The 55,182-nt window shown below is 66.9% G+C and carries 47 protein-coding genes and 1 pseudogene; 20 read left to right on the plus strand and 28 right to left on the minus strand.

Features of this window, described 5'->3' with window-relative positions; translation table 11 throughout:
• Both AB0J52_RS00005 and AB0J52_RS00010 read right to left on the minus strand, forming a co-directional pair.
• The coding region (locus tag AB0J52_RS00005; RefSeq protein ID WP_500179303.1) for a hypothetical protein at nucleotides 1–184 on the minus strand (184 nt) is incomplete at its 3' end.
• Between the two features lie 112 nt (nucleotides 185–296).
• Complete coding sequence (locus AB0J52_RS00010; protein ID WP_500179304.1) at nucleotides 297–443, minus strand: hypothetical protein; 147 nt, start codon at nucleotides 441–443, stop codon at nucleotides 297–299.
• Between the two features lie 139 nt (nucleotides 444–582).
• Between AB0J52_RS00010 and AB0J52_RS00015 the strand changes: the two genes are divergently transcribed.
• The 5 genes from AB0J52_RS00015 (at nucleotide 583) to AB0J52_RS00035 (ending at nucleotide 4,906) form a co-directional block, all read left to right on the plus strand.
• Nucleotides 583–1,446, plus strand: coding sequence for a winged helix-turn-helix domain-containing protein (locus AB0J52_RS00015; RefSeq protein WP_500179305.1), 864 nt, complete (start codon nucleotides 583–585; stop codon nucleotides 1,444–1,446).
• Nucleotides 1,443–2,138: an HAD family hydrolase gene (locus tag AB0J52_RS00020; RefSeq protein ID WP_500179306.1), complete on the plus strand. Its 696-nt coding sequence runs from the start codon at nucleotides 1,443–1,445 to the stop codon at nucleotides 2,136–2,138. The genes AB0J52_RS00015 and AB0J52_RS00020 overlap by 4 nt, the downstream gene beginning before the upstream one ends.
• Nucleotides 2,135–2,953, plus strand: coding sequence for a phosphotransferase (locus tag AB0J52_RS00025; protein ID WP_500179307.1), 819 nt, complete (start codon nucleotides 2,135–2,137; stop codon nucleotides 2,951–2,953). Before AB0J52_RS00020 ends, AB0J52_RS00025 begins: the two co-directional genes overlap by 4 nt.
• 259 nt (nucleotides 2,954–3,212) lie before the next feature.
• Nucleotides 3,213–4,154: a tyrosine-type recombinase/integrase gene (locus AB0J52_RS00030; protein WP_500179308.1), complete on the plus strand. Its 942-nt coding sequence runs from the start codon at nucleotides 3,213–3,215 to the stop codon at nucleotides 4,152–4,154.
• A gap of 110 nt (nucleotides 4,155–4,264) precedes the next feature.
• Entirely contained in the window at nucleotides 4,265–4,906 is a 642-nt protein-coding gene (locus AB0J52_RS00035; RefSeq protein WP_500179309.1) for an SMI1/KNR4 family protein, read from the plus strand.
• 41 nt (nucleotides 4,907–4,947) lie between these two features.
• Here AB0J52_RS00035 and AB0J52_RS00040 read toward each other — a convergent pair whose 3' ends face one another.
• The 6 genes from AB0J52_RS00040 to AB0J52_RS00065 all read right to left on the minus strand — a co-directional run bounded on the left by AB0J52_RS00040 (nucleotide 4,948) and on the right by AB0J52_RS00065 (nucleotide 7,881).
• The gene (locus tag AB0J52_RS00040; protein WP_500179310.1) at nucleotides 4,948–5,178 is read right to left on the minus strand and encodes a hypothetical protein; all 231 of its coding nucleotides are present in this window, start codon (nucleotides 5,176–5,178) and stop codon (nucleotides 4,948–4,950) included.
• A 79-nt stretch (nucleotides 5,179–5,257) separates the two neighbouring features.
• Nucleotides 5,258–5,551: a helix-turn-helix domain-containing protein gene (locus AB0J52_RS00045; RefSeq protein WP_500179311.1), complete on the minus strand. Its 294-nt coding sequence runs from the start codon at nucleotides 5,549–5,551 to the stop codon at nucleotides 5,258–5,260.
• A 185-nt stretch (nucleotides 5,552–5,736) separates the two neighbouring features.
• Nucleotides 5,737–5,943 (minus strand): DUF397 domain-containing protein, encoded by a 207-nt coding sequence (locus tag AB0J52_RS00050; RefSeq protein ID WP_500179312.1) that lies wholly within the window; start codon nucleotides 5,941–5,943, stop codon nucleotides 5,737–5,739.
• 91 nt (nucleotides 5,944–6,034) lie between these two features.
• Nucleotides 6,035–6,235, minus strand: a complete 201-nt coding sequence (locus tag AB0J52_RS00055) for a DUF397 domain-containing protein (RefSeq protein WP_500179313.1) — start codon at nucleotides 6,233–6,235, stop codon at nucleotides 6,035–6,037.
• Nucleotides 6,236–6,251: 16 nt separating this feature from the next.
• Nucleotides 6,252–7,121, minus strand: coding sequence for a helix-turn-helix domain-containing protein (locus tag AB0J52_RS00060; protein ID WP_500179314.1), 870 nt, complete (start codon nucleotides 7,119–7,121; stop codon nucleotides 6,252–6,254).
• 619 nt (nucleotides 7,122–7,740) lie between these two features.
• Nucleotides 7,741–7,881 carry a hypothetical protein gene (locus tag AB0J52_RS00065; RefSeq protein WP_500179315.1) on the minus strand — a complete coding sequence of 47 codons (141 nt, stop codon included), beginning with the start codon at nucleotides 7,879–7,881 and terminating at the stop codon, nucleotides 7,741–7,743.
• Between the two features lie 99 nt (nucleotides 7,882–7,980).
• Between AB0J52_RS00065 and AB0J52_RS00070 the strand changes: the two genes are divergently transcribed.
• Complete coding sequence (locus AB0J52_RS00070; protein ID WP_500179316.1) at nucleotides 7,981–8,691, plus strand: ATP-binding protein; 711 nt, start codon at nucleotides 7,981–7,983, stop codon at nucleotides 8,689–8,691.
• 54 nt (nucleotides 8,692–8,745) lie between these two features.
• Here the strand turns inward: AB0J52_RS00070 and AB0J52_RS00075 are convergent, their stop codons facing one another.
• From AB0J52_RS00075 to AB0J52_RS00090, 4 genes are all read right to left on the minus strand, one after another.
• Entirely contained in the window at nucleotides 8,746–10,554 is a 1,809-nt protein-coding gene (locus AB0J52_RS00075; RefSeq protein WP_500179317.1) for a relaxase/mobilization nuclease domain-containing protein, read from the minus strand.
• 7 nt (nucleotides 10,555–10,561) lie between these two features.
• Nucleotides 10,562–10,990, minus strand: a complete 429-nt coding sequence (locus AB0J52_RS00080) for a plasmid mobilization protein (protein ID WP_500179345.1) — start codon at nucleotides 10,988–10,990, stop codon at nucleotides 10,562–10,564.
• A 164-nt stretch (nucleotides 10,991–11,154) separates the two neighbouring features.
• On the minus strand, nucleotides 11,155–11,526 hold the full coding sequence (locus AB0J52_RS00085; protein ID WP_500179318.1) for a DUF6193 family natural product biosynthesis protein: 372 nt from the start codon (nucleotides 11,524–11,526) through the stop codon (nucleotides 11,155–11,157).
• A gap of 316 nt (nucleotides 11,527–11,842) precedes the next feature.
• A complete protein-coding gene (locus AB0J52_RS00090) occupies nucleotides 11,843–12,856 on the minus strand; it encodes a HEAT repeat domain-containing protein (protein WP_500179319.1) in 1,014 nt (337 codons plus the stop codon).
• 419 nt (nucleotides 12,857–13,275) lie between these two features.
• Here AB0J52_RS00090 and AB0J52_RS00095 point away from each other — a divergent pair, with 419 nt between their 5' ends.
• Nucleotides 13,276–14,031: a DUF5131 family protein gene (locus tag AB0J52_RS00095; protein WP_500179320.1), complete on the plus strand. Its 756-nt coding sequence runs from the start codon at nucleotides 13,276–13,278 to the stop codon at nucleotides 14,029–14,031.
• On the opposite strand, the gene AB0J52_RS00100 is transcribed toward AB0J52_RS00095, so the two are convergent.
• From AB0J52_RS00100 to AB0J52_RS00120, 5 genes are all read right to left on the minus strand, one after another.
• Nucleotides 14,009–15,136, minus strand: coding sequence for a three-Cys-motif partner protein TcmP (locus AB0J52_RS00100; protein WP_500179321.1), 1,128 nt, complete (start codon nucleotides 15,134–15,136; stop codon nucleotides 14,009–14,011). The two genes, AB0J52_RS00095 and AB0J52_RS00100, sit on opposite strands and share 23 nt — an antisense overlap.
• A gap of 2,162 nt (nucleotides 15,137–17,298) precedes the next feature.
• Nucleotides 17,299–17,427: a hypothetical protein gene (locus AB0J52_RS00105; RefSeq protein ID WP_500179322.1), complete on the minus strand. Its 129-nt coding sequence runs from the start codon at nucleotides 17,425–17,427 to the stop codon at nucleotides 17,299–17,301.
• A 275-nt stretch (nucleotides 17,428–17,702) separates the two neighbouring features.
• Nucleotides 17,703–18,056, minus strand: a complete 354-nt coding sequence (locus tag AB0J52_RS00110; RefSeq protein WP_500179323.1) for a hypothetical protein — start codon at nucleotides 18,054–18,056, stop codon at nucleotides 17,703–17,705.
• A gap of 725 nt (nucleotides 18,057–18,781) precedes the next feature.
• Nucleotides 18,782–20,044, minus strand: coding sequence for a DEAD/DEAH box helicase (locus tag AB0J52_RS00115; protein ID WP_500179324.1), 1,263 nt, complete (start codon nucleotides 20,042–20,044; stop codon nucleotides 18,782–18,784).
• 490 nt (nucleotides 20,045–20,534) lie between these two features.
• Nucleotides 20,535–20,738, minus strand: a complete 204-nt coding sequence (locus tag AB0J52_RS00120) for a cold-shock protein (protein ID WP_378263553.1) — start codon at nucleotides 20,736–20,738, stop codon at nucleotides 20,535–20,537.
• Nucleotides 20,739–21,107: 369 nt separating this feature from the next.
• On the opposite strand from AB0J52_RS00120, the gene AB0J52_RS00125 reads away from it, so the two are divergent.
• Nucleotides 21,108–21,440 carry a helix-turn-helix domain-containing protein gene (locus tag AB0J52_RS00125; RefSeq protein ID WP_500179346.1) on the plus strand — a complete coding sequence of 111 codons (333 nt, stop codon included), beginning with the start codon at nucleotides 21,108–21,110 and terminating at the stop codon, nucleotides 21,438–21,440.
• A gap of 368 nt (nucleotides 21,441–21,808) precedes the next feature.
• On the opposite strand, the gene drmC is transcribed toward AB0J52_RS00125, so the two are convergent.
• The 3 genes from drmC to drmA are packed head-to-tail and all read right to left on the minus strand — an operon-like array spanning nucleotide 21,809 to nucleotide 27,929.
• Nucleotides 21,809–22,603 carry a DISARM system phospholipase D-like protein DrmC gene (drmC, locus tag AB0J52_RS00130; protein ID WP_500179325.1) on the minus strand — a complete coding sequence of 265 codons (795 nt, stop codon included), beginning with the start codon at nucleotides 22,601–22,603 and terminating at the stop codon, nucleotides 21,809–21,811.
• Nucleotides 22,600–24,426: a DrmB family protein gene (drmB, locus tag AB0J52_RS00135; RefSeq protein WP_500179347.1), complete on the minus strand. Its 1,827-nt coding sequence runs from the start codon at nucleotides 24,424–24,426 to the stop codon at nucleotides 22,600–22,602. The genes drmC and drmB overlap by 4 nt, the downstream gene beginning before the upstream one ends.
• Before the next feature lie 2 nt (nucleotides 24,427–24,428).
• Complete coding sequence (gene drmA / locus AB0J52_RS00140) at nucleotides 24,429–27,929, minus strand: DISARM system helicase DrmA (protein ID WP_500179326.1); 3,501 nt, start codon at nucleotides 27,927–27,929, stop codon at nucleotides 24,429–24,431.
• Nucleotides 27,930–28,011: 82 nt separating this feature from the next.
• Here drmA and AB0J52_RS00145 point away from each other — a divergent pair, with 82 nt between their 5' ends.
• The 4 genes from AB0J52_RS00145 (at nucleotide 28,012) to AB0J52_RS00160 (ending at nucleotide 33,383) form a co-directional block, all read left to right on the plus strand.
• Nucleotides 28,012–29,274, plus strand: coding sequence for a DUF3696 domain-containing protein (locus AB0J52_RS00145; protein WP_500179327.1), 1,263 nt, complete (start codon nucleotides 28,012–28,014; stop codon nucleotides 29,272–29,274).
• Nucleotides 29,264–30,211, plus strand: coding sequence for a hypothetical protein (locus AB0J52_RS00150; RefSeq protein ID WP_500179328.1), 948 nt, complete (start codon nucleotides 29,264–29,266; stop codon nucleotides 30,209–30,211). Before AB0J52_RS00145 ends, AB0J52_RS00150 begins: the two co-directional genes overlap by 11 nt.
• Nucleotides 30,212–30,221: 10 nt before the next feature.
• Nucleotides 30,222–31,886 (plus strand): GmrSD restriction endonuclease domain-containing protein, encoded by a 1,665-nt coding sequence (locus AB0J52_RS00155; protein ID WP_500179329.1) that lies wholly within the window; start codon nucleotides 30,222–30,224, stop codon nucleotides 31,884–31,886.
• Nucleotides 31,887–31,952: 66 nt separating this feature from the next.
• Nucleotides 31,953–33,383 (plus strand): pentapeptide repeat-containing protein, encoded by a 1,431-nt coding sequence (locus AB0J52_RS00160; RefSeq protein ID WP_500179330.1) that lies wholly within the window; start codon nucleotides 31,953–31,955, stop codon nucleotides 33,381–33,383.
• Between the two features lie 183 nt (nucleotides 33,384–33,566).
• On the opposite strand, the gene AB0J52_RS00165 is transcribed toward AB0J52_RS00160, so the two are convergent.
• The 4 genes and pseudogenes from AB0J52_RS00165 to AB0J52_RS00180 all read right to left on the minus strand — a co-directional run bounded on the left by AB0J52_RS00165 (nucleotide 33,567) and on the right by AB0J52_RS00180 (nucleotide 37,214).
• Nucleotides 33,567–33,956, minus strand: a complete 390-nt coding sequence (locus AB0J52_RS00165; protein ID WP_500179331.1) for a DUF4357 domain-containing protein — start codon at nucleotides 33,954–33,956, stop codon at nucleotides 33,567–33,569.
• A 70-nt stretch (nucleotides 33,957–34,026) separates the two neighbouring features.
• Complete coding sequence (locus AB0J52_RS00170) at nucleotides 34,027–34,506, minus strand: SUKH-4 family immunity protein (RefSeq protein ID WP_500179348.1); 480 nt, start codon at nucleotides 34,504–34,506, stop codon at nucleotides 34,027–34,029.
• A 246-nt stretch (nucleotides 34,507–34,752) separates the two neighbouring features.
• A pseudogene (locus tag AB0J52_RS00175) lies at nucleotides 34,753–35,052 on the minus strand (ATP-binding protein); the annotation flags it as partial.
• 182 nt (nucleotides 35,053–35,234) lie between these two features.
• Nucleotides 35,235–37,214: a hypothetical protein gene (locus AB0J52_RS00180; RefSeq protein WP_500179332.1), complete on the minus strand. Its 1,980-nt coding sequence runs from the start codon at nucleotides 37,212–37,214 to the stop codon at nucleotides 35,235–35,237.
• A gap of 538 nt (nucleotides 37,215–37,752) precedes the next feature.
• Between AB0J52_RS00180 and AB0J52_RS00185 the strand changes: the two genes are divergently transcribed.
• Entirely contained in the window at nucleotides 37,753–38,634 is an 882-nt protein-coding gene (locus tag AB0J52_RS00185) for a helix-turn-helix domain-containing protein (protein ID WP_500179333.1), read from the plus strand.
• Nucleotides 38,631–38,819 (plus strand): DUF397 domain-containing protein, encoded by a 189-nt coding sequence (locus AB0J52_RS00190; protein WP_500179334.1) that lies wholly within the window; start codon nucleotides 38,631–38,633, stop codon nucleotides 38,817–38,819. The genes AB0J52_RS00185 and AB0J52_RS00190 overlap by 4 nt, the downstream gene beginning before the upstream one ends.
• Nucleotides 38,820–38,884: 65 nt before the next feature.
• Here the strand turns inward: AB0J52_RS00190 and AB0J52_RS00195 are convergent, their stop codons facing one another.
• Both AB0J52_RS00195 and drmD read right to left on the minus strand, forming a co-directional pair.
• Nucleotides 38,885–43,030, minus strand: coding sequence for an Eco57I restriction-modification methylase domain-containing protein (locus AB0J52_RS00195; RefSeq protein WP_500179335.1), 4,146 nt, complete (start codon nucleotides 43,028–43,030; stop codon nucleotides 38,885–38,887).
• Complete coding sequence (gene drmD, locus AB0J52_RS00200) at nucleotides 43,030–46,194, minus strand: DISARM system SNF2-like helicase DrmD (protein ID WP_500179336.1); 3,165 nt, start codon at nucleotides 46,192–46,194, stop codon at nucleotides 43,030–43,032. Before drmD ends, AB0J52_RS00195 begins: the two co-directional genes overlap by 1 nt.
• Nucleotides 46,195–47,615: 1,421 nt before the next feature.
• Here drmD and AB0J52_RS00205 point away from each other — a divergent pair.
• The 6 genes from AB0J52_RS00205 (at nucleotide 47,616) to AB0J52_RS00230 (ending at nucleotide 51,937) form a co-directional block, all read left to right on the plus strand.
• Nucleotides 47,616–48,182: an EF-hand domain-containing protein gene (locus AB0J52_RS00205; protein ID WP_500179337.1), complete on the plus strand. Its 567-nt coding sequence runs from the start codon at nucleotides 47,616–47,618 to the stop codon at nucleotides 48,180–48,182.
• Between the two features lie 304 nt (nucleotides 48,183–48,486).
• Nucleotides 48,487–49,083 carry a TetR/AcrR family transcriptional regulator gene (locus AB0J52_RS00210; protein ID WP_500179338.1) on the plus strand — a complete coding sequence of 199 codons (597 nt, stop codon included), beginning with the start codon at nucleotides 48,487–48,489 and terminating at the stop codon, nucleotides 49,081–49,083.
• A gap of 57 nt (nucleotides 49,084–49,140) precedes the next feature.
• Complete coding sequence (locus AB0J52_RS00215) at nucleotides 49,141–49,689, plus strand: RNA polymerase sigma factor (RefSeq protein ID WP_500179339.1); 549 nt, start codon at nucleotides 49,141–49,143, stop codon at nucleotides 49,687–49,689.
• Between the two features lie 11 nt (nucleotides 49,690–49,700).
• Nucleotides 49,701–50,168: a peroxiredoxin family protein gene (locus AB0J52_RS00220; RefSeq protein ID WP_500179340.1), complete on the plus strand. Its 468-nt coding sequence runs from the start codon at nucleotides 49,701–49,703 to the stop codon at nucleotides 50,166–50,168.
• A gap of 82 nt (nucleotides 50,169–50,250) precedes the next feature.
• Nucleotides 50,251–50,667: a hypothetical protein gene (locus AB0J52_RS00225; protein ID WP_500179341.1), complete on the plus strand. Its 417-nt coding sequence runs from the start codon at nucleotides 50,251–50,253 to the stop codon at nucleotides 50,665–50,667.
• A 580-nt stretch (nucleotides 50,668–51,247) separates the two neighbouring features.
• Nucleotides 51,248–51,937, plus strand: a complete 690-nt coding sequence (locus AB0J52_RS00230) for a response regulator (RefSeq protein WP_500179342.1) — start codon at nucleotides 51,248–51,250, stop codon at nucleotides 51,935–51,937.
• Between the two features lie 115 nt (nucleotides 51,938–52,052).
• Here the strand turns inward: AB0J52_RS00230 and AB0J52_RS00235 are convergent, their stop codons facing one another.
• Together AB0J52_RS00235 and AB0J52_RS00240 are read right to left on the minus strand one after the other, a co-directional pair.
• Nucleotides 52,053–54,062 carry a prolyl oligopeptidase family serine peptidase gene (locus AB0J52_RS00235; protein WP_500179343.1) on the minus strand — a complete coding sequence of 670 codons (2,010 nt, stop codon included), beginning with the start codon at nucleotides 54,060–54,062 and terminating at the stop codon, nucleotides 52,053–52,055.
• A 40-nt stretch (nucleotides 54,063–54,102) separates the two neighbouring features.
• The coding region (locus AB0J52_RS00240) for an ATP-binding cassette domain-containing protein (RefSeq protein ID WP_500179344.1) at nucleotides 54,103–55,182 on the minus strand (1,080 nt) is incomplete at its 5' end.

Consider the following 55,182-nt stretch of genomic DNA (forward strand, 5'->3'; position numbering starts at 1 on the left):
CCTCCCGCAGCGGGCAGGTGCCGCACACCTCGGCGGCCACCAGCAGCCGCGCCGCGCGCTCGTTCGGCGACTCGTCCGGGTCACCGATGTGCAGCTCGGGGTCGAACCGGCACTGCGCGCCTCTGAGGGGCCTTCCTCGCAGATCCAGCACCGGGAACGGCAGGGGCAGGGGCGAAGCGGACACGGGCGTCTCCTCGGGAGCCGTGATCGGGTGGGACGGACGCAGCCCAGTGGCGTGCTTGGTGGCCTGTGCACTAGGCCGCGTCCGCGTCGTGGGGATGGTCATGGCGGCGAGGTCAGCTCAGTCCGCCGGCGAACTTCATCAGCGCGCTCATGCCGTGCTTGACCAGCGCGGCGGCGCCCTCGGGGTTGTTCCACACGTAGAGCAGCGCGGCCAAACCGGCGAGCGCCTGCGGCCACTTCTTCGGCTGGGACGGAATCACGATCGCCTCCACGCGAGAGCTTGGCCAACCTGACTAGCCAGGTTGCGATGACCAACAGCATGGCCAGCTTGGCTAGTCAGGTCAACCCCATCGGCGGAGATTTTTACTGGCCTGGCTAGCCAAGGCATACGCTTGGCACATGAGCGTGGACATGGACGCCCTCGGCGAGCTGGACCCGGACGACCCGCGTACGCCGTCGCAGCAGATTGCCCACAAGCTGCGGGCTGCGATCCTCACGGGCAAGCTCCAGCCAGGTGACCGGCTTCCGTCGCAACCCGATCTGGCAACCCGATACGGCGTGGCACGAGAGACCGTTAAGGCGGCTCTGCGAGTACTCCAAGGCGACCGGCTCATCATCAGTCGGCAGGGGAGCGGTTCCTACGTACGGGCCCAGACGGAACGGCCAGTGGGGTTGCGGCCACACGTAGAAGCTGCATTCGAAAGTCCGCACGTCTCTATCGACTTCGCCGGCTTCTCCGGTGAGACGCTGCATAACACCCTTATCGAGGTACTCGATAAGGTCCGTGCCGGACGCCTCACGCCCGAGTCGCTCAAGATCCGCATCATGATGTGCGACACGTCCGCACCGATGGCCCTACCCCGCCGAGTCGGCACTGATACGGCAGAGGTAGCGATTAGGGAGCGCGCCGACCGAATCACGCGCCGGGCGGTAGAAGGGATTATCGACGCCGTACACGAGATCGCGGATCTTGGGCTCATTAAGTCAGCCAGCGCCGAGGTACGCGTGCATGAAATCACGCCAGCGTTCAAACTCTACATCCTCAACTCAGAAGAAGTCTTCTACGGCCTTTATCCGGTAATGAAGCACACCATCAGGCTGAACGGAGACTCAGCCGAGATCTACGATCTCATGGGCAAAGACACCACCCTATTCCACTTCTCTAGCAACGACGAGACCTCAAACGGACCGCAGTTCGTGAAGGAAGCGAGAGGTTGGTACGACGCCCTATGGAGCACGCTCGCCCGCAGATACCAGGCATGACTCTGCCAAGCCAGATCGTCCGGTCAAGTGCTGTTCTCCTGCTCGACTTCGACGGGCCGGTCTGTAGGCTCTTCTCCGGCTACCCAGCGTCAGAAATCGCGGAGGAAATACGATCCTTCTTGCTTGATCAGGGCACCGATCTACCAAAGGCTTTGCACACCGAACGCGACCCGCTTGCACTCCTCAAGTGGACTAACGATAGTGCACCTTCTCTACTGCAGCAGGTCGAAGGGATCCAGGAGCGTGGGGAAGTAAGGGCCGCAGAGTCAGCGGCCCCTACTGCCCATTCCAGCGATGCTATTGAGTCGGCAACGCGAAGTGGACGTCCCGTGCTGATTGTCAGCAATAATTCGGCGCGCGCCATTTCCCACTACCTCAAGTTGCATCAGCTCACGTCGAGCATTGCCAGCATAGTTGGCCGCGTACCCGGTTGCCCCGGCAAGATGAAGCCGGATCCTTATAGCGTCCTAAAAGCCTTCGAGCTAGCGGGCAGCCCTCCATCACGTGGCGTCCTAGTCGGCGACTCCATAACGGACATCGAAGCGGCACATAAGGCCAGTACACAAAGTATCGGCTACGCGAAGACCGAGACTCGCGCTACACAACTCGCTAACGCTGGCGCTGACGCGGTTGTCGACAACATGGCGGTTATAGCGGAGGCATTCGCCAAGTCTTCACCGGAAGCCACATGACAGGACACGAAGTCCGCGTCCCCGCGGACGTTGCGAAATCAGTCGCAACTCGGTGGCCCGACCTCTACACCGAGTGGCATAAATGCGTCATTAATGAATTGGCTGAACTCTGCGCACGTTATGAAGCCGTACCGGTAGCAACGTTCGCTGCACGCTACGGCCTAGTCGTTGAGGTGGCCGCCAAGGCTGGTCGTCTGGTAATGCGCTCCAGTCCCGATCCTCATGGGGCAGAGCAGGCACGGGTTTCTGTGGCCATGTCCAAACTAGGAAAAGCCCCAAAAGTCCGCGAATGCTTTACGTCCCACACCGGCACGTGGGTAGTCATGGACCGCATCGTTCCTGGGACCACTCTCGATAAGCGTCCAATTCCCCTAAGCTCCTTGGCTTCTCTCCTGCAACCGATGCTCAACCACCCCTCCCCCGACAACGACATGCCGTCCCTCGTTGATTGGTTGCGCCGGCGTCTTCTAGATGACGAACTAAGCGACCTCGCACCAGGTCGCCAGCCAGCGCCTCGGGAGCAGCGCCAAAGCGCCATGAGCGACCTCGCCTGGCTAGCCACCCGCCCTATGGACGGGCTATGCCACGGCGACGCATCGCCAAGAAACATCTTGGAAGGCCAACGATCCGCGCTGTTCCTCATTGACCCAAGGGGCGTACGCGGGGAAGTCGCCTACGACGTTGCCATAGCCGCGTGGAAGACAGCGGGCGATGGGCGGGCAGAGTCGCGCGCGATGCAGCTAGCGCAGCTCGTGGGCGTCGCCCCTGATCGTGTGTCCGCGTGGTTGAGCGTCGCGGACGCTGCCAGAGTCTGAAGGGCACCGGCGAGCGGACCGGTCCCCGTGAGGCCATGTGCCGAATACGTGCCGAAGTCCACGGGGTCAGCACGCCTCTTCCTCTCATATCCCCAGGTGAGGCGGCGGATTGCTCAGAGAAGAGTCCTCCCCTGAAAAGCGGAAGGTCGGCGGTTCGACCCCGCCCCTGCCCACATCTTGCCTCTGACCAGCGAGAACATCGGTAACGGGTTGATCACCCCAGGTGTATACCGCTGGAACAGAGGAAAACTTTCCCACGATGGGTACGCATCGCAGGCGGCCCAAGAACCTCCACGCAGGTTCCTACCAGGCCGCGATCAACTCCTTCGCCCTCCACCTCAACGCTGAGGGCAAATCCCCTAAGACGGTACGAACCTACGTCGAAGCGACGCAATGGTTCGCTGCCGCACATCTCCGCGACAAGACCACCCACACCGACTGGGACGACGTCATCCCTGACGACGTCCGAGCCTGGATGGTCTGGCTGCTCGATACCTACTCCGACAGCTACGCGAACAACCAGTACCGAGCCCTCCAGCAGTTCTTCCGCTGGTGGTCCGAGGACGAGGAACTCCCGAACCCGATGGCCAAGCTCCGGCCGCCGGCCGTGGGCGAGAAGGTCGTCCCCGTCTTCACCGAGGAAGAGCTCAACAAGCTCCTGCGCAGCTGCGAGGGCCGGACGTTCGTCCAGCGCCGCGACTTCGCCATCCTGACGCTCTTCCGCTCGACCGGCCTCCGCCTGTCGGAACTCGCCGGCATCAAATACGACCCCGACGACCAGGACCGCAGCGACCTCGACCTGATGCGCCGCGAACTCCTGGTCACCGGCAAGGGCAACAAGCAGCGCATCGTCCGCTTCGGCCACGGAGCGGCCCGCGCGGCCGACCGCTACATCCGCGTCCGCAACAAGCACACCTACGCGTCCAACCGTGCTCTCTGGTTGGGCACCAACAACCGCCCGCCCATGACGGCGAACGGCATCTACCAGATGGTCGCCCGACGCGGTGAGGAGTGCGGCGTCGCCGTCAACCCGCACAAGTTCCGCCACCACTTCTCGCACACCTGGCTCGACCGGGGCGGCGCCGAAGGCGACCTGATGGAACTCAACGGCTGGACGTCCCCACAGATGCTCCGCCGCTACGGCAAGAGCGCCGCAAGCAAACGCGCCCGCCGCACCTACGACCGCATCATGGAGGACTGACCACGAACGCCGGAGGCCCCGGGCGATCCGCCCGGGGCCTTCGTGTCTATGCGGTGGACCGAGCCGAATAATTGCTCGGACGGCGCCTTGAGAACGGTCATGATCTACACATGCTTCGCAAGCTCCTCGGGCGGCGGCAGAAGACCAGCTCCGTCCCTACCCCGCAATCCCCCGGCCCTCTGACGGAGGCCGAGGTCGCCGAGGCCGAACGTGATCTCGGTATCGGATTTCCGGCGGAGTATCGCGACTACCTGCTGAACGTCAGCGCTGGCGGTGTAGTGGAACGTCTGCACCGCACCGCAGACGGTTGGGGCTGGCAGCACCAGGACGTGTGGGGAGAACAACTCCAAACGCCGTTCCCGCATCCGGACTCCTGGTCCGAGTATGCGGACGACCTGGGTGTTCGGTATCCGGAGCGAGCGGACTTCGCCGACGAGGAGGCTTTCGCGACCGCCGTGGAACCGTGGGCCCGGGAGTTCCGGGATCTCGAATGGCGGCAGGTCGCGGGTACGTTCATCGCGCGCAGCCACGGCTGCACTTTCAACACCCGCATGGTCGTCTCCGGGCCGCTGGCCGGCACCATGTGGTGGGAGGACCTGGGCTGCTGCGGCGTGATCGTCCCCCTCTCCTTGGATCACACCGTCGCCGCGCCACAGCCCATGACCTTCAACGAATGGCTCCGCCACGGTGCGGACTCGTACGCACTGAAGCCCCCCTTCGAGCCCACCCCCACACCGTCGCCAAAGCGATAGGACCGTGAGGGCTCGGGCGTGGAACACCCGAGCCCTCACGCTCACCCTCGCCGTCTCGCTTGTGCGCTGCGTTTCGCCAGCCGGAGCATGTAGGCGCGCTTCGCGTGCTCGGCTCGCTGTCGGCGCTCGTCGGGGTCGAGTTGCCCGTCCGGATCAACTTCGCGCTCGAAGCGAGCGAGGAAGGCGTCACGGGCGGGCTGGGTCCGTTTCTTGCGGTCGTGCGTTCTGCTCCAGGAGGTCAGGGCGGCGATGCGCTTGTCGATACTGCTCACAATCACCTGCTTCACGAGTCGTCGCGCCGCTCACGAACGACCCCCCGCCGTCGTAAGCGCACGCGGGTGGACAGCCGGTTCAGTTCTCGCTGGCAGTGGACGCAGCGCCAGACCGAGCCCGGCGCTGCGCACGGTATCCCGCACCCTTCTTCGGCTCGGGTTCTTTGGGGACGGACAGCCCCGGCTCACGATGCGGTTGCCGAAGGACCTCGCGAACAGCTTCCCAGGAGTACCGGAAGTCCTTGCCGGTCTTGAGCGCGGGGATCTGCCCGGCGTTGGCCATCCGCCGGACGGTCTGCGCCGACAACCCCAACTTCGCCGCCAGCTCCGCGGTGGTCAGCACATCGGGATCACGGCCTGCCTGCTCGGACATCAGCGCACTCCAGGTCAGCGAACGAGGCACTCAGCAGCACACTCTTCGACTACTTAACAAAGCTTGAAGCTGTTTGCGCTCCAACAATGCCACGCTGAGTTATCTTTCGACAACCACCGCACCGCGCGTCCACAGATCCGCTCCAAAAACACCAAGCACCTGCCTGGCCGGGCGTAACGGGCCTCTTAGCTGCTCGTCCGATCCCCCACGCACCGCAGCACCGCGCGCCACGCAGCAGGGTTCATGAACAGAACGCCCGAGCCCGGAGCCTTTGAGTCGCGAAGGGCGATCAGCCCGGAGATGGGTGCCACCTCGACGCAGTCGCTGTCTGTGCTCCCGCTCCAGCTTGACTTGCGCCAGCGAGCTTCCGAGGGGTCAACGTGAGGACTCATAAGATCGCCGGCACTCCTCTAAGAGGTCTACATCCAGGCTGGACAGGCTCCCTGCTGGTCGGCCAGAGCTTCCGAAGCTGCACCGTCCGGGTCAGGCATTCGCCCGATCTGTCACGTGGCGCAGCACCGCGCGCCATGTCGTCGGCGTCACGAGCAGGGCCCCCGCGTCCGGAGCCTTCGAGTCGCGGACGGCCACGTTTGAGGCGACGGCCGCGACCTCCACGCACTCTCGTGTGGCATCGCTTCTGGAGCTCTTACGCCAACTCGCACCGGAGAGGTCAAGGCCGTCCACTTCGCGACTCCCTGGGTCATGCAGGCATGTACTCCTTCGCGACGTCGGCGATGAGGCGGAGGCTGTTCTCGGGGCTCAGGGCCATGGCGCGAAGGTGGTCGAATGCCACGGTATACGGCCTTACCTGCCCGGCATCCTCCACATACAGCGTGCCGACCTGCTGCTCGATGTAGACCAGATCGGCATCCGCCGTCTCGGGAAAACCCAGGGCCACGAAGCTTCCGGTCATCGCCTGGTGCGCTCCTGCAGAGAAGGGCAGAACCTGGATGGTCACGTTGCTGAGTTCGCCGGCCTCGACCAGGTGAGTGAGTTGAGTGGCCATCGTCTCCGCCCCACCGATGACCCTGCGCAGGACCGCCTCGTTCAGGACGACCCAGAGATCCAGTCGCCGGTCCTCCGCCGTCAGGCGTTGTTGGCGCGCCAGGCGCAACTGGACGCGACGCTCGATCTCATCCTCGGAAGGCTTGCTGGGTGGGATCTGGAGTAGTGCGCGATGGTAGTCGGACGTCTGCAAGAGCCCCGGGACCAACTCCGCCTGGTAGACGCGCAGCGAGTCGGCTTCAGCCTCCAGGCCGACGTAGTCCTGGAAGTCATCCGGGATCACGTCGGTGTAGGTGTGCCACCATCCTCGCTGCTTCGCCTGCCGTGCCAAATCGAGGAGGCCTTCGCGGTACTCCTCGTCCTCGACCTCGTAGACGTCGAGCAGTAGTCGCAGGTCGCGAGTCTTGATGCCGCGCCGACCGGATTCGATGCGGCTGATCCATGACGGGTCGGCCTCCATGCGCCGCGAAGCCTCCACGCCTGTCATGCCCTTGCTCAGGCGGAGCGCCTTCAGCTCGGCGGCCAGACGACGACGGCGGACGGTGGGACTGCTTCCGACAGCCACGCACGCTCCTTCACTTCGATACCGATCAGCGTCGCGTTAAAGATCAACGGCATAAGTGTTTTGGCATATTGCCAAAACATGATTGGGGTGGCAATGTTGACAGTGTGTCACCGAGTCATCTCTCTTGGTGCATGAACGGTACGTGTGCTCCACGCGCACGAACGATCTCTCATCCCCGTCCCGCGTCTCGGAAGGAGGAGTGGACGAGCAGACGAGGCGGTCCCGGCCGGTGCTGGCACACCGACCGGGACCTTGATCGGATTCTGGAGATCCAACCAATGCACAATCGTACGAATCCCCCGGGTGTGGGGACAGTCCAACCCGCGGGCTCGTCCCCGCCGGCCCCCGTTCGCTTTCCGCACGCGAGGGCCTCTTCTCCGAGCCAGTCGCCTTGGGCAAGGCACGAACCTGACCCGGAGCGTGTGCTCGCCGAGCTGCACGCCCGCAATCCCGCGCTTGTCGCGTGGTGGGGAGAGTGGACGGGGAGCTACTGGCATCTCGACCAGGAGCTGGACGGTACGTTCCGCCTCTTGGAAGCGGCCACGGCTGAGGAGCTGCATGCTCAGCTCGTCGTCCTCGCGCGACGGACGGAGTGGCCTCCTGCTTGGTCGTCAGTTCCTCAGCCGTCGGCCGCGGCTTTCCAGCGCGTCCCGAACACCTCGGCGAGGCGCGTCCCGAGTCCGAGGGCGAGGGCGAGGGACGTCCCGGTGGCTCCCAGGGCTCGGCGCGGGTTGCTCTCCCGGCTGCTGCGCACGTTCACAGGACGCCGCCACCTTGAGCATCCTGCCAAGGCCGGCTCGTGCAGGAAGGCGTGCTGCGTTCCGAGCCAGCGCGGGCGGCGGGACGGGCGGGATGTGCTGTGCTGAACAGTCTCTCTCCCGACCTCATCGCCGGAGGGCACTGCTCCTTCCCTCTGCCGAGTGACGCGAGCTGCGCTTCCGTCGCGCGCTCGTCGCTCACCATCCTCATGAACGATCTCGGACTGCCGTCCGACCTCATCGACGACGGCGCACTCGCCGTCTCGGAGCTGGCCACCAACCAGCTGCTCCACGCGCCGGGCAGCAGCGCCGAGCTCTGGACGTGGATACGCACCCACCCTTCCCCTCATCTGGTGGTCACGGTCTTCGACACCGCCCGCGACGTCGTTCCTGTCCGGTCGGACGACTACCTGTTGGACGAGCACGGGAAGGGACTCGCGATCGTCGCCGCCCTCGCGGCCTCGGTCGGCGCGCATCCCAGCCGCGCTCGCCTCCAGGCGAACCCGGTGGAAGGGAAGGCCGTCTGGTTCACGCTGCCTCTGCCGCATCCCTGGCTCGGCACAAGCGTGAAGCCGAACCCGCTTCGTGCGAGGCAGCAGCTCCTTCTCGCTCTTCGGTCGCGTGGCCTGCCCGCCAAGCGCGTGAGCGACACTCCCGGCACGACGACGATCCACCTCGACAGGCTGCGCATCGACATCACCTGCGACGGCTTCGCCTGGTGCACCGAGGACGGCCTGCCCCTCCGGTATCCGCTGCTCGATCTGCAGGACGCCGTCGAGGCGATCATCCTGCAGATCGACACCTCATCCTGAGGCCGTTTCGCTTGGGCAGGCCGTCATGAGCATGGCGGCCTGCCCCTGCGGGTCTTAACGGGTCGGACTGCGTCGTCTCGGCGTTGGATCCGGCGCGCGTCGAATGGGCGGACTGGCAGTGAACGGGGGTCGCCATCCCTGTGGCAGCTCCGCCCGCACCGGTGCTACGTCCGGGACGTCCGGGAGTGCGTTCGAGGCGATCGCTCTTGGCTTCTCTGCTTTTGGGGTCTGAAGCAACCAGGGCGGCTCGGGGTGCTCCGGTGTCGTCCGGCGGATAAGTGTTGCCGCGGTCCTGGCCGCGTCCGCTTGGGGCTGTCGGCGATGCAGGCGGTGCAGGTCTGTGATCGCTTCGATGAGTGTCACGAGAGCGGCGGCGAGTTGGAGCATGAAGCCCGCGTCACCGGCTCTGGTGGTCGCTAGGACTCGGGCGATGCCGCGCAGCCGCATCCCTGCTGGTGTCGGGCGGGGAACGCGTCCATATGGTGCGCGGGCTGCACGGTCGTAGGCGTCCGCGGCCTGGTCCAGGTGGCGATTCCCGGTCGCGAGCGCAGCCGATCTGAGCATGTCGGCCGCGGCCCAGCAAGCGTCCTGGGCACGGTGCGGATCGACGACCGTGTTGCGCCGAATCTCGGCGGTCGCGAACTCCGCCGCCCTCGTCGCGTCCCTGTAGATCGCCTTGCGCTCCTCCGTTGTCAGTTCCGGGGGTGGGGGCTTCGGCACCCCGCCGTACAACGCGCGCCACAAGGCCGGCCACGAGAGGTCGGCCGCCAGCTTCCCTCCGCTGAACCATCGGAGTCGGCCGCCAGCATCGAAGTGATCGGGAAGAGCAACGGCGTAACCCGTGATCTCACCTGGATTGATCTCGCTCTGCCGGAGCCGAACCACCAGCCCCTCGCTTTCCAAACGCTCGAAGAACTCCGCAGGTGTCCGCGCGTGTCCGGCGGCTTCCCGGAGGACGGCCCGCAGGTAGGCCCGCGCGGTCCGCTCTGACAGGTCCCGTCCGGACACGGCCGGACTTCCGGACCGCCAGCGCGCCCGCAGCTTGGGAAGGGTGAGGTCAGCGGCTAGTTTGCCGCCGCTGTACCAGACCGCGAGTCCGCTCGCCGTGCGACCTTTCCGCAGCGCAACCGCGTATCCAGTGACCTGGTCCGGCTGACGTTCGCTGTACCGGAACCTGACGACGACGCCGGCCTCCTGGAGCCCAGCGAAGAACGCGGCCTCACTCCCCGCCCCGGCCGCCGCAGTCTGCACAAGCCGACGCAGTTCGGATCGCGCATCGCGCGGCATGCCGATCCGACGCGCCTTCTCCGTCTCTGCACGGGTCGAGCGTCGGGCCGCGGTCCGGTCAGCCGGAGCCGTCCGCCGTAGTCCGAAGCGTTCCTCGATGGAGCGGCACGCGGACCGCACACGGTAGGCGTCGTTCCACACCTTCGGACGCGTCCCGTCCTGGCGGGCCAGGGCGGCGACCAGGTGGACATGGTCGTCGGCGTGCCGGACCGCGATCCAGCGGACGCCGTCCGGATCGCCGTCCGGGGCCAGTCCGGACCGGTCCATCACCTCGCGGGCGACCTGTGCCCACTGCTCATCGCTCAGGATCGGGTCCTCCGGCGCCGCTCGAACCGGCACATGCCACACCGGGCGAGGATGGTTTCGATTTCCGAGAACCTCCACCGGCAGTGACAGCAGTTCAGCCAAGTGCCGGAGGTCCCAGCGTCCGTCCTCTCGCTGCGTCGGCTGCAGGAGATGCGCGGGCCGAAACCCAGCCACAATCCGCGGCGCAACGTGCTCGCCATTCGCGCCGGGCCCGAACAGGTACCGCAACACCCCATGAACCCGATCCCGCCGCAGGACCTTGGCGATCAACGAGCGGTCACCGCAGCTTCCTCCGGGCCTCCTGCACGGCCTCGTCCAGCCCCAGCAGGACGCGCTCTGCCGTCCTCGCATATCCCTCAAGCGCCGCGGTTGGCGCCCCTGACGCGTGCAGCGCGGCTACCGCTTGATTGAGGTTGACCCCGACCCGATTCACCTGCCCGGACGCCTGCATGAGTCCGGTCACGACCTCTCGCCACGGCTCACACTCTGGCGGTTCCCGCTCTTCAACCACCGACAGAGCCGTCTCGGCGACGAACGCCCCCAACGCCCAGCCCGACCGCTCCGCAGCCGCCGCCAACGCGGCCCGTTCCTGCTCCGAGACCCACACCGGAATCCGACACGTCCGCCGATCCACTCCGCGCTGATACCGACGCCTTCGTGCCCTCCGCCGCACCCTCACTTGCTCGTCGCTGCCCGTCTCTCCCATCCGCACCCCCGTCTCCTTCTCACGGACCGCGCCCGGTCCCCCATCGCCTCGCCTGGATCGCGCCCGACCCAGGCCAATAACGCGCCGAAAGGCCATCTCTTGCCCCGCCCCCGCGGGTTTCTGCGTCGCCCCAGTCGACATGCCGGGCCGAGGCCCTCGGGCTCTTAACCCGCCTCGTGCACGGCGAGCTCTTCTGATGTGCCGAGGAAGGCCGGTCCACAGTTGGCTGGAAGACGTTCGACCACCATCGCAACGGCCTGGGCGGCGGAGGCCGCTGGTCCCACTGTCTGGGATCGCAGCGGGCCCGAAACCCAGTAGCCGTCTCTCGCGGGCTGGATGTAGGGGATGTCCCACGTCCAGCGCCAACCGGTACAGCGGCTGAAGTGCAGCTCACTCATCCCCGTCCACGGGAACAACTCGCGAAGACGAGGCTCGGCATAGGCGGCATCGATCAGCTCGGTGCGAACCCGCCCGTCGTCCCTCACGGCTTGCCAGGCAGCCTCGACGATGGCACGGCTAGACGGTTCAACGCTCACAGCCACCACCATCACCAGTGCACGCAGCCCGGGCGGGTCGAAGGCACGCAGTCCAGGTCACGGACTCGTGCACGCGAGCCGCAGGCAGGTTGAAGGACGCAGTCATCGTTCGACGTTCCCAGGCTCGTTCACGATGCGTCTCCGGCATCAGAGAGAGTCCGATCACCAGCACCTGCCTTCCGTCTGAGCCTCACCCAAGCAGGAGTCCCTTCAGACGAGTTCACAAGCTTTGCGCTCCATACTTCCCCGTCGGTGACACAGAGTCAACATCCTCATCGACCCCCGTAGCTGCCGGTTGGAACTGCGCGGCGGGGCACTACTTACTCGGCTCGGCCCATGGATCGTCATGCACCGCCCGCCAGTCCACCTCGGGGTTGAGCATCAGGTACACGCAGCGTCGTAGACCGCCACCGTCCCAGTCGACGCCTTCCATCCAGGGGACGCCTCCCAGCTGTTCGGCGAGTTCATCGGTGATCTGCATCGTGAGCAGGGCTCGAAGGTCATCGGGGACCGGATCGTCGACCAGGCAGAGCCAAGCGATCGCGGCACTCACCCGCCAATCGACAGGCCGGTCCGGGGCCGACCACCATTGCCGCAGCAACTCGGCGGTGCTCTCATCTTGATGCTCTCTGGCCAGTTGAGCGAGCGCCAGGATGAGGCTCATGCGCGCGGCCGGCACATCCTCAACGCCCAACCGTCGCCGCAACGCGAGGGAAACCAGTTCGGTGCCGTCCAAGACCGTGGCCAGCACGTAGCAGGCGCCCGACCGGACCTGCGCATCGGCATCATTGAGCAGCTCCAGCAGCAGAGACACATCAGCGGTGACAGCGATGCGCGCCGCCCGTACCGCCCAGTTCTCCAGCTCACCGCTCAAGAGGACCATCGGGTGGTCATCCTCGATCCGGAGCAGACCCCTTCGCGTTCCGTCCCCGCAATACCGTCGCCGTGCCGCTCTACCGACAAGGAAGAGGAGGTCGGCACGATGGTGCGCTACCGGCGCGACGGCCAGACGAAGCAAGAACGGGGTCGCCAGCGCCGCTGGCGGGTAGGTTCCCCCCTCATGCAGCACTTCGTCCCCTAGCTTCTTCAGGGCTCGCCCAGCGGTCTGCTCGTCGGGAGAAGCTATTTGCTCCAAGTCTTCGGGCACGTTCACCGCTAGACCGTAACCGTGCCAGAAACGACCCCAGGGGATCTGGTCGTACTTCAGCTCGTCCTTGACGTCCGGCGGGATCCCCGCGACCACAACGCGCACATCCAGATCCGACCCCTCACGCCGTATCACCTCGTCGTATGACCACGACAAGAACCCCTTGCGGAACCCATCACTCATGCGCCCGATCCTGGCAGCCCACACGGGCGCCATGAACAAGCTAAGGAAGACGCCGAGGCATCGCGATCAACATGACAGCTGGCCAGGCACCGGGCGCCAACCCGATCGGCCTCGTCGAGCAGGTGCCCCCAACACGCCGAATGAGAACTTTCTCCACGTCTTCAAGAGCGCCGCTGCGCGTCGCCAGCGGTCGCCCGTCCCGTCCGGTCCCGCTGCGCCGTGTCGCTCGGCCACGTCACCAACTATCTACGTCGATAAGGCACCGGCGGCGGACCTGCGTCCACTACGTTCTGAAGCGAAATTTGGCCATCACTGGACACGCGCTAGCGCGCGCCGAACATGCGTTCGACGCTCAAGAGCGGTATGAATAACGCAATAGGTGCTGGCCCTTCAAGAGTACTCACAGGGAGTGAAGTTCTATGGCCGACCGGAGTTCCATCGAGTGGACAGAGGCGACATGGAATCCCACGACTGGCTGCGATCGAGTGACCGCTGGATGCGATCACTGCTACGCGCTAACACTTGCGAAGCGTCTTAAAGCGATGGGGGCATCCAAGTATCAGAACGACGGCAACCCGAGGACGTCGGGCGCCGGCTTTAAACTCACCTTGCATGAGGAATCACTGAAAATCCCATACAAATGGCGCAGCCCTCGCACCGTCTTCGTGAATTCAATGTCGGATCTATTCCATGCACGCGTCCCGCGTACATTCATTCATGAAGTATTTGAAGTGATGGAAAATACGCCCCAGCATACATATCAGATACTTACAAAGCGCGCGAGGAGATTGCGGCTAGTATCAAAAGAGCTTACATGGCCTGAAAATGTCTGGATGGGCGTGTCGGTGGAAAACCTGTCCACTGTACATAGAATTGCCGATCTCCGGGCATCGGGCGCAGTAACAAAGTTCTTGTCATGCGAGCCCCTCTTGGGGCCTCTACCAGACATCAACCTTGAAGGTATCGACTGGGTTATCGGCGGGGGCGAAAGTGGACCAAACTTCCGCGAGATGAAGTCCGCCTGGATCTGTGACCTTCGCGACGCGTGCTTGGAGTCACAAGTGCCGTTCTTCTTCAAGCAATGGGGTGGGCAGACACCAAAAGCTGGCGGCAGACTCCTCGATGGACGCACGTGGGACGAAATGCCGCACGTTAAATCGTCCCCTGTAGTTTGACTACGCTATCCTTCTTGACCCGACCAGCTGGTTCAACTCGCACGACGCCACCGCGTCTCATCTGTTCTATTGCGCTCCGCGCATCACGTGGGCGCCAACGCGCCGTCTCCAAGAGAAGCCAGTTGCCAAGCTCCTCGACTGTAGTCTGGCCCTGTGCAAGGCGCTGTCCCACGAGTTCATGAAGCTCTGGTTGATCCCCTCCGGCAAACAGAGTCCCTTGACCTGGCAATGTGGCCCCTCTTGTTCGAGGGTCTGCGAAGCTCATACCATCACTATGGTCTACATCCCACATCGAGTTTTTCATCACCTCCACTCCTTTTTCATGCTTCGTGCCATATACGAGATAGAGCGGAAGGCCAGTTTTCGGCACAACCTTGAAATGAAGGCGATACTCAAAACCTGCCCTATGCATAGCATCTCTGTAAGTTGAAAGCCATTTGCGCCAGCGCTCGTCAGGACGACTATCTTGATCGGCAGATTCCCAGTAGGATCGACCACCAAAAACGGCATCCAGCACGTCGGTATTCAGGTCTTCTCGTCGCGAAAACCAATTAGGCCCGAAGGTCGTAATTACCTCACTGGAGGGATTGTGGCCGATCTTGGCAACTTCTGCGAGCGGAACATTAACGTTCCCCCAGCTATCAAATATTGCCAAGACTGGGTGTCCCCACGCACCGACTTCGGTGAGTATCTGACCGCAGTCACTCGCACACCCGTGGCGAATCACGACACGCACAGGCAGCAGCTCAAGATCACCGAAGCGCTTAAATAGTAGCGCCTTCAAATACTGGAAACGCGCCCGGTCATTCTCCACGAAGATCAGGCAGACGCGGTCCCGGCTTAGATGCATTCGCTGTCGCGCGGTATGCGCCAAAAGTCGTTCAAGGGCAAACACAGGGGACCCATCCTCGCCATTCAGATATTTCCCCGGCCCCGCGAATGCATCTACATATGTGACACGCGGGCGAAGGCCCCACGGGCCTGACTGGAGAAAGATCGGCCACCAGGCATCGAGGTAACTCTTATATAGTCGATGCTTGGCAGCAGTAGCGGGCTCAAGTTTCCAGAGTACTGCCATTTTATTCCATACCTCCGGTTCACCCAATAGCCTACGTTAAGGCCCAGCCGAACGAAGTGCGCTGACCACAGTTGGACGCAGGGGTCACCCAAGCATCTGCCATGGGGTATCACGTATGGTTGCCTTTCAGGGGCAGAAGAGCCATATAACGTTGACAGGCAGTCCCCACCACTCCGAGGGGCCCACGATCAGCACGCATACCGAGCTCGAACCAGGGACCTCCACCGCCCTGGCCCCCGCAAGCCGGTGTGTCCGTTCGCGGGAGACGGTCTGTCACATCTTGAGCACCGTTCGCACGAACAAGCACCCCGGTCCGTCGATCGCGTCATACTTTCCGGCTGCGAGTGTTGAGCTACCTTCGAAGCCTTAGACGAAGCTGAGCGGTGCGTACCGCGATTTGAAGGGCCGAGGTCAGCACCGCCGCGCGTGACTGCAACGTCCCGCTACAAGCTCAGCCGAGGACGTCCCCAGCTTCCGAGCGCCGCCCGCTTCTCCTCAAGCAAGGTGTGGACGTAGATCGTCATCGTGACGTCGATGTCCCTGTGTCCCCGGTCTCACGAACGACGTCCGGGGCCACCCCGAATTGAAACAGCAGCAAGAGGCAGGTGTGCCGCATGCCATGGAGCCGAACACCATCCAGGCCAGCCGCCTCCCGAACACAGCTCCAGCTCCAGCTCCAGCTCCAGCGAGGGTTGTCCGGCTCCATCGGCGTCCCGACACGCGATGCGAAGACGTGCCCCTATTCTTGCCAGTTCGCCCAGGCATCCGGCCGCTCGTCCAACTGACGGGCCCTTGTGCTGCGCCAGGCTAACGGCGCAGCACACCGGCAGCGGGATGGTCCGCTCAGAGTCCCGGACTCTTGGGCGCAACGAACCGGACTAGGTTGTCATCAGGATGAAGCAGTGTGTTCGCCTGGGTCTCTTGGCGCCGGCGTGCCTCGAAAGTTGCTGAATGAAGCGGGCAGATGCGCTGGCCGTGCAACTGGACTGCGGTTCAAGGGTGAACCTACTCCGGTCACTTCAGATCGGACGACGTTTACGAAAGCTAGTCGAGCTTCTTCAAGCGGCCTTCGCTGCTGATTCCATGACTCCACATCGACGATAACGCCATCTTTGATAGATGCGCTCATTAGCCAAAACTCGCGATCGATCCTGGATGCAGCTGATACAACGCCAGGCGCTCCGACTATGGCAATAGCGTCTAGAGCTTCATTCCAGTCTTCCCATCTCATTTCGCCTCCTTGGCGCCAGGAATGCAGTAACGAAAACTGCGTGCGCGTTGATTCGGAGATCAATCGCATGCATGCCTCAAGCTCCTTGTCGCGCGCCCAGTGACCTTTCTGGGATCTGTGGCTTACTATGCCTCCGGCGGCGACACCTAGAAGCGAGACAACCGCGCCTCCGGCACTTGACACGACAATCGGCAGCCAGGCCGTCATGCTCTCCACCGTTAGATTCGATTGCCTACATGGATAATCAGAGTGTCCCGCGTGCGCAACTGCGCGGTCACTGACGACGGAGTTAGGGTCCGGTCACTTGGCCTCCCAGTGCCGGAGCTTGGGCTTAGCCAGCCGCACGCTCCGGGGCCGCTCACCCTCAGATTGAGGGGCACTGAGGTCCGCTGTTCAGCACGGAAGTACAGCAACGGTCCCTTACGACAGCTCATGCGGGCTCACGACCCGGCTAGACGACCTTGTGGCTCGGGGGCCTGGGGGAGGAATCCAGCACAGGCCAGGGGACAGACCTGGACGGGCGTGAATCTTGTTCGTCTGACTCGCGATGAACCGCTCCATGCTGTCGGCGTCAGGTTGCCAAGGCGAACTACACCGACCGTCACCAGCATCGTCTTATGCCTCGCAAACCGGCCTCGGCGTGCAGGAAGCGCGCCCGCACCATCATTCCCGCGCCGTACGACCGTGGGCGGCGCCTTACGTCCGGGTGAGGTATGCCTTCCGTGGGTACGGTTGTGGAAGAGCGCGGTGGTAGCTCGGCGGGAAGATAATCCGCTTATCGGGTTGTCGCTCGTCAGGGACCAGGGTTTTCGCAGGTCAGTACAGCGTTGGGGCTGTGTGGCATGAAAAGCGGAAAGTCGGCGGTTCGACCCGCCCCTGCCCACACTCTCCGAACAGCCAAAAAGCCCGGACACGATCATGTGTCCGGGCTTTTTGACAGCAACGTCCCGCTACAAGCTCAGCCGAGGACGTCCCCCAGCTTCCCGAGCGCCGCCCGCTTCTCTTCAAGCGAGGTGTGAGCGTAGATCGTCATCGTGACGTCGATGTCACTGTGTCCCGCGATCTCCCGGACGACATCCGGAGCCACCCCCAGGTGGAGTACCGCGGAACGCCGCCAGCATCCCAGCTGTAGAGGACGCGCACTTGCCATGGGCCACTCCACTCCGGAACAGCGGAAAGGGGTGTGATTCCCCCTCGGCCACACCTTGTGATCAGCGAAGGGGTCGTGTGGGCGGCGGGAAATGCCTCTCGCCCGCGTGGGGCGTGTTGTGCATCGTCTGAGCTCCGCAGGAGCCAGGTTCCGTCGGTCGGTGTGTGCAGGACGGCGACTTGGCGGGGAACAGAGCGTCGCCCGCGCGACCGTTACGGCCGGCGTCTACGTGGGGCATCGGTCATCGCTTTGAGCCACTGGCGTAAGGCCTCGAGGTCAGCCGTGGTCACTCCTCGGCTGGCGTTGATGCGGTGCAGGAGGGCTTCCGCTGGATGGTGGTGCGTTACCCAGGTTCGATCTGTGTCGGTGAGTTCGTCGTCCAGCCAGGCGAACGGGCGTCCGGCCGCCCAGGCGACAAGGTGGCGAGTTTTCCAGTGCAGGCCCATGCGCTCGTCGTGCTCATCGACGTCGGATGGCTCAGGCCACTCCACCACAGGTAGTTGCGGAAGTCCGAGGCGAGGCGAGATCAGGTCGTTGGCGTCCGTCGTCCAGGTCGTCGCCCACACCAGGTCACGGCAAGGAGAGCAGGCGCGGCCCGAGGTCCGGATCGACACGCGACAGGAGTGGATGAGCTGTCGTGGACCGACCGTCTTCATAGACGGGGTACGGCGTTGCGGCTCCGAACGGAATGACTGGCCCGTCCACGTCGAGAAAGAGCAGTGGAGGCATCAACGCCGTCTCGCGCGGGCTGGATGAAAGAGATGTCCGTGTCCAACGCCCACCGGACCAACAGCTGGAATGCAGCTCCGTGGGGACAATCCGCGTGGACGAGGCTCGGTGTAGGCGGCGTCGATCAGCTCGGCAGGACGCCGCGCGTCCTGCCGGGGAGCCTCCACGATGGAACGGCCAGGCGTTTCGTTGCTCGTGCTCAGCTGAGAGTCTCGTCCTTCCGAGACAGACTGTAGAGCGCATCTATAGGGATTAGGTGACATGCTTCGCGCCCTATATTTCGGTAGCCGAGCGCGAAGAGTCAACGTCCCCCGGGGACGCGACCGCTGGTTCAGGAGCGGGCCGATCACGGCGGGCAGCCGTCGCGAACGCAGCCAAGCGGCTCTGACGGGACGGCCACGCCTGATTTGCTCGTGGTGACGCGACCAGCCCCACGGGTGCAGCAGGTCGCCCAAGAAGATGGGCGGCCTGCTGAGCCGCGCGGTGGTCGGCCACCCCGACTCTCGTCGGCGGCTTGGTTTGATGGCCCGCGGGGTGGGCCCGCGGGCGTCGGACGGGGTGGCTATCTGCCGGCGCGGTCGGTTGTCGCGAATCGCTGGGGGCGGCGGTTTCGGGCAGGACGGCGGCTACGCCCGGCTCCGTTGTCACGCCGTCCTTCGGAGGCCGGAGCGGAGATGGTGACGGGGATGCCGGACGGCGGTCGGGCACCGGTGATGCGGTTGAGTTCGGGGTCACCGGACCGCACCCGCGTCGAGTGCGGCGTGATGCCGGCCGTCACCATCATCCGGTCCATCTCGTGGCGCTGCCTGGGCAGCACCAGGGTGACCACGGTGCCGGACTCGCCCGCGCGTGCGGTGCGGCCGCCTCGGTGCAGGTAGTCCTTGTGGTCGTTGGGCGGGTCGACGTTGACGACCAGGTCCAGGCCATCGATGTGGATGCCGCGCGCGGCCACGTTCGTGGCGACCAGGACGGAGACGTCTCCGTTGCGGAACTGCTCCAGAGTGCGGTTGCGCTGCGGTTGCGACTTACCTCCGTGCAGCGCCGCGGCGCGTACGCCGCTGCTCAGGAGGTTGCGGGCCAGCCGGTCGGCGGCGTGCTTCATGTCGACGAACATGATGACGCGGCCCTCACGGGCGGCGATGTGCGTAGTGGCGTCCTGCTTGTCCGCCTCCGTGACGTGCAGCAGGTGGTGCTCCATGGTGGTGACCGCTCCCGCCGACGGATCGACCGAGTGAACGACCGGGTCGGTGAGGAAGCGCCGGACCAGGCGGTCGACATTGCGGTCCAGCGTCGCGGAGAACAGCATCCGCTGACCGTCCGGGGCGACCTGGTCGAGCAGCGCGGTGACCTGCGGCAGGAAGCCCATGTCGGCCATCTGGTCCGCCTCGTCCAAGACGGTGATGCCGACGTTCTCCAGGCTGCAGGCGCCCCGGTTGATCAGGTCCGTGAGCCGTCCCGGGGTGGCGACCAGGATCTCCGCACCGCGCTGGAGGGCGGCGGCCTGCCGGGAGATCGACACGCCGCCGACAACGGTGGCCGACCGAAGCCTGAGCGACTGGGCGTAGGGCAGGAGGGCGTCGGTGACCTGCACGGCCAGTTCGCGAGTCGGGACGAGTACCAGGGCCAGCGGCTTACGCGGCTCGGCGCGCCGACCGGCGCTGCGGGCGAGCATCGCCAGGCCGAAGGCGAGGGTCTTTCCCGAACCGGTACGGCCACGGCCGAGGACATCGCGGCCGTTCAACGCGTCCGGAAGCGTCGAGGCCTGGATGGCGAACGGCTCCGCCATCCCCTGCCGGGTCAATGTGGACAGCAGGGCCGCCGGCATGTCCAACTCGGCGAACGACGCGGCCGGGGGCAGCGACGGCGTGGAACTGAGGGGAAGCGCGAAGTCGTTCTGCCGCCGGGCGGCTGGCTGGCGCGAGGTCCTGGTGGACGAGTGAGAGAAGCGACGTTGAGACGGACGGGTGCCATGGGGCATGTGTTGAGCCTTCCCTGAAGTGGCACGTTTCGAGGAAGACTCCGCAGCCCGAGGCCAGAGCGATCGCAAGAACGAACCAGAGTGAACCGCGAAGCAGCACCGAAACTGAAAAGGGCACCGCGTGATATCGCGGAAGGCGGCTGAAGGACGGGCTCTGGGCTGAGCAGTGTGCGGCCGAGAACCCGCAGCCAAGTACTTGGGGGAGCCGTAGGGCAGAACGCCGAAGAAGGGCTACGCCCCTGAAAGATCAGACGCGGGCATCGGCAGGAAGATCGCTTCCTGCCGGCAGGCGGGGCGCCGGGCCCAGGTGTGGGCCCGGCACCGCCCTGTTCGGTTCTCAGGCGGGAACGATGTTCTCCGCCTGCGGGCCCTTCTGGCCCTGCGTGATGTCGAACTGGACCTTCTGGCCCTCCTGGAGCTCACGGAAGCCCTGGGCGGCGATGTTCGAGTAGTGGGCGAAGACGTCGGGGCCGCCGCCGTCCTGCTCGATGAAGCCGAAGCCCTTTTCCGAGTTGAACCACTTCACGGTGCCGGTGGCCATACTTTTTTCCTTCCGAAAGGCAATTACGGAGCCCACACTCTGCGAGCCACGCGTCGCCGTAATGAACCCATCCGGTCGGACTACCGGTAAAAACAAAAAATGCGCCGTGCTGAGCATCAGCAGGCGCACATAAGCTCATGGGAACCACAACTGCAACTACCGTCACGCTACCACCAGCGGGTGGATCACGCAAGCTGCCGGGCACGGTCCGGCCGAAGCGCTCCGCCGGCTTGCCGTCCGACCGGAGCCAGCTGACCAGATTGCGCGATCTTCCTTGGGACCGGAGACCAGACCGGACAGTGGGCCCGATGGCCTGATCAGACCGTCCCACAGGCCGAGCCCGAGCGGCAGGCTCGCGCACGTGCCGAACTGGACGCCTGCGTCGTCAGGTACCCCCTCAAAGAACTCCGCAAGGCCATCGGCAAGATACAAGCCGAGATCGCCCAGTCTCTCGGTGTCTCACAGTCTCGGGTGGCACAGATCAACAACGGCGACATCGAAGCCAAGGAGTTGGAGCCACGCCACGCCTACGCCACCGCACTAGGCGGACACTTGTACATCACCGTCAGCGTCGGCCCCACTCCTTCAAGGCCGCCTGACTCGCGAGGGCTGACAGCAGCGGTGACAGCAACAGCAGGCACCAGCGCCAGCCGCGGGCGCACACCGGCAGCCGGTCAGGCTCGGACGCCGCTTCACCGGTAGGGGTGTTACTCAAGCTGAAAGGGAAGGTCGGCGGCTCGACCCCGCCCCTGCCCACGCTCTCCGAACAGTCAAAAGCCCGGACACGATCACGTTTCCGGCTTTTTGACGGCAACGTCCAACTACAGCCTCAGCCGAGCGGCACTCCACGCCCCCTGCATCCTCTTCAATCTGCCCTTGAGGCCTGTCCGGGCAGCTCAGGGAGCTTGCCCAGCTGCAAGCGCAGGCGGACTTGATATTTGCCGAGAGTCAAGTCAGGTGCCCGGCCTGGGGAACAGAGCCGATGGGTGACTCCCCCGGCTGGACGGGAGCCGTCACGTGGCGGTCGTCGATCATTGGTCGTGGCGGACCTTGCATCGGTGTCGACGCGGCTACCCGAGCGGTTCAAGCGGACCATGCCCTGGGCGCATGAGCGACCGGAAGTGCCGAACAAGGCTGTGTACGGCGGCCGGCTCACGCAGGACCACCCCGATCTCCAGGTTTTCCCTCAAGGCACGGTCCGTGAGGTTGGCGCTGCCGAGCAGGGCGGTTTGCTCATCTGCGGCAATCAATTTGGCATGCAGAGCTGCGCGTGACCGACCCAAGGCCGGGCGACGTGCCTGCGGCCAGTGCCAGAAGCGCACACCCTCCCGGCCGTGCAGGGCCTGGAAGGCGGCCGCCGCGTCAGGGCCGTCCAGCGTGCCGCCTGCGGTCACCGACGTCTCAAGGACCAGATCGACGCGCACGCCTCGGTCGGCGGTGGCGATGAGCTTGGCGACGATCTCGGTTACACCATGAGCAGCGAAACTGACGATCAGCAGGGAGGTCGCGGCCTCGCTTATGACCTCAAGGGCGACTTGACTGGTGAGACGCACCGGAACAGCGTCGCTCAGCGGTCCGCTGGCCACGACCGTGCTCCTGTGCGCCGAGTGCTCACGGCTGACCGCGCCTGCTGCTTCGAGGGCCAGTGCGATGGACTCACCCGTCGCTCCGGAACGGTGCCATGCGATGACCAGCCTGCGGGCCACGCCCCCCAGCGCGTACCCCGGACGCGATTCCAGCAGGGCCGCCTCCACTGACCGGGACGGTCGCTCCGCAGCACGCAGGACACGGCACCACGTCCGCAGGTGGCCCGGCGCGAGCGTCCCGGCGGTGGCTGCGATGACCGTCGGCAGGTCCTCGCTCACCGGAAGAAGCCGTACTGGCTTCCGATCACCGTGTCAGTGACAAGGGCCCGATCGAGGTAGTGGTTGCCCCGTTCGCACGAGGTCTCGGCAGCGAACAGGCAGGCATGGCACGCGGCCCCGTAGAGACGTCCGTGGTGGCGGGGGTCGTGCTCGGAGCAAAGGGGGTCGGAACTGCAGAGCCGCGCCGCGTCGAGTGCCTGCCGGATCAGGGGGCCGAGGCGCTCCGGGTGCCCGAGGGAGACCAGACCACCGAGCGTTCCCTCGCTGTCGGGAGCGGCGGTGTAGAGCAGCACCCCGGCCATCGGTTCGGCGGCGCGAGCGTAGACGCGTTCCGCGATGCCCGTCGCGCTATAGCCGCTTTCCAGCGAGAACTCCCGGATGAGTGTGTGAGCGAACGTGTGGAGCATGAGGTACCGGATTCCGGGCCAATGACCGGCCTCCAGACCGCGGGCGGCCCGCCATTCGTCATGCGCCTCACGCAGGATCTTTTCGCGTTCCCTGACCTCGGCGCGCTGCTCCCATTCGGCGAGGCGGTCCTCCTTGAACTTCAGGAAGATGCCCTCGCCGCGCATCTCCGCGCAGGGCACCCATGTGGGGGCTTCCCGGGAAAGTCGCGCCCGGCGGCTGTCGTCAGTGGAAAGGACGTCCCACTCGGGGGCATCGATCCGGGTGAAGCCGTACAGGGCACCGACTTCACGAAGACGCGGAACCAGCGTGACCCGTTCCAGCCAGGTCCGTTCGCGGGTCGGGACGCCCACACGCCGGGTGGTGAAGTCGGGCAGTTCGACGTCGACTTCCTGGGTGAAGGCCGCCCATTCCGGACCGGCGAGGTCGAGGGCGTCCTCGCCGGCGTCCTCGCCCCCGTCCCCGCCCCGGACGGCGTGGTGCTGGACGGCTCGCCAGACGGCGTCGACCCCGTGCACTTGCAGTTCGGGCCACACGCCCAGTTTCGGAAGGAGCAACTTGGCGTCGGTCTGGTCGAGGTTCGCCACCAGAGCGAGGGCGTCCCAGTGGTCGGCGACGAGCTGGGCGAGGTCGTCGTCGGCCTTCGGGAGGCTGAACACGCGCATCTGCATGGCGAACCAACCGTTGGTCGCTCCCAGGGCAAGCGCCCGGGTCGGCAAACCGCACGGTTCGAACGTACCGAGGTGAGGGTGGCAGCCCCGGCAGGCGGGCAGGTTCCGCTCTCCTGCGAGCCCGATCGCCTCCGCCATCGTCCGGCTGGCACCACACGAACACACGACGAAGACGTTGGCTGCCTCACCGCTGGTGCCGCGCTCGGCCAGCTGGAGTGTGTGGTCCTCTGTGTCAGGGGAGGCGCCGCGGTGCACGAAGTACGACCAGGGGAAGTCGTCCAGGTGACCGCCCTGGGTACAGGCGAGGACGAACCTGGCGGGGACGGCGGTAGGGCGGCGCCCGCCGGAACCCCGGCAGTTGTGCACGTAGCGAACCTTGTCTGGAGAGAAGGCATTCGGTACGAGCTCGAAGAGCTGCGTATCGATCGAGGCGAGGCGGTTGCAGCGTAGGTCGGTGCAGCGCAGGTAGCGGGGGAACGCGGCGACCGGCACCCCGACCCTCGTCCATTCACCGAATGGGTCGGCCGCGTCCTCCGGGCTGTACGGGGGCGTGCGCAAGGACTCGACCTGCGGTCCGAGCTTGCGGCGGACGGCTGCCAACAGCCGCTCCTCGGTGAGGACGCGTGCCGTCGGTTCGTCCCAGAACTCCAGCCCCATGAGGACGACCGACAGATTGGGCAGATCGGCCACGGCACCGATGCCGTAGGTGTGGAGAAGCTGGTTGGGCCGCAGCTCGCCGACGCGCATGGTCACGCCTCCTCCTCTCGGGGGACGGGTTGGAAGGGCGGAGCGTCGGCGCCGCCGAGGCCGGTCTGGTCGAGGAGCAGGAGCCGGACGCCCGGTTCGACATCGCGCAGCGAGGTGGGACACATGGCCTTGGTCCATGGTCCGCCGTCCGGCTGCCGCAGCAGGCCCGTGACCACATCGGAGCGGCGCGGCGTCCGGTATCCGAGGACGCGTTCGGGGATGGCGCGTTCACGCGCCCAGAAGTCCAGCCGGGTGTCGAGTTCGCTTTCAACGTCGACGGCGTCCCGGGCGTTGCCGAGGACGTCGCGGGCACGCCGCCGGATCACGTTGACGACATGGTCGGCGAGTTCGCTGTCCCGCCTGAAGCGTCGGGCGGCGTCGTTGGCGTTGTACTTCGGATCCAGCCCGCGGACGAGCGCCACGAGAACGCCGGTCAAGCCCCGATCGACCGCCCGGTAGGCGAACGGGGTGACCGACAGGGCCTCCACGTGCTGATAGACGGTGGCGTGGAAGTGCTCGAACTTTTCATAGTGCGACAGGTCGCGCGGGCGCGCCCAGTTGTAGACGGTGAAGACGAGGCCCGGGTCCTGCCGGCCTACACGGCTGGTGGCCTGGATGTACTCGGCGGTGGACTTGGGCTGGTTGGCCACCACCATGACGCCGAGCCGGGACACGTCGACCCCGACCGCGATCATGCTGGTGGCCAGCAGCACGTCGATCGGCCGCCGCTCGCCCTTGTCGCGGGGCCCGAATCGCAGTTCCAGCTCGGCGAGGACCTCGGGGATGTCACCGGACGACAGCCGGGACGTGAGCTCGCGCAGCTTCGGGTCGTACCGGCGCGCCAGGCCGCGCTGGTCGGCACGGGCCAGGCGGGTGGAGACGTCGTCCTCCACCAGGCGGCGCATGCCACCGAGGTCGCGGAGGCTGTTGAAGTAGCCGACCAGCGTCATGTACGGGTCGGTGACGGGGTTCTTCCCGTACTTGTCGTGCAGTTTCTGTGCGGCTGCGAGCACCGCGACGTAGACGCGGATGAGCGTCGACTTGATGCGGACTCCGTGCGCGCAGATGCCGATGTAGCGACGGCCCGGCTTGATGACGCCCTCGTAGCCGGGCCGGGGTTCGCTCGGTCGTTGACGGGCGAAGAAGTTGTCGTCGGCACTGAGCCCCGGCGGCGGAAAGATCTCGGTGCGGCCCCGGTCGAACAGGGCGTAGAGCTGCCGGGCGGCTCGCCGCACCGTCGCGGTGGAGGCGATCACTTTGGGCCGGACGGCGCGTCCGCCGGGCCCCTCCCAGGTACACAGCCTGTCCACGGCGGTCTCGTAGAGGCCGACGAGTGAGCCGAGCGGCCCGGAGATCAGGTGCAGCTCGTCCTGGATGATCAGGTCGGGTGGCCGGACGGGTGTCACGGGCACATGCCACGCGGCGGGCAACGAGCCGGCGGCCTGGTGGCTGACGCGGCCATCGCAGCAGATCTCCGCGAGGTCGGGGGTGATGAAGCCGTGCCGCTCGCAGCGTTGCCTCGCGCGCCCGAACAGCGTCTGGGTGTCGCCGATCCACGGGAGCTGGGCGAATTTGTCGACGGTGGCGATGACGAACGCCGGGCCGAGCCGGTAGATCTCCTCGTCCACGACGACGACCGGCAGGCCGTCACCGTCTCCGGAGTTGGCGTCGAACTCGCACTCGAAGCCGGAGCAGAGAATCAGGGTACGGCGGCGAAGTCTGTCGACCGCGATGTCACGGCCCGGCTCGATGGCCGTCCCGCACCAGGGGCAGGACGTGAGCTGGTGTGGGGAGCCGGAGACGTGCCGGGGACGTCCGGCGTTGCGGCGCTGGTCCGTGGCCCAGTCCATCGCCTGGTCGGTGCGGTTGGGAGTGACCCTGCCGCCGACCCACAGACCGAGCCGGAAGGGCGTCCGCCCCCACCTGTCCTCGTCGTCGCGGCGCAGCTTCTCGCAGGCGCAGATCAGCGCGGCGGCCCGCTGGAACTGCTGGATGGTGAGCAGCCGCAGCGTGTAGCGCATCAGCACGGCCACGCCGTTCTCCGCGTCGTGGCCGCCGAAGTCGCGCTGGAGCCTCCGGATGGCGAGGGTGAACGCGGTGAGGCCGAGGTACGCCTCGGTCTTCCCGCCACCGGTGGGGAACCAGAGCAGGTCCGCCACGGAGTCGTCGCGTCCGCTGCGCTCCGGGTGGACCGGGTCGGCGAGCGCGGGCAGATTCAGCAGGATGAAGGCGAGTTGGAACGGGCGCCAGCTTCGGTTGCGGACGAGATCGGCCTCCCGCACCGCCTCGGAGAGGGGCAGGCGGGGCCTGCGCCGACGCTCCCCCGCGGCGATGGTGTGGACGCGCTGGAGGTGCATGGCCGCGTTGGCGAACGCGAAAGCGCATCGGGCGTCCTCGTCCTCGACGAGGAGCGTGATGCCGGCCTCGATCCGGTCGGCGGCGCGCCGGGCGTCGTCGAGGTTGCGTCGGGCGTCGTCCTCGTGGCCGGCCAGGCGAGCGGCCGGATCGGCGACAGAGGCCTCCATCCGGTCGAGCCATGCCCGGTAGCCGTCCACGAGCGGTGACAGGGCGGCCCTGAGCTCGTCGGCGTCCATCCCGGCGAGCTGCTTCATGTCGACCTTCAGATCGGCGAGTTCCGGAAGGTCGGGGTCGGTGTCCGCACGTGGCACGTCGGTGGCCGGGACCTCGTGGACGGGCACGGCGGAGGTCGAGATCCGGACGGCGCGCATCGGGTCGCCGGGGGACGGCTCGGCGTGGACGGCGACGCCGTGGCCGACCGCGAACTCGGGGCAGAACCGGTAGGCCATCGCGAGCCGCCGCCGTTCGTCCTGGTCGGCCTGATCTCCGCCCGTCGCACGGACCGGCCGGCGCAGGAAGACCGGTTCGTCGCCGGGGGCGCTCACCGACATCCGGGCCTGGAACACCCACGTCTCGCCGCGGCCCACGTCGCCCCTCTGGGCGTTCACGAGGAACAGGGTGACGAGCCAGTTGCCATCGTGCTTGCGAACCCGGCCACGGACGACGATTTCGGGCTGGTCCTCGGTCAGCGGCTGCGCGTTCACCTTTCCTGAGCGGAGCGGGATGGTGACGGTGCCCGCCATCGGTTCCCGCCGCCACACCAGCTCTCCGGCCCGCGCCTCATCGGAGGAGTGGACGCGCAGGTACCGCGCCCATTCGGCCGTCACAATCAGCCGGTCGGCGTCGCCCGCGACATGCGCCGTGACACCGTAGGACGAGGGGAACATGCTGGGGATGTTCGGCGCGTTCTGCTCGGTGCCGGACTCGGCGTCAGGCTCGACGTCGGCCAGGGGATCGTGCTCGCCGGGATCCACCATCGCCCCGTTGGGCGCAAGCCTGCCCAGCAGGTAGCGGTCGGTCGGCCGCTCGGTGAACTCCTCTTCCTCTCCCGCCGCAGGACCGTGCAGGTCGGCGCAGACGAGCTCGGTCAGCTCGTCGCGGATCGCGGCGGCGTCGGGGACCTTGAGCACCGGGAGTTCGGTCATGGGAGCACTTTAGGGTGCCGGTCGGACGGAAGCGTTCCGTTCCAAGCGTCGACGGAGGCTCAACCGATTAGGGTCTGGGGGCATGGCCCTGGTGAATCTCTCGCTCCGCAACTACCGGTGCTTCGCCGAGCGGCAGGACATGGAGCTGCGCCCGATCACCGTGGTTCTGGGGAAGAACAACTCCGGCAAGAGCGCGCTGGTCCGGGCGCCGCTCATCCTGCAGACCGGCATCCGCAACGACCATCCGGTCCCCTTCGACCTGGAGCAGTTCGGCGACGACGCGCCGGATTTCCTCGACCTGGTCCACGGACGGATCGAGGTGAGCAGCATCTCGGTCGATCTCCGGCTCACCGGGCCGCAGGCAGAGGAGTACACGCTTGAGGCGACGATCCAGAACGAATCCGAGCTGCTGACGCATCGCGTCCTCGAATGGCGGCTGCGCTCGGGCGATCGCGACGTCTCGTACAGATGGGCCATCGAAGGTGACCCAGGAGAACCCGAGCGGCAGTTCTACCGGACGCCGGATCTGGAAGCCGATCCGGTGCCCCTGGACTTCAGGGGCCTGCTGCCGACCGAACTGCCGAACGTGGATGACGGCGCATGGTTCGATCCGTCTCGGATCCGCTCGGCCTTCGACACCATCCGCTATCTGGGGCCGTTCCGGATCAAGCCGAGACGGGTGGTGCGCCTACCGGTACGGGAACCCGGCCAGGACGAGTTCGGCAGCCGGACGGATGAGATCCTCGTCCACGACCATGTGCACGGCAAACGGCGGCTCACCGAGAAGATCAACGAGTATCTCCGTGGGCCGCTGCCCGACTGGGAGGTGAAGGTCCAGCCCCACCTCCACGGTTTCTCGGTCGGCCTGCAATCGCTGCGCACACCCACCCTGTGGGTACCGGCCACTGATTCGGGAACCGGGATCACCCAGATTCTTCCGTTCCTGGTGCGTCGGGCACAGGACGAACTGGATCCGCCCACGCAGCCCGTCCTGGAGCTCATCGAAGAGCCCGAGCTGCATCTGCACCCTTCCGCGCAGGCGATGCTGGCCGACCTCTACATCCGGGCCATCGACAACACGCATGTCCGGTTCCTGCTGGAGACGCACAGCGAGACCTTTCTGCTCCGGTTGCGCCGCCGTGTCGCGGAGGGCAGATTGGACGCAGGACGACTGGCGTTCTATTTCGTCGGCAGCGACGGCGAGTCCTCGACCGTCCGCCGGATCAACGTCGACTCGCTCGGCAACGTGGATTACTGGCCTGAAGGGATCTTCGAAGAGGACTTCGAGGAGGTCCGGGCTCTCGCCGAGGCCCAGGACGCCCGTTTGGAGAGCGATGCGGGTTGAGCTGACGGCAGCGGTCTTGGAAGCGGACGAACACGCGGAAGAGGTGCTGACCCTCCTCAGCTTTTTCATGAACGGGCGGCACGCATGGGTGGTCTCCCCAGGCCTGACGACGACCGTCACTTCGTTCATCGAACGGCATATGACGGAGCAGCGCGCGCCGACGTACAAGCAGCTCATGATGAAGGCGGCGACGCAGCAACGCGCTTACCGGCCCTCTGCGACCCCGGACCCGGTACGGATCTCGCCCGAGGATGTCAGGGATCATGTGGACGACCTCGGCCGACCGGCCGTCCTGGTGGTGGAGAACAACCGATCCGATGCCATGTTCGTCAGGGCAGTCGCCAAGATGTTCGCCGCCCGGGACATTCTGAAAGCGCTCGAGGACCGACGGCTAGTGATCGAGCACGGCGGCGGCGGTGACACCTATCGGAGAGCGCGGGAGGAACACGAGTCCTTCCGCCGGTGCCCGCGCGCGGCAACCCTGCTCGACAGTGACCGATGGGCTCCAGGGACTCCAGAGAAGAACGCGCCCCGCATCGCGGAACTACGTAAGCTCGGCGTGCGGATCCATGTACTGACACTGCGCGAGGCCGAGAATTACGCTCCGAACAGGGTTCTGCATGCGGTGAAGCCGATACATCTTTCGTCGGCACGGCTCGTCCATCTCAAGAAGCTGGACCACGGCCAGCGCGGTCACTTCGACATGAAGCACGGCTTCAAGAAGACGCGCGGGCTACCCAAGCAGCAACAGCGCCTGTTCGCCGGCACGCCGACCAGAGTGATCAAGGGCCTCGACGACGGCTTCGGAGAGAACATCCTCAAAGTGTTCGAGTCCATGGCGGACCGCCTGTCGGAGACCGATCTGACCCGCGACGTCGGCGAGGAAGTGCCCGATGAGCTGCGGGGCCTTCTCGCGATGCTCCGAGAGATCCTGTAGGGATAGGTTCATGGCAGCCGACGAGCACGAGATCACCGTCAAGCCGGAGATCCTCCTCATGGAGGACCTGATGACGCTGATCGACGAGGGGACGCTCCGGGTCCCCAGGTTCCAGCGGCCCTTCGTCTGGCGCCCGCAGCAGGTCCTCGACCTGTTCGACAGCATCGAGCGCGGGTACCCCATCGGCAGCCTGCTCTTCTGGGAGACCAGCGAGGAGTTCACCACCTTCGACAGCATCGGCGGCATCGAGCCGCCGAAGCGGCCGAAACCGGGCTCTGCGATCTCCTATGTGCTGGACGGGCATCAGCGTCTCTCCGCCCTTTACGGGACCTTGCGGCGCCCGGAACACCTCGCACGCTCCACTGAACAGCGCGACTGGATGTGGTGGCCCTACCGGGTTCTGGGCGAGGCGGACGACGTCCTGAACCGGTACCGCCACTGGAAGGCCGCCTCTCCTCCCCCGTCCCATTACCTTCCGCTTCGTTCGGTGCTGCGGACGAGAGAGTTCCTCAGCTTCTCCCGGACGCTGCTCGACGACCTGCCCGACGGCGCGGACCCCGACCGCATCATCAGGGAGGCCGAGGTGGTCGCCCAGCGGATCAGGTCGTACCGGATCTCGGTCGTGCGGCTGGTCGGCGGCGATCTCACGAACGCCGTGGAGGTGTTCTCCCGGGTCAACAGCACCGGGCAGGCGATGCGGCCGGCCGAGATGGTTTCGGCACTCACCTACCGCCAGGGGGAAGGGCCGACCCTCGCGGAACGCCTCGACGCCATGGTGGAGGAGATCGCCGACACCGGTTTCGGCGAGGTCTCCTCGGACGCGCTTTTCCGCGCCGTCCTCGCGGTCGCCGGTGAGGACAATGTCCAGGAGGCCCGCTGGGAGGTGCTGGCCAGACGCATCCAGGAAGGTCTCGGCGACGCCGCCGAAGCCACCGAGGAAGCGCTGATCCGCGCCGTGATCTTCCTCCGGGACACGGTCGGCGTGCCGCTGGCGCGCCTGATTCCCTATGACGCCCAGTTGATGCTGCTGGTGACGTTCTTCCATGAGTGCCCCGAGCCGAGCGCGGGGCAGATCTCGCAGCTGACCCGCTGGTTCTGGGTGACGGCCTGGTCGGGGTTCTTCGCGGGTGCCAACACCACGCAGATCAAGCAGGCGATCCAGCAGGTCAGGCGGTTCGCGAAGGACGGAGGTTCGATCGTCCCCGAGGACGTCCGGGCCCAGCCCTTCCCGAACCGTTTCGATCTACGCAGCGCGCGGGTCCGTGCGTTCATCATCTGGGAACTGAGCGAGTTCCCCGACCGCTTGGCGGCGGACGGCGGCGAGATCAAGGGCGTGGACGCCCTGGCGCACGAGGCCACCTCGGCCTACCGACACATCGTCAAGAAGAGCGGGCTCGCGGCCACTTCGAGTCCCGCGAACAGGATCATCATGACGACGAATGCGAGGGTGTCGGTCAAGAAGACCCTCCTCGACCTCGCTCCCGGAATCCGCGCCCGCGTTCTGGCCGGCCACGGGATTCCGCAGGAGGCGATGGAACGCCTCGCGGCCGGGGACGACGAGGGGTTCATCAAGGTTCGCCGTGACTTCCTCGCCGACCGCGAGCGGACGTTCATGGCCCAGTACGGCCTCGTCGCCGCACCCGGCGAGGGCGAAACCGACATCGACACCGAGTGAGCTCCCGCCTCATTCGAGGACACCGAGTCGGGGCTCGGTGTCCTCGAATCTGAGATCATCGCCAGCATGAGCGATGCCTCCCATTATCCGTTCGACGCACTTAGCTCCCCCGCTTTCGAGCAGCTCTGCGTAGAACTGCTTCGTCGACTTGGTTACCAAAATGTCGATTGGCGAAAGGGAAGTGCGGGCGAGAGCAGCGGGGCCGACGGAGGATACGACATCGAGGCCACGCTCCCCCGGACCGATCCCGACGGTCATACGTGGCAGGAGCGGTGGTTCATCGAATGCAAGCAGCGCCGAAGGAGGCCACTCAGATACGGGGAGACCGAAAGCCTGCGTGACTTGCACGAAGAAGCCGACGTTTTGTTGGTCATGCTCGATGGGCAACTCACGCTCCAGACCAGGCAAAAGTTTGAAAAGTGGAGACACAGACGCCCTCGGACCAGGTTGCAGATCTGGGAACGCGAGCACTTGGAGAGTCTGTACGACAAGTACCTTCGGACCGACGCCGACCAAGCCGGGACTGCCCTCAAGGCATTTCTGGAGGCCTCGGACAGAACTAGCCACGAGAATACGGGTGCGCGCCGGTCGGCCTTCACGGTCCTTGAGCGGATCGGGGTCGCGAACCCGGATCTACGGCAGGGTGTCGTCGATGAGATCTGCCTTTATCTCAGGGCGCCCGCGAGGCAGGGGGCCGATGAGCCGAAGCTCCGCCTGTACCTGCAGAACGTCCTGAGGCGACGCCTTACGGCATGGGACGAGAACAGCGAGCCGACCGACGGTGCTTGGACGGGGATGAGTCTCGACCTGAGCGGAGCCGAGCTCACCGACTTCACCTTCCTGGACGGCTCCGTCCACCGTGCGGACTTCGCCGGCTCGCGCTTCGCGGGGTCCACGAGTTTTCAGGGGACGCGATTCGGGGAGCGCGCCGACTTCTCTAACGCATCCTTCGCAGGAGGAGCCTTCTTCACCGGCTGTGAGTTCTTCCTGGCCGGTGCGGATTTCCGCAATGCCACGTTCCGCGAAAGCTGCACCTTCCATCGAGCGTCCTTCGAGGGAATGGCGGACTTCTCCGGAGCCCACTTCAAGAAAGAAGCCTCCTTCCTTCGGACTCGTTTTGCGGACCTGGCGGAGTTCAGTCGCGCGGTTTTCCAGGGCGGCGTCACCTACGAGCGCGCCACCTTCGACAGAGACACTCATTTCACGGATACGGATTTCAGCTCCATGGGGCATTTCGGCGAAGCCTACTTTAGGGACGTGGTTTCCTTCGACAACGCCGTTCCGGTCGACAGCATTGATCTGCACCACGCCCTTGCCGAACCGTCATTTGTCACCCGGGCCTGGCCGGACGGCTGGAGCTCCGCCTTCAGCGACTGTCTGGCCGTGGGCCCTGTGGAGGAGGCGGAGAGTGCGATCAGCCAGGACGGGGCGGGGCGGTTGTGCCAAGACTGCCGTCCGCAGGACGTGTGCCGCCTCCGACCTGCGGAACAGGACTGAGCTCGGGTACGGCCGGGAACAACATCGTCCCGGCCGTACCGCTGCTGCCGTTCCCGCGGCCAGGCCCCCCCCTGAAGCAAGGACCACCCTGAACAGGGAAGGAGCCGCGGCTTCCACGCCAGTGCCACAAGCACGATTCGAGCCACCGTGACGGCTTGTCATGCGTCGTCGCGGCCCCTCATCTCACTTGAGGTCCTTGAGCTTGACGCCGTTCACCTCCCAGACGTTCCAGCCGTTGTTCTGGTGGCCGGCGAGCGCGACGGCCGCCGGTGACGGGTCGGTGAAGAGGCGGCCGTCGGCGAGGCGGATGCAGCCGTTGTCGGTGACCGTGGCGTAGTGGATCTCGTTCTTGCGGGGACGGTGCCAGGTGAGCGTGGCACCGGCCTTGAGGCTTCCGGCCTTGATCAGTGGCAGCAGCTTGCCGTCCTCACCGTCCTTTCCGTTCTCGGCCGGCGGCTCCGCCTTGGCGGGCAGGCCCGCCAGGCGGCGCAGCACGCTGTTGGGGTCGTCGAAGCCGACCGCCTGCTTCTCCAGCCAGGCGTAGACCTCATCATCGATGCGGATCGAGCGCATGCCGCCTCCTGAACTCTGACCTCTAATCTCTGAACTCTGAGAGAGTAGCAGACTTCAGAGATTAGAGCGTTCAGAGCGGCGAACGGCGGCCGTATTCGCGGGTGGGGACGTCCAGGGGCAGGCGCGGCCAGCGCGTCACGGCGTCGGTGCGGCGGTCGACGACCAGGACGAAGTCGCCCTCGCCGATGTCGAAGGCCGGCCAGGCCATGAAGCCGTGCTCGAACGACTCGATTCCGATGGGCACCGCTGCGCGGCGACCGCGGGCCAGACAGGCGTCCGCGCGCCGCCACGCCTCGGCCCGGTCGAGCGGCACGGGACGCGCGGAGTACGCGGCGAGGACTCCGGCGAACCGCCGCAGCGTGCGGCACTCCGAAGCGCCGCACGCCAGGCAGTGCCGTCCGGTCGGGCGGTGGTGCTCCAGGACGGTGGTGAGCGCGATCGTCGCGGCCATCGCCAGGCTCCGCGCGTTGCGGAGGAAGTCGCGCGTGTGAGCGTCGAGTCGCGGCGGACCGGGGAGAAACGCGGTGATGGCCTGCGGATCGGCACGCATGGCGGCGACAGCGGCTCCGTCGACCCGCCGCCGGATCCACTCATGAAGGGGTGCGTGCCCCTGATTCCCGTCATCTTCCCGGCGGGGAACACCGCCGTGACCGTACGGCCCCGGTCGTTGCCGTGCCAGCCCCAGGACTCGGCGGTGAGCGAGATGGTCCCCAGGCCCCGGCCCGACTCGTCGGTCACGGCGGCGTCGCGGGCCGCGGGCTCTGGGGCCGCCCTGGTCGGCGACCGAGATGGCCACGAGGTCCTTCACGAACCGCACCTTCACAGTGAACGAACCGCCCTTCTGCCCGGACTTGGTGTGTCGGAGAACATTCACCACCAGTTCGTCCACGGTGAGGACGGCGTCGTCCAGGCACGGGCGATTCGCCAGGAGGTAGGAGACGAACCGGCGGGCGGTGCGGGCCTGTGTGGCGTCGCCGGCGGACGTTCGTCGCCAGCAGAGCGCGGCGGGCGCAGTGTGAGCGGGAAGCGTCGAGAGCATGCGCACTCCATGGGCTGAAGCAGGGGAGCGAACGGGACACCTGCACGTTGGCCACATGCTCACACGGGAGGACGCCTCGTAGGAGTGAAGTGCGCTGGTCAGAGGGCTCCGGAGCGCGATTGCTGGTTCCCGACCACCGAACGTTCGCGACCCGGACGTTCGGCTCCGTCACCTCTCGGGCCGAGCCCCGCCGGCTTCACACCGGGCAATGCCGCAGGTCGTCGGCGTCCCAGTGAGGGTCAATCGACGGGCAGGCCGAGACGGTCGAAGAAGGCGCGGTTGCGTTCCGTGGCCAGGTTCCGGAGGCGCTCAAAAGAGAATATCTCGATATATGCCTCATAATTCGCATTGTAACCAAAATAGCCGAGGCCATCCTGGGTTTTACGCAGGCCCACTTGCTTGCAGCGCTTCTCCATGGTCGGCGTGAGGTCCGAGATGATGTAGCAAAAACCGGGAATGCGATCCGACTGCGGGATCTGGCGCCCGCTCGCGGTCTTGACCCTACCCTCGCGGACCCTCTCCAGGTAGGTCAGCGCCTGCTCGATGGGGTCCTTATCCGGTCCGGCCCCCATATCGTCGCGCATCGGCCGCTTTATCTCGACCACCGTGATGGCGGCGAGCGGCATCCTTTCTCCCTCGGCGACCAGGATCGGTGTGTCGGTGAGCTGGAGCGCCATCAGGTCCGGTTCCAGCTTGGAACCCGATCCAGTAATCGGCATCGACTTGATGGGCTTGTCCGACGCGAGGAAGTTGTGGAACGCGAGCCTCTCGTCCAGCAGCCACAGATTGCACGCGTCTGGCGCCACCTCGTCGCTGGTCACGCGCATCGGCATGATCAGCCGGTGCACTACCTCCTCCTTGACATACTTCCCCTTGTCATCAGCGCGGATCGCCTTGTTCAGCAAATCGAGAATTACTCGCCGATGGAAGACGTAGTCGGCGAGGTCGGATTTCTTGATGTCACTGACCTTGGCCAGGTATTCCTGTACCCTCGCATTATATTCCGCGTCCGCACTGATTTCCTCGTCGAGGACCCGCCGCCCTTCGACGATTACTTCGGCCTCCAGGTCGGCGAGCTGCCGATGCAGGTACAATTCCAGTTCACGATCGGAGATCCCGGGGTCGACTCCCAGCTTCTCCTCGCCGATGCGATGCAGGATCGGGCGGTATCGCGGGCTCTTGCGGTCAACGTAGTCCTGGACACGCTCCAGGCCGGCCTTGCGCGACTCGGCGAGGTGCGCGTGCAGGTGTTCTCCCACCGCTGCAAGCACGGCCGCCCGGATGTCCGACATGGAAGGGGCTTCCTCGTCCAGAGCCCCGTCGGTCGTTTCCGGGATGTCGAAGCCGGTCCGTTCGGAGCGGACGGACTCGTCAAGGTAGTCGGACGTCAGGTAACAGGAGTACATGAACTCGGAGTCCCCGTCCTTCACCCGGCCGTGCAGGCCCGGTACCTTGCCGGACAGGTTCTCCACGCTCACCACCCTGGTCGCCGCGCACCAGTTCAACTGCGGGACGGTCCTGCTCGTGGCCTTCAGCCGCAGATGAAGGAGTGAGAACCGCTTCCGCTTGACGATGATCTCCTGCCTGCTCGACGGATCGATCATGTAATCATCGAAGAGCTCCTGGAGATCGACCCGTTCGTCACCATCGACCACCGCGATATGCGGGGCGCCCGATGGGCGGACGAAGTACCAGAGGCAGTGCTCAAGGATGTCCTTGGCGATGGGAGAAGCGGTCTTGGGCGCACGCTCCCTGTACCTGTCAGCGAAGTGCAGCAGTCGAATTTCCGTCCCCGGAATCGAGTCGGGTGATTCCCGGATCCGCTCGCCGGATACTCCGTCCCTGGAGGTGAAGTTGAATGTGCGCTCGTGAACAGCGTCATCGGCGCCGACGTAGCGACTGGCCACCTCGACCCTGTCGAAAGCTTTCAGCCATAGGAGCCGACCCACGCCACGGCAACCCAGGTCGGATTTGTATTCGCTGTCGAGAGTGTTGAAGGACTCCATGTTTTCATCATGAAATCCTACGCCGTTATCGGTGATGACGAATCCGGTGATGCGCCCCATACCGGCACCGGCTCTTCGCTCTCCATCGATCTTAAAAACGACCTGCTGCTGATCGCGAATGATCCGCACTTCGATTCTTGCGGAGTCCATGTCGCCATGCGCCGCGTCGACGGCCTGGACCGCGTTCACAACGGCTTCGAAAAGCGGCAGCAAGGCCCGAGACATCGGGAGCGTTGTGTTGCGCAGCCGGCCACTGAGGGAAGCTTTAACATCCATATCGACCCCTGCCTGTGCGGTCCATGTGGGCATGGTAACCGAGCCCGGCCCAGGAAATCGGGCGAAGCGGGGCGGACACGTATACCGAGCCCGTGTCTCCACGACCGGTGTCAGTCCGCCGCACCCAGGCGGATCCGAGGACCTCGTCGGCGACGAGCACCGCAGCCGCTCCGGCCGCCGTCCCCGGCGACGGCGGACTACCCGCAGCGTCAAGCCCCCTGACCGACGGCACCGGAACGCGATCGGCTCTTGATCGTCCACGTGTCCGGCGACGTGCAACTCTCAACTCCGGAACGTTCGGGCGCCGAACGTTCGGGAGTGGCACGTACATTTTGGGGCCACGCCTGTCCGGATCAGGCGATTGATCGCCCCTCGGCTCGGGCAGTCGCATAGCGTTATGGGCGTCAACGGAAGGTAATGCTTCGCGGTCGCCGCACCACGTCGGCGCATCGCGACGGCGCCCGGGAGGTCACCGATGACCAGCCCCTACATCCGACGCCTACGCCTCGCCGCCGAGCTGCGCAAGCTCCGCGAGGCCCGCGGCCTCACCACCGACGAGCTGGCACGGCTCGTGTACCAGTCGCGCACCAAGATCTCCAAGCTGGAGAACGCCCAGATCCGCCCGGACCTCGCCGAGATCGTCACGATCTTCCAGGCTTTGGACGTCACCGGCCGCCAGTACGACAAGCTCTTCGAGCTCGCCCACGCGGCGGCCCGCAAAGGCTGGTGGGATAGGTACGGCAACGCCATGGGGCCTCGCCAACGCCTATATGCCGACCTGGAGTCCGGGGCCGAGTCCGTTCGCAGCTACAACCAGACGGCGTTCCCCGCCGTCCTACAGATCCCCGAGTTCATCGACGCGATGGTCGAGCTGGACGAGCATCAGGGAACGCTCAACTACTCACCGGCCCGCATGATTGAGGCCCGGACCCGCCGCCAGCAACATCTTTTCAGCCCGGACGGCCCCACCTACGAGGCCGTGCTCGACGAGACCATGATCCGTCGGCTCGCTATCCCGGCTGCGGTGAAGGCCGCGCAGCTCCGGCAGCTGATCGAAGTCGTCACAGCCGAGCCGCGCATCGTCATGCGTGTGCTGGCATCGGACGTCCTCATCACCGGCGGCTTCCTCCCGAAAGCGTCCTTCTCTCTCTACGCCTTCACCGAATCGACTGACCCTGGAACGGCGGTGGTCGATACCGTCACCACCGATCTCGTTCTCACACAGCGCGACGAAGTGGAACGGTATACCGGGATGTACGACCGCCTCCGGAAGGTGGCCCTACCCCCCGCCGAGAGTGTCGCCTTCCTTGGCGGGGTGGCCAACCAGCTAACTAACGAGACAGAATTGGAAACATGACCAAGAACTACTCAGGCTGGCGCAAGTCGCGGCACAGCGAGCCGAACGGCGATTGTCTGGAGGTTGCCAAGGCCCCAGACCGCAGCATCGGCGTTCGCGACTCCAAGGCTCAGCCCCTCGGCGAGATCCTTGAACTCAGCCACACCGAGTGGACCAGCCTCCTCACCCATCTACGCATTACCTGAGACTTCGATCCTGGGCTGAGCCGCAGGACCTCTCGCCAACTCAGCCCAGGGGCGTTGTCGCTAGGTCAGAACAGAGCGTCCGGCGGCGCGAACAACCCATCAAAGGCGGGTTCCGCAGGTCTCGCCCCTTCGCTCGCCGGTGACGTATCCACAACCGATACCCTCGGCTCCACCTCAGAGGCTCTACCCTTGCGCCTGCCTCTCCTCTGGCCGCGAGGGTTCAGCTGAACTTCTTGCTGATGCCGGTAATGATTCAGCGCAAGCAACTTATTGAGCATGAGGTCGCGTGCCCGCGACGAGATTGTGAACCGCACCCCCTGCCGAACCTCGCGAAAACCATGCTCAAGCTCAAGCTCTCTCCACGAGGGCAACGGCGTTGAGGTCACACCTGCCTCGAATTCGCCGATTTCAGGGCTCTTCACCTCATCCAGTGCATACGCCTCGCGCACGGCCTCATCAATTCGAATGTGAATCCTGCGCAGATCGAGAATTCGATCATCCCGGCAAGCCGGATCATTAAAGCGATTATAAAGGGCGGTGAGCCCAATCTGTTCTTGTAGCATCACAGCTTCCCGCGCAGCAGTCAGCTCGTCACCCAAGCGCGCCATTATTGCCGTCGCCATTGGTCGCGGAAAAGTATCAAAGCAGCGCGATGGGGTATACTGCAGGTCCGCCTTCAATCTACCCGAATATTCCCAGGCCCAGTGAATATGAAAAGCCGAAGTCAAGAGAGCCAGATCTTCTGATCTGTCCGTCGCAAAGACGACAGTCTTTTCATTTAGCACCCGGTCGTTGCTCACGAATATTGGAACTGCCGTACTGCTCACTCTTGCAATGACAAGGACTCGATCGAAGGACTTTATTGATGCATATAGTCCAGTTGCACGTTCAGCAAACTGCCACCAGCGCTCCCTGCGGACCTTGCGTTTATTTTCCGCACGGAACGGCTTTACTTCTCTCTCAACGATCTCAAAGCACTCTGAATACGTCCTAGCTTTCTCCTCATCCCAGTCGTGAAAGTTGATAACCCAGCGCGGGGCCGACAGATCCCAACGTGAGTTCACGTCCTCTCCACCCATGTACGGGAAGAGTACATCACTATTACGTGAGTCTTTGTTGAGCAGCTCCTGCGCCCTTTCTGGCTCCAAGATGAAGCCCTTCCCTAGAACAATGACTCCCTGGAACGTCTGGTCCGCGTTATCAGCAAGGCGATAGGGATTGCCAACTACCAGAGACTGGGCATCTAGGCTCGGCGTGATCCCTGGTACAGGGCGGCCGTCCAAAACGGGCTTCTCTTCATCCCCCAGATGCCCCGTCCAGACCAGAGAGACCTCCACGGACGCCGTGCCTGGCCAAGGCTGGGACTTCTCTGCACGGTAGATCTCCCAGCCTTTGTCGCACGCTTGCGCGAGACCGACTTCGCGCGTGCCCACTTGACCGATGGTGCTGGTGGCGATGATGCCGACCCGGCCGTTGTTCGTGATGGCGAGGTCGCGGAGGTAGAAGTACGCGCACAGGTCGGCGCTGCCGCGTCGGCCACCGCCGATGTGCTGGACGAGATACTCCCGCATGTCGGTGCCCATAGCGCCGGTGAGGCGCTGGCCGCCGATGAAGGGTGGGTTTCCGACGACGGCGGAGAATCCGCCGCGGCGCATGACCTCGGGGAATTCCAGTGACCAGTGGAACGGCTTGACCGGGGTCTTTCTCGTGCCCCTGAGCCAGCTTTCCACCTTTTCGCGCAGCAGGACTTCGACCGGTGACGACGCGGGTTCGCGGGCGAAATCGTCGGTCTGCTCCGCGCATCCGCCTCCGAGAACGGCCCGCACTTCGTCGGCGAGGTCGCGCAGCCGAGCGTCCAGCACGTCCTCTGGACGTCCGGCGGTGGACAGGGCCGCTGCGGTGACGACGTCGGCGGCCAGCCGGAGCGATCCGGTGAGCCGCTCGGCCTCGGCGAGCTTGCGTCGCTTCTCCGCGACGCGCTCGATGTCGTCGGCGGCGAAGGCCTCGATCTCCTCGCGGAGTTCCTGGGCACGGGTGAGCATCGGCACCAGGTCGTCCATGACGTTCCCGAACCGCGCGTTGTCCCAGCTGCCGCGCTTCGGATCGAGGTGGAAGCTCTTGACCTGCACCTCGTCGATCAGGCCGACGAGGGAGTCGCCGTGCCGGAGGGCGTGGTCGAGGAAGCTGAACGGCTTGTCCTTGGCGAGAGTCTCGATCCACAGGGACAGCTTGGCCAGCTCGACGGCCATGTCGTCGCGGTCAACGCCGTAGATGCAGCTCGCGGCGGTGCGGCGCTTGGCGAAGAGCAGGAGATCGTCCCGGTCGTGGTCGGGGCCGAGCAGGTCGAGGACGTCCACAGGCATGCTGTCGCGTTCCCAGGCGTCCACGACCCGTTCGGCGATGTACCGGCAGGCCGACACCAGGAACGCGCCCGAGCCCATCGCCGGGTCACAGACCTTCAGTCCGAGGAGTTCGGCCGCCGGCTTGACCTGCCATTCGTCCTCCGGGGCTCCCTCGGCGGGGCCGGGCCGGTGGCACAGCGGCGCGAGGGTGTGCTGGACGATCTCCTGCGCGAGGGACTTCGGCGTGTAGTGGGTGCCGGTGGCGCGGCGGTCGCCGACCTGGGTGAACAGGACCGACCTGGCCGGGTAGACGGTCGGGTCTCCGCGCAGGTCCGCGCGCAGCAGCCCGAAGAACGGCCTGATGCGTGCGGCGAGTTCCTCGTCGTTGTCACAGGCGGCGTGCAGCGCGGCGGCCTGCTCGGTGTCCGGGGCCTTCGCCAGCGCCTTCTCCAACTGCTTCGGGGTGGCGTCGCACTCGTCCTTGAGCCAGGCGAGGAACGACGCGGTGCCCTTGGCGTACTCCTCCTCCAAGCGGCGGAGCGGCAGCTCGGGCTCGACGCGTCCGATCAACCCGACGTACGGTTCGTCGACCTTGAGGCAGGAGAACTCCAGCAGACCCTCGTAGACATGGCCGATCTGCTCGACGTCCAGCCCTTTGTAGGAGAGGCGTTCGGCGGCGGCCTTGCCGCGCTTGTGGCGCAGGATGAGCAGGGCGTCCAGGACCTCGTGGACGACGCGGTCGGTGACGGGCGCGAACGCGAGCCATTCGAACCCCGACGGGTCGAACAGCGATCCGCCGTAGGCGGGGATGCGCAGGTCCGGGTGCTCGCTGCCGCCGTGGACGGCGCGGAACAGGGCGAGCAGCCGGTACCAGGCCGCGGAACGCCGGTCCCCGACCTCCTCGCCGTGCTGGTCGCTTTCCCTCCTCAGCCTGTCGTAGAGCGCGGCCACCCCATAGGAGAGCTGGTACAGCTCGTCGGTGGGCAGGAGTTCCTGCTCCTCGGCGTACAGGAGGAACACCAGGCGCATCAGCACGATCAGCGCGGCCCGGTAGATGTCGCGCTCGGCGACGTCCGCGAGCAGCGTGCCGCCCGATTCGCGGTCCAGCCGGGCGAGTTCGCCGACCAGCAGCTCGACGGCCTGCCGGACCTGGCGGCCGAGGGTGTCGGTGACCTGTGCCTGCGCCTGAGCGCTGCGGGCGAACAGTGAGGCCAGCCCGTCGGATGGAGTGCCGTCGGGACGCTCGGCGGGGGCGAGCGAACGGGACGCGCCCAGGAGCGTCGCGAACGCCCGCAGCAGCAGCGGCTCCTCCAGCCAGAGGTCGGCGTCGAAGACGGCCGTGGAGGTCACCTCGCCCGGCCTGGCGTGCGCCAGAACCCAGAACCTGCCGTTGGTGACCAGGGCCAGCGGCACACCGGTCTCCCGGCACAACGCGGCGGCCTGCTCGACGGGGGACGGACGGTCCCCGTGCCCGCGCGTGAGGCTCTCGTCCCACGGATGCTTGTAGATGAACAACCGCATGGCACGGCCCGCCGGGCTCGGCCCATACGCGACGAAGTCCGGTCGAGCGCGGCGGTAGAGCTCTTCGATCGTCGAGCCCTGCACGAGGGCGTTGAAGGGAATGCCGAGGAGGGTCCGCAGGACCCGGTCGTACCAGCCCGGCAGCAGCAGGTCCGGTTCCTCCTGCACCTGCTCCCAGGCTTCCCGGATCTCGTCGCGGATGTCGGCCGGCACCGTGTCCAGCCCCTGCGGAAGGGCTTCGACGAGCACCGGAAGCGCGAGGAACGGACCGTCGGGACGCAGCAGGCCGAGCCATTCGGCGTGCTGTTCGGCGACCGTCTGGACAGGGCGGCGGGTGCGGGGCGGCATCAGTGCGCCACCCCCGGCCGGTGCGCGATCGCGGCGGGCACCAGGAACGTCACGGCGGCCGGGAACCAGCGGCCCCGCGGCTCGGCGTAGCGGCGGCGCAGCGCGGCGGCCTCGCGCTCCCGCTGTTCGGGAATGGTCCGCAGGCGTTCAGCCAGGGCCTCCCGGTCGCGGCGCAACTGGGTGCGCTGCTCGTCGGTGTCGAAGAGGCTGCCCTGTTCCCATCGGCCGACATCGTCGAGCGCGGCATCGATCGACCGCTCCAGCTCGGTGAGCACCGCCTTGATCGCCTCCACCTCTTCCTCGGCGCGCCGGGCGAGGAGCTTGTCGAGGCTGCGCGTCCGCTGCCCGGCCCGAGTCCTCAGCGCCTTGCCCAGCGGCTCCGACAGTTCCGCCCACACCCCGGCGAGCCGGTACCGAACGTCCTCGGGGACGGGCTCCTCGCTCGCGGCTGACAGCCAGCCTTCCACCTCGTCCTCGCGGGCCCGGACGAGCCGTCCGCCCTCGATGAGACCGCCCGCGACGATGATCTCCTCGTGCAGCCGGGTGCCCTCAGCGCCGGTGACGACGACGCGGCCGTGGGCGACGACGGCGGGCGTACGAAGCACGTCTCCGGGCACGATCCGGGCCGTGACCCGGGCCAGCCCGACGCTCTGGCCCGTCGCGCCGGACCACAACTCCGCGCGCAGCAACCGCAGGCACATCTGGACCAGGCGATGCCCCAGGTGGAGAAGCACCACGTCGGTGCGCCCCTCCACCGCATCCTGGTCGAACGTCACAGGACGCTCCTCACCCGTGACCGGGTGGTGCAAGCCGGCGTTGCGCGCCTTCGCCCACGCACCCGGCAGCTCCGGCAACCGGAAGCAGCGCGCCGGGAAGCCTTCCGGGGCGGGGACGTCGATGAGGTCTTTGCGGTGGGCGAGCCGCAGCCCGGTGCGCACCACGCGCTCGACCATCTCAGGGAAGAGGTTCAGCTCGGTGCGGCTGCTCGCGAGGGCCCCGGTGAGTCTCTCCAGGTCGCGAGCCAGGTCGCGTTCGACCTTCAGCCGGGCGTTGGTGGACCTTCGGGCGATCTCCACGTCCGCGCTCTGCCAGTCCGCGCTCCGGCCCAGCATCTTCTGCTCCACCCGGGCCGCGATGACCTCGCCGGCGCTGCCGAGGTCCTCGCGGATCTGCTCGATCTTGCGCGCAGCGGTCTGGAGGAACAGCATCTCGTCCTCCAGCGTCCCGGCGCCGAAGTCGGTGCCGTCCCAGCCGCGTGGGACAAAGTGCAGCACCCGCACCTCGGCGGCACGCTGGCCGTGCCGGTCGACGCGGCCATTGCGCTGCTCCAGGCGGTTGGGATTCCAGGGGATCTCCCAGTGCAGCAGCCGGTGGCAGTGGTTCTGCAGGTTGATGCCCTCGCTGGCGGCGTCCGTGGCGAGCAGGATCCGGACGTCTCCGCCGGGTAGATTCGGGGACTCCTGGAAGACGTTCTTGATGTGCTCGCGCTGGTCGGGGTCCTGTCCCCCGTACAGCAGGGCGATCCGGTCGGCCGGGTACCCGGCGGCGACCAGCCGCTCGTGGAGCCAGCGCTGGGTGTCGCGGTACTCGGTGAAGACGATGACCCGCTCGGACGTCCATTCGCCGCGCGGGCCGTCGGGGCAGACGATCGGCTCCAGCCAGGCCCGCAGCGCGCCGAGCTTGGCGTCGGGACGGTCCTGCGCGCCGCGCGCCCACGTTTCCAGCTCTCGGAGAAGGCCGAGCTCCTCCTCGGTGAGCGGGGGGGACATCCGCCGGACGGCGGTCAGCGCATCGGCCTCGACGGTGCCGTAGGCGGTGTCGTCCTCGGCGGTCTCCTCCAGGCGTTCGGCCAGCGGGCGCAGCACCCTCGGCCCCGCCTGAGCAGCGACCTGCCCGAAGTCGTCATCGTCGGCGGCCCGGGCGGTCATAGTGGCCAGGTGTGTCTCGACGGTCTCCGCGAACGCCTTCGGGGAGGAGAACAGCCGCTTCTTCAGCAGCATGGTCACGAAGTCGGCCGCATGGGCGCCGCCTTTACCTCCCGCACCGGCGCGGTGGCGGCGGCTGTCGACGTAGCGGGTGAGCAGCGCATGGGCGTGCCGTTCGGCATCCGAGTAGTCGACCTCAAGAAAGCCGAGTCGGCGGGCAGGGAACGCAGGGGTTCCGTCCCACTTCGGCGGCAGGTCGCGCTTGAGGCGGCGCACCATGACGCGCTTCAGCTGCTCGTCCGCCGGTTTGACGCCGCGGGCGAAGCGCTGGTCGTCCAGCAGTTCCAGCAGGGCCGTGAAGGACTCCAGGTAGCCGTTGTGCGGGGTCGCCGACAGGAACAGCCGGTGTTCGCAGTGCGGGGCGAGTTGCCGGATCGCCTGTGTGCGCAGCGAGTCCACCGCGTACTTGCCGCGCCCTGACGGCGCGCAGGTATGCACCTCGTCGACGACGAGCATGTCGAAGGTGCGGGGATGCCGGGGGACGGCGGGCAACACATCCCGGAGCAGCCGCAGTGGCCGCTCCCGCTTGAGCCAGTCGATGCTGACGATGAGGCGCGGGTAGTGCGTCCACGGGTTGGCGTACAGGCCGCGTTCCCGGCGCAGCCGCTGCAGGAGAGCAGTGTCGACGATGTGGAAGTCCAGGCCGAACTTGTCGCGCATCTCGTCATGCCACTGCACGGTGAGGCCCGCCGGGCACACGATGATCATCGTGCGGGCACGGTGGCGGAGCATCAACTCCTGCATCACCAGACCCGCCTCGACCGTCTTGCCGAGGCCGACATCGTCGGCGATCAGCAAGTTGGTGCGCGGCATCGACAGCGCGCGGACCACGGGATCGAGCTGGTAGTCCTCGATCTGGATACCGGATCGGAACGGCGCCTGCAGGGCCGTCTTGTCGGCCGAGGCGATGGCGCCCCAGCGGACGGCGTCGAGGAACGCGTCGAGCTCCGCCGGGTCGTCGAAGCCACCGGCGGGATCGGGCAGCAGCGCCTGATCGTGCACGACCGCGCCGTACTCCAGTTCCCAAACGACGCGGAGCTCCTCGTCGCGCGCGTCGTCCTCAATACTGATCAACGACACCAGATGTTGCGGCTCGCCTGTCAGCTCATAGGGGTCGCTGCTGGCCACCGTCCCGCGAGTGACGTCGGCCACCACCCACTGACGGTTGCGGACGGTCACCAACTGTCCCTGTGCCGGCGCCCCGCTCTCCGTCGCCACCATCGTCTCGCTCCCCATGCCCGCAAGTATCGCCGGGCGCTGGACCCCGTCGTCCATGCAACGCCTCGACGATCATCACAGTGTTAGCACTGGAGGAACGCCCTGCGAGTACGAATCGGTGAAATTCTCCCTCCTTTGGGCAATCCGCCTATGTACCGGCTTGCCTCCGGGGGGAACGGTCCCCGCAGGGCAACCAGAGCACGAGGGCGCTTGAGCGGGCGCTCGCGCATTGGCCGTCCCGTCGAGAGCCGGGCGCCCCCATTCGGCTCAAGCTCAGCTAACGCTCAAGGGCCGCAAGCACCGAGCTCATCTTCGCCCTACTGGAACTGAGGACTGCCCAACAGGAGGAGAGCTCATGTACAGATTTGAGTCGGCTTTTAATGAGATATCGGTATGACCATTACCGCGCGTGTCCGGAGGCGCTCACGCGCAAGCCGGTTGCGGGGGGGCATGCCGGTGCGCACGTGGAACCGGCCGCGACCGTCGAGTCGCGGAGGATGCGTCGAAGACGTCAGCAGTGATCGGGCCCAATCGCGTTCCGCGTGTTTCAGGGCATCGGCGGCGGCATGCTGCTGCCACTGGTGCGCACCAACCTGGTCGACGACCTGTCATGGCGGTTCCTGGTTCTTCTTGCTCGGCGGGTCACTGTTCGGTGCGAGGTCCCTGCTCCTGCTCTAACACCCGCAGACCTGCGGCCTCGGCGCTCTGCTGCTCACGCCACTGGGCGCCGGGACGGGCCTGCCCATGTACTACATCGACAGGCTCATCGACGGCACCGGCGTCGAACGCGCTATCGCCCTGACCGGCATGGCAAGAGGGCTCCGCCGGGTGGCCCCCTTCGCCGGCCCGCACAACCGACCCGCTGCTCCCCGCCGGCCTGGGCATGAGCGCGGCACCGATGGCCGCCACCTACCATGGCCCCGCGCTGGCCCAATTGCCCGCCGCCACCACTACCAGCCGTTTCACCCAGCAGGTCGGCGCGTCTCACGGCGTCGCTGTCCTGGCCGTCATCCTGCAACAGCAGGGCACCGGCCACACCGCCCTCCGCGGCCTTCGCCCACGCCTTCTGGTGCGCCCTGGTTCTCACCGTCCCCACGTTTTCCTTGCCCCGGTCGACCGCACATGCCGACATCGCCTACGCCGTCGGATCGACGGCGACTCGGCCAAATAGTGTTCGGGGTTCGGCGGAAGGGCACGGCGGCAGGGCGGGGAACCGGCGCGAGGGTCGGCGGATTTTGGTTTCACCAGGGGGCTGGTGGTGGCTGTTGTGGGAGATGGTGGGGGTTGGGGGGACAGAGTCTTCTGCCATTTCTGCGTCATCGCCTGAATCGCCGGGGTCGGCTGGTTACGGTGAGGCGTCACCCGATGACGAGGAGGCGATCGTGTCCAGTCCCGATATGTTGACCGCCAAGATCAGCCACGGGTTCGACCGGCTCGACGCCGACGGCGACGGCCGGCTCACCGAACACGACCACGTCCTGATGGGGCAGCGGACCGCCGCCGCGCTGGGGCACCCGTCCGGCTCGGCCGCCGAGAGACAGATCATCGACGCCTACCTGCGGATCTGGCGGGACCTGCACCTCCCGCACGTGCCCGGCGGTGGGGGCGCCATCAGCAAGGAGCAGTTCATCGACTCCACCCGTTCCCTGGTCTCCGATCCGGACGCGGCCCGCGCCACCGTGGGAGCGCTCGCCGAAGCGTTCCTGGACATCGCCGACACCGATGCGGACGGCAGCGTCACACCGGACGAGTTCCTCGCCTTCCAGCGCGGCCATTTTCCCGGGCTGGAGGCGTCCGACGCCGCCGAGGCGTTCCGTCATCTCGACACCGACGGCGACGGACGGCTATCGAGCGAGGAGTTCGTCCAGGCGGTCATCGAGTTCTGGTCCAGCACCGATCCCGAGGCGCCCGGCAACTGGTGGATGGGCCGTCCCCCTTATCTGTCGTGAGAATCCGAAGGCCAACTGTTCTATCCGAGGTGGACGGTCCAGGCGGTCGAGTCGACGACGCTCGATGACGGCCCGTATCCGCGCTGTGGGACGACCTGTGCCCCGCGCGCTTCGTCGAAGCGCGCGGGGCACAGGCTCGTTCTGCATTCAGTGCGCAGCGTCACCGACTGGCCGACCTTCGCCGTCTGAGAGTCCCCGCCCGTGATCCCAGATGGTTCTTGCGGATTTTCGCCCGCCACCACTTCTCTCGTAGTACTCTGAATACAGTGGTTTAGAATAGTGCTGCGGATGGAGTGGTTTCAGGGTGCGGAAGAACCAGGAGCGGCGGTGGGCGTTGATCGACGCGGCCATCGAGGTGCTGGCCAGGGAAGGGGCGCGTGGGCTGACCTTTCGGGCCGTCGACACGCAGGCCGGGGTGCCCGCGGGAACGGCGTCCAACTACTTCTCGAACCGGGACGACCTGTTCACGCAGATCGGCGGGCGCATCTACGACCGGCTGCTGCCCGACGAGGCGACGATGGCGCAGAGCCGGGAGGGGCGGCAGGACGAGGCCCGCTACACCGAGCTCATGCACGAGGTGGTGGACCGGGTGTCCTCGTTCCCCTCGGGCTATCTGGCCCTGCTCGAACTGCGGTTGGAGTCGACGCGGCGGCCTGAGCTGCGGGACGTGCTGACCCGGCGCATCCGCGCGGACATCGACGCCAACATCGCCCACCAGGCCGGCTCCGAGCTGCCCGGTGACTCGACGTCGGTGCTGCTCCTCTACATGGCGCTGAACTGGCTGATCCTGGAGCGTCTGACGCTACCCGGCATCTTCACCGAGGAGCAGGCGCACGAGCTGGTGGACGCCGCCGTCCAGCGGGTGCTGCGCGGCGGTGAGGGCCGGCCGGAACAGGGGTGAATCCTTTCGGGGGCGGACGTCCTCTTATGGGTGTCGGTCAATGAGGAGGGGGACGCCGTGGCACGCGACTGGGCCAGTGCGCAGCTCATCAGGGACGCGCAGGCCGGGGACCGCGAGTCGATCATCGCGGTGCTCGACGGCGCCCACGTCCACGTGCGGCGGTTCGCCGAGCATCTGTGCGCGTCGCCGCAGGACGCCGAGGACGCCGCGCAGGAGGCGCTGATCATCCTGTACCGGAAGATCGGTTCGCTGCGCGCGACGGGGGCGCTGGCCTCGTGGATGTTCCGGATCGTCCGGAACGAGTGCCTGCGGCGGGCGCGGTCGCTGGTCGTCCCGCCGGAGGGGGCCGAGCCGGCGCTCGCGACGTCCGCCGAGGACGAGGCGCTGCGGCGGCTGGAGGCCGAGAACGTCGCGCGGGCGATCCAGGGGCTGCCGGACGTCCAGCGCCGGGTGCTGATCATGCGGGACGTCCTCGGCCATCCGGGGCGGACGGTCGCGCAGGCGCTCGGGTTGAGCGACGCCGCGATGAAGTCCCACCTCCACCGGGCGCGGACCAGGCTCCGCCTCGACCTGGCGGCCGACTCCGAGTCCGTTCACGCACGTTAGGGAGTTCGCCCATGCTCGAAACCGGTTCGCCCGCGCCCGACGTCCTGTTGCAGGACACCGAAGGGCGGCAGGTCAGTTTGGCCGCCCTCGGGGACGGTCAGGCCGCGCTGGTCTATTTCATGCGCTCGACGTCGTGCCCGGTCTGCAACAGGCACGTGCAGGATCTCGTCCGGTCGCGTGAGACGTTCGCGGCGGACGGCGTGCGGGCGTTCGTCGCGGTGCCGGAGGACCGGCGGACCGCCGCCGCGTGGAAGGACAAGCGCGGCGTCCCGGTCCCGGTTCTCGTGGGCGGCTCGGGCGCTCCGCACGAGGCGGTGGGGCTGGCGACGAAGATGCTCGGGTCGATGCGGCAGTCGGGCAGCGTCCTCATCGACGGGGGCGGCATCGTCCGGCACGCGCACGGCGCGACGCTGCCGACCGCCGGCTACGACAAGAAGGGCATCGCGGCGGCCGTCCGCGGTCTTCGCGCCACCGTGTGACGGCGGGGCGGGCAATGGCACAAGAGGATCGGCGGATATTGGATCTTCTGCTGGTCCGGTGAGGGTGCGTACGGTCGCCGTCATGCGACTCCTGCGCTCCTCCTGGACCACCGGGCCCGCCGCCGACGCGGCCGGGCCGCTGCTCGTCAGCTTCACCGCGTTCACCGCCGACCGCGCCCTCGACCTTCCGGGCATCGCGCGGGCCGGGCTGCGCCTCCGGCGCGGCTGGCCCGAGCTGGAGGGCGCGGTCGGCGTCTGGCTCTGGACCGCGCCGCGCGAGCGCGCGGTCGGGTCGGTCTCGGTGTGGACGGACGAGGCGGCCCTGCGCGGCTTCGTGGGCTGGCGGCCGCACGTGGAGATCATGCGCAGGTACCGTCGGCGCGGCCGCATCGAGGCGACCACTTGGACGGTGGAGGGTCTGGACCTCCGGCGGATCTGGCGGGACGCCCGGCTCCGGATGGCCGGCGAGCCGGCCGTCACTCAGGAAGCCCGCAGCTAGCCTTCAGTATTCGTTCGGGCTAGCCTTCAGTGTTCGTTCGGGCATTGAAGATCGCAATTGCCCAGGGAGCTGGCGAAAAGGCGATGAAACGAGTTTTCCGTTGGGAAACACGGACCCGCCGGCAAGGGAAGTGTCGCCTGATTGTCAAGGCCAATTCCGCCACGATGTGAATACCACCTGGTATGGCAGGGTGGCCGGAAGCGGTCGGCGCGGTCCGTACCGGCGCATATCCGGTTGTCGGAGCGTGATCGGCGAAGGTCATGGGTGTGCGAGTGGACACCCTGCGCTACCGCGGGCTCGAAAATACTTACCTCGCGGGTATATTCAAGGGCGATTTATCCGACATATCGCATTTGACGGGTCGGGCCTTCTGACAGCACGCTGGCGTCTGCCGCGCCCCAGCCCACACCCAAGGCGACGCCATGACCTTCGTCCACCAGCCCGGACGTACCCTGCCCACCCTCCTGCCCACCCCCGTGCCCACCCCCGTGCCCACCGTCCTGCCGCCCCTCCCGCCCACCTTCCGTGCCCCCGTGCCCCTCCCTCCCTCGACGCGGTGTCGGATCCCGGGAAGGCCTCTGTGATCCGCGTCATCCTCGCCGAGAACATCCATCTGTTCCGCAGCGGCCTGGTCGCCCTCCTGGACGACGAGCCAGACATCCGCGTGGTCGAGACCGTGGACTGCGGACGCAAGCTGCTGGCCGCGACGGCGCACTGCCGTCCGGAGGTGGCCCTGGTGGACCTCGGTCTGCCCGATCTCGACGGTGTCGACGCGGCCGCCCGGCTGCTCGACCTGGTCCCGCAGTGCGCCGTGATCATCATGGCCGAGCGGCGGCAGCCCGGCGACCTGCGCCGCGCCGTCGCGGCCGGCGCGGTGGGGTTCCTGCTCAAGGACACCTCCCCGGAACGGCTCGTCCAGGCGATCCACGACGTCGCGGACGGCGAGCGCGTCATCGACGCCGAACTGGCCTTCGCCGAGCTCGCCACGTCCCAGAGCCCGCTCACCCCGCGCGAACTGGAGGTGCTGAGAGAGACCGCGAAGGGCGCGACCGTCGCCGAGATCGCGCGGTCGCTGTTCCTCGCCACCGGAACCGTCCGGAACTACCTGGCCCGCATCGTGTCCAAGGTCGGCGCGCGCACCCGCCTGGAGGCGGTCGCCATCGCCGAGGAGAACGGCTGGCTCGGGGGCGCCGCGCCGCGCGCCCCGCGCCCGCCCCGCGCCCGGTCGGCGCCTCGCACCCGGGAGGCGCCCCGCTCCTGGCAGCGGTGACCGTCAGGCTCCTGGCAGCGGTGACCGTCAGGCCGCCACCCGCCGCGCGGCCGCGTGAAGCACCGCTCCGGGGAGCACGGGCACCGACCCCGCAGTCGTGAGGGGCACGCCTCCCCTATCGGCCGTCAGGCCTTCCCGTCCGTGCGGACACGAAGGCCAGCAGTTCGGCCGCCAGGTCGAACGAGCGTCCGGCCGAGCGGGAGGCGTGCCCGACGCCGGACTCCCGGCGCAGCAGCACGGGCCCGTCTCCCGCGGTCGCCCGCTGGAGCGCCGCGCACATCTTGCGCGCGTGCAGGGGGTCGACCCGGGAGTCGCCGTCGAAGACCGCGAAGAGGGTCGCCGGATAGTCGGTGCCCTCGCGGACGTGGTGGTACGGCGAGTACGCGTACAGCCAGCCGAACGCCTCCGGGTCGGCGGGCGAGCCGTACTCGCCGTGCCACGCCGCGCCCATGCCCGACTTGTCGTAGCGGACCATGTCCAGCAGCGGCGCGACGCAGACGGCCGCGGCGAACAGGTCGGGGCGCTGGGTCAGCGCCGCTCCGACGAGCAGCCCGCCGTTGGACTCGCCCCAGATCGCGAGCCGGTCCGGGGCCGTCCAGCCGTCCGCGACGAGCATCTCGGCGGCGGCCAGGAAGTCGTCGAAGACGCGCTGCTTGCGGCCGAGGATGCCCGCGCGGTGCGAGGCCGTGCCGTCCTCGCCGCCTCCGCGCAGGTGGGCGATCGCGAGGACGCCACCCGTCTCCACCCAGGCCAGGGCGTCGGCGGCGTAGGACGGCGTGAGCGGGATGCCGAAGCCGCCGTAGCCGTAGAGGATGGCCGGCCGGGGTTCCGTGCCCTCGTGGGGACGGGCTATCACGTCCACGCGCACGGGGGCGCCGTCCGCCGAGGTGCAGGTGATCTGGTGCGTCTCCAGGGTCGGCGCGGCGATCTGGCTAGGGGACGGTTCCCAGAGGGTGAGGTCGTCGTCGCGCGTGTCGTAGTGCCAGACGGCTTCGGGCGTGGCCATGCCGCTGTGCGTGAACCACAGCTCGTGCCCGTGGCCCGGCCGGGCCGACAGCGGGCCGAGGACGCCGGGGCCGGGCAGGTCGATGTCGCGGATCCGGGCTCCGGTGCGCGCGTCGTGCAGCGTCAGCTCCGAGGTGCCGGAGCGGACGCGGGTGACGGCGATCAGGCCGTCCAGCAGGGTGAAGTCGGCCAGGACCGCCTCGTCGTCCTCGGGGATCAGCTCCGTCCAGTCGGTGGGACGGGACGGGTCGGCGACGCAGAGGCGCACGCGGGGCGCGTCGCGGTCGGTGACGATGTAGAGGCGTCCGTCGGGGCCGACGGCCGCGGCGGCGCGGGCGTCCACGTCCTGTTGGACGGGCCGGAGGCGCGCGTCGCCGGACGCGAGGTCGGCGACGTACAGGGCGTTGCGCGGTCCGAGGCCGTCCGCCGTCGAGACGACCAGCAGGCGGCCGTCCTCGCTGACGCCGACGCCGCAGGCCGCGGCCGGTTCGGTGACGGGCGTGTCGGTTTCGGCCGGCTCACCGACGAGGTGCCGGTACACGCGGCGGCGCATCTCGTCGTCCGGTTCGGCGCGGACGTAGTAGAAGGCGCTCCCGTCCGGCAGCCACGCCACCGGCGAGTAGCGGCAGCGGTCGATCGGGCCGTCCAGGGTCTCGCCGGACTCGACGTCCAGGACGAACAGGTCGGCGCGTTCGGTGCCGCCCCGCGAGACCTGGCAGGCCAGCAGCCGTCCGGACGGGTCGGGCCGCCACGCGTCGAGCGTCGTCGTGCCGGACGGGTCGAGCACGGCCGGGTCGAGCAGCGTTCGTTCGGGGCCGTCGCCGTCCGCGACGTGCAGGACGGCGTGCTCCTGGCCCGCGACGCGGCGGAGCGTGAACCGCCGGTCGCCGCGCCAGATGGGAGCGGTGACCGTCCCGGTGTCCGCGAGCTCGGCGACGCGTCGCCGGAACGCCGCCCGGAGGTCGGGGTCGATGTGCTTCTGGTACAGCTCGTCCTGGGCCTCCAGCCAGGCGCGGGTCGCCGGCGAGGCGGGGTCCTCCAGCCACCGGTAGGGGTCGGCGACGCGGTGGCCGTGCAGGGTCTCGACGACGGGACCGCGTTCGGCCTCGGGATGGTTCATGCGCGTGTTCCCCTCCGGGCGCGAGGTGGCGAGAGCGGTGTCAGGTCTGTCGCGGGACGGCCGCCGGACGGCCGCGTCCGGTCAGCGCCGCGTAGGCGGGCGAGTCGCGGACCAGGTCGTCGTGCGTCCCGTGGTGGGTGCGGGTGCCGTCCATGAGCAGGACGCGGTCCGCGCGGCGGGCCGAGCTGAGCCGGTGCGCCACGACGATCAGCGTGCCGGGCCGGCGCGCGAACGCCGACTCCGCACGGGCCTCGGCCGCCGGGTCGAGATGGCAGGTCGCCTCGTCCAGGACGATCAGCAGAGCGGGCGCGAGGTAGGCGCGGGTCAGCGCGATCAGCTGCCGTTCGCCCGCCGAGAGGGCGCCGGGGTCGAGGTCGGCGTCCAGGCCGCCGAGCCGGGCCACGAGGTCCGCGGAGCCGACCTCGTCCATGGCGCTCGCGAACGGCGGGTCCGTGTCGGGCGTGAGGTAACCGAGGTTCTCGCGGACGGTGCCGCGGAACACGTACGCCTCCTGCGGGATCAGCACCCGCGCGGCGGGATCGACCAGCTCGGCGGGGACGCCGCCTACCTCGACCGTTCCGGCGCGCGGACGCATCAGGCCCGTGATGAGCGCCGCCAGCGTGGACTTCCCGATGCCGCTCGGCCCGACCACCGCCAGATGGCCGCCGGACGGGACGTCCAGGTCCAGCGAGTCGATCACCGGCGGCGCGTCCGGGCCGTAGGCGGCGGTGACCGCCCGGAGCCGGACGTCCTCCCGCTCGGGCGCGACGGAGGCAGAGGACGCCGGTGGGACGTGGGCGGCGGTCGTCAGGACGCGGTCGACCGCGACACCGAGGCGGACGGCGCTGACGCCGAGCCCCCGCACCAGGCCGCCGAACGCGGGGACCAGCGACTGCGTCAGGTAGGTGAGCGCGCCGATCACCATGGCCGCGCCCACACCGTGCCGTCCGAGCCACGGCACCGCGATCAGGAGCAGGACGACCGGGGCCCAGCCGCCGACGGTCAGCGCGACGGTGCGCAGGGCGGTGACCCGGGCCAGGGCGCGGCCCGCCGCGGCCTGCTCGTCCACGCGTCCGGCGACTGCCCGGCGATCGTCGGCGGCACCGGGCGTCTCGCCGGA

Source organism: Spirillospora sp. NPDC049652 (assembly GCF_040675125.1).
GTDB lineage: Bacteria > Actinomycetota > Actinomycetes > Streptosporangiales > Streptosporangiaceae > Spirillospora.

Bases quoted from the DNA above. Each gene is read 5' to 3' on its own strand.
- AB0J52_RS00155 (WP_500179329.1), top strand. From the start codon at position 30,222: ATGGCAGCCGACGAGCACGAGATCACCGTCAAGCCGGAGATCCTCCTC.
- AB0J52_RS00045 (WP_500179311.1), bottom strand. From the start codon at position 5,551: ATGTCCGAGCAGGCAGGCCGTGATCCCGATGTGCTGACCACCGCGGAG.
- AB0J52_RS00035 (WP_500179309.1), top strand. From the start codon at position 4,265: ATGCTTCGCAAGCTCCTCGGGCGGCGGCAGAAGACCAGCTCCGTCCCT.
- AB0J52_RS00020 (WP_500179306.1), top strand. From the start codon at position 1,443: ATGACTCTGCCAAGCCAGATCGTCCGGTCAAGTGCTGTTCTCCTGCTC.
- AB0J52_RS00050 (WP_500179312.1), bottom strand. From the start codon at position 5,943: ATGAGTCCTCACGTTGACCCCTCGGAAGCTCGCTGGCGCAAGTCAAGC.
- AB0J52_RS00095 (WP_500179320.1), top strand. From the start codon at position 13,276: ATGGCCGACCGGAGTTCCATCGAGTGGACAGAGGCGACATGGAATCCC.
- AB0J52_RS00030 (WP_500179308.1), top strand. From the start codon at position 3,213: ATGGGTACGCATCGCAGGCGGCCCAAGAACCTCCACGCAGGTTCCTAC.
- AB0J52_RS00165 (WP_500179331.1), bottom strand. From the start codon at position 33,956: ATGCGCTCGATCCGCATCGATGATGAGGTCTACGCCTGGCTGGAGAAG.
- AB0J52_RS00190 (WP_500179334.1), top strand. From the start codon at position 38,631: ATGACCAAGAACTACTCAGGCTGGCGCAAGTCGCGGCACAGCGAGCCG.
- AB0J52_RS00120 (WP_378263553.1), bottom strand. From the start codon at position 20,738: ATGGCCACCGGCACCGTGAAGTGGTTCAACTCGGAAAAGGGCTTCGGC.
- drmB (WP_500179347.1), bottom strand. From the start codon at position 24,426: ATGCGCGTCGGCGAGCTGCGGCCCAACCAGCTTCTCCACACCTACGGC.
- AB0J52_RS00170 (WP_500179348.1), bottom strand. From the start codon at position 34,506: ATGCGTGCCGATCCGCAGGCCATCACCGCGTTTCTCCCCGGTCCGCCG.
- AB0J52_RS00150 (WP_500179328.1), top strand. From the start codon at position 29,264: ATGCGGGTTGAGCTGACGGCAGCGGTCTTGGAAGCGGACGAACACGCG.
- drmA (WP_500179326.1), bottom strand. From the start codon at position 27,929: ATGACCGAACTCCCGGTGCTCAAGGTCCCCGACGCCGCCGCGATCCGC.
- AB0J52_RS00080 (WP_500179345.1), bottom strand. From the start codon at position 10,990: ATGGGAGAGACGGGCAGCGACGAGCAAGTGAGGGTGCGGCGGAGGGCA.
- AB0J52_RS00225 (WP_500179341.1), top strand. From the start codon at position 50,251: ATGCGACTCCTGCGCTCCTCCTGGACCACCGGGCCCGCCGCCGACGCG.
- AB0J52_RS00115 (WP_500179324.1), bottom strand. From the start codon at position 20,044: ATGCCGGCGGCCCTGCTGTCCACATTGACCCGGCAGGGGATGGCGGAG.
- AB0J52_RS00235 (WP_500179343.1), bottom strand. From the start codon at position 54,062: ATGAACCATCCCGAGGCCGAACGCGGTCCCGTCGTCGAGACCCTGCAC.
- AB0J52_RS00015 (WP_500179305.1), top strand. From the start codon at position 583: ATGAGCGTGGACATGGACGCCCTCGGCGAGCTGGACCCGGACGACCCG.
- AB0J52_RS00025 (WP_500179307.1), top strand. From the start codon at position 2,135: ATGACAGGACACGAAGTCCGCGTCCCCGCGGACGTTGCGAAATCAGTC.
- AB0J52_RS00220 (WP_500179340.1), top strand. From the start codon at position 49,701: ATGCTCGAAACCGGTTCGCCCGCGCCCGACGTCCTGTTGCAGGACACC.
- AB0J52_RS00090 (WP_500179319.1), bottom strand. From the start codon at position 12,856: ATGAGTGATGGGTTCCGCAAGGGGTTCTTGTCGTGGTCATACGACGAG.
- AB0J52_RS00160 (WP_500179330.1), top strand. From the start codon at position 31,953: ATGAGCGATGCCTCCCATTATCCGTTCGACGCACTTAGCTCCCCCGCT.
- AB0J52_RS00145 (WP_500179327.1), top strand. From the start codon at position 28,012: ATGGCCCTGGTGAATCTCTCGCTCCGCAACTACCGGTGCTTCGCCGAG.
- AB0J52_RS00195 (WP_500179335.1), bottom strand. From the start codon at position 43,030: ATGCCGCCCCGCACCCGCCGCCCTGTCCAGACGGTCGCCGAACAGCAC.
- AB0J52_RS00185 (WP_500179333.1), top strand. From the start codon at position 37,753: ATGACCAGCCCCTACATCCGACGCCTACGCCTCGCCGCCGAGCTGCGC.